This is a genomic window from Paenibacillus sp. GYB004, assembly GCF_036577605.1.
Classification (GTDB): Bacteria; Bacillota; Bacilli; order Paenibacillales; family NBRC-103111; genus Paenibacillus_AB; species Paenibacillus_AB oceani.
The window spans coordinates 55,812-113,482 of the sequence record NZ_JARBDB010000068.1 but is presented as its reverse complement, the minus strand read 5'-3'; the positions used below and the strand labels follow the sequence as shown (position 1 = coordinate 113,482).

The 57,671-nt window shown below is 56.1% G+C and carries 51 protein-coding genes (2 of these 51 cut by a window edge); 23 read left to right on the top strand and 28 right to left on the bottom strand.

Annotation, left to right across the window (positions count from 1 at the left end; all coding sequences use genetic code 11):
• Positions 1-1,021 carry the 3' portion of an extracellular solute-binding protein gene (locus tag PV433_RS31455; protein WP_332075926.1) on the top strand. It extends 593 nt beyond the left edge of the window, so the window shows 1,021 of its 1,614 coding nt (coding positions 594-1,614); its start codon lies beyond the left edge, outside the window; it ends in the stop codon at positions 1,019-1,021.
• A gap of 212 nt (positions 1,022-1,233) precedes the next feature.
• Here the strand turns inward: PV433_RS31455 and PV433_RS31450 are convergent, their stop codons facing one another.
• Positions 1,234-1,494, bottom strand: coding sequence for a hypothetical protein (locus tag PV433_RS31450; RefSeq protein WP_332075925.1), 261 nt, complete (start codon positions 1,492-1,494; stop codon positions 1,234-1,236).
• Positions 1,495-1,653: 159 nt separating this feature from the next.
• Here PV433_RS31450 and PV433_RS31445 point away from each other — a divergent pair, with 159 nt between their 5' ends.
• The 5 genes from PV433_RS31445 to PV433_RS31425 all read left to right on the top strand — a co-directional run bounded on the left by PV433_RS31445 (position 1,654) and on the right by PV433_RS31425 (position 4,812).
• The gene (locus PV433_RS31445) at positions 1,654-1,872 is read left to right on the top strand and encodes a helix-turn-helix domain-containing protein (protein ID WP_332075924.1); all 219 of its coding nucleotides are present in this window, start codon (positions 1,654-1,656) and stop codon (positions 1,870-1,872) included.
• Between the two features lie 69 nt (positions 1,873-1,941).
• A complete protein-coding gene (locus tag PV433_RS31440; RefSeq protein ID WP_332075923.1) occupies positions 1,942-2,352 on the top strand; it encodes a GNAT family N-acetyltransferase in 411 nt (136 codons plus the stop codon).
• Entirely contained in the window at positions 2,349-2,627 is a 279-nt protein-coding gene (locus tag PV433_RS31435; RefSeq protein WP_332075922.1) for a DUF4177 domain-containing protein, read from the top strand. The genes PV433_RS31440 and PV433_RS31435 overlap by 4 nt, the downstream gene beginning before the upstream one ends.
• A gap of 228 nt (positions 2,628-2,855) precedes the next feature.
• Positions 2,856-3,689: a MerR family transcriptional regulator gene (locus PV433_RS31430; RefSeq protein WP_332075921.1), complete on the top strand. Its 834-nt coding sequence runs from the start codon at positions 2,856-2,858 to the stop codon at positions 3,687-3,689.
• Between the two features lie 97 nt (positions 3,690-3,786).
• Entirely contained in the window at positions 3,787-4,812 is a 1,026-nt protein-coding gene (locus tag PV433_RS31425) for an NAD(P)H-dependent amine dehydrogenase family protein (RefSeq protein ID WP_332075920.1), read from the top strand.
• A 173-nt stretch (positions 4,813-4,985) separates the two neighbouring features.
• On the opposite strand, the gene PV433_RS31420 is transcribed toward PV433_RS31425, so the two are convergent.
• The gene (locus tag PV433_RS31420) at positions 4,986-6,227 is read right to left on the bottom strand and encodes a CynX/NimT family MFS transporter (protein WP_332075919.1); all 1,242 of its coding nucleotides are present in this window, start codon (positions 6,225-6,227) and stop codon (positions 4,986-4,988) included.
• Positions 6,228-6,419: 192 nt separating this feature from the next.
• A complete protein-coding gene (locus PV433_RS31415; RefSeq protein ID WP_332075918.1) occupies positions 6,420-6,989 on the bottom strand; it encodes a helix-turn-helix domain-containing protein in 570 nt (189 codons plus the stop codon).
• A gap of 249 nt (positions 6,990-7,238) precedes the next feature.
• On the opposite strand from PV433_RS31415, the gene PV433_RS31410 reads away from it, so the two are divergent.
• The 3 genes from PV433_RS31410 to PV433_RS31400 are packed head-to-tail and all read left to right on the top strand — an operon-like array spanning position 7,239 to position 10,754.
• Positions 7,239-8,201: an AAA family ATPase gene (locus PV433_RS31410; RefSeq protein ID WP_332075917.1), complete on the top strand. Its 963-nt coding sequence runs from the start codon at positions 7,239-7,241 to the stop codon at positions 8,199-8,201.
• 7 nt (positions 8,202-8,208) lie between these two features.
• Positions 8,209-9,423 (top strand): DUF58 domain-containing protein, encoded by a 1,215-nt coding sequence (locus PV433_RS31405; protein WP_332075916.1) that lies wholly within the window; start codon positions 8,209-8,211, stop codon positions 9,421-9,423.
• Between the two features lie 5 nt (positions 9,424-9,428).
• A complete protein-coding gene (locus tag PV433_RS31400) occupies positions 9,429-10,754 on the top strand; it encodes a DUF4129 domain-containing protein (RefSeq protein ID WP_332075915.1) in 1,326 nt (441 codons plus the stop codon).
• A gap of 246 nt (positions 10,755-11,000) precedes the next feature.
• Here the strand turns inward: PV433_RS31400 and PV433_RS31395 are convergent, their stop codons facing one another.
• From PV433_RS31395 to PV433_RS31375, 5 genes are all read right to left on the bottom strand, one after another.
• Positions 11,001-11,342 (bottom strand): MmcQ/YjbR family DNA-binding protein, encoded by a 342-nt coding sequence (locus PV433_RS31395; RefSeq protein WP_332075914.1) that lies wholly within the window; start codon positions 11,340-11,342, stop codon positions 11,001-11,003.
• Positions 11,343-11,403: 61 nt separating this feature from the next.
• Positions 11,404-11,661, bottom strand: a complete 258-nt coding sequence (locus tag PV433_RS31390) for a hypothetical protein (protein ID WP_332075913.1) — start codon at positions 11,659-11,661, stop codon at positions 11,404-11,406.
• A gap of 58 nt (positions 11,662-11,719) precedes the next feature.
• On the bottom strand, positions 11,720-12,922 hold the full coding sequence (locus tag PV433_RS31385) for a class I SAM-dependent methyltransferase (RefSeq protein ID WP_332075912.1): 1,203 nt from the start codon (positions 12,920-12,922) through the stop codon (positions 11,720-11,722).
• An 83-nt stretch (positions 12,923-13,005) separates the two neighbouring features.
• Positions 13,006-14,121, bottom strand: a complete 1,116-nt coding sequence (locus tag PV433_RS31380; RefSeq protein ID WP_332075911.1) for a DUF4871 domain-containing protein — start codon at positions 14,119-14,121, stop codon at positions 13,006-13,008.
• A complete protein-coding gene (locus PV433_RS31375) occupies positions 14,118-14,660 on the bottom strand; it encodes an RNA polymerase sigma factor (protein WP_332075910.1) in 543 nt (180 codons plus the stop codon). Before PV433_RS31375 ends, PV433_RS31380 begins: the two co-directional genes overlap by 4 nt.
• A 152-nt stretch (positions 14,661-14,812) precedes the next feature.
• On the opposite strand from PV433_RS31375, the gene PV433_RS31370 reads away from it, so the two are divergent.
• The 3 genes from PV433_RS31370 to PV433_RS31360 all read left to right on the top strand — a co-directional run bounded on the left by PV433_RS31370 (position 14,813) and on the right by PV433_RS31360 (position 18,298).
• Entirely contained in the window at positions 14,813-15,769 is a 957-nt protein-coding gene (locus tag PV433_RS31370) for a S66 peptidase family protein (protein WP_332075909.1), read from the top strand.
• A gap of 246 nt (positions 15,770-16,015) precedes the next feature.
• Positions 16,016-16,849 (top strand): M23 family metallopeptidase, encoded by an 834-nt coding sequence (locus PV433_RS31365; RefSeq protein WP_332075908.1) that lies wholly within the window; start codon positions 16,016-16,018, stop codon positions 16,847-16,849.
• Positions 16,850-17,452: 603 nt separating this feature from the next.
• Complete coding sequence (locus PV433_RS31360; protein WP_332075907.1) at positions 17,453-18,298, top strand: helix-turn-helix transcriptional regulator; 846 nt, start codon at positions 17,453-17,455, stop codon at positions 18,296-18,298.
• Between the two features lie 106 nt (positions 18,299-18,404).
• On the opposite strand, the gene PV433_RS31355 is transcribed toward PV433_RS31360, so the two are convergent.
• Positions 18,405-19,010 (bottom strand): histidine phosphatase family protein, encoded by a 606-nt coding sequence (locus tag PV433_RS31355; RefSeq protein WP_332075943.1) that lies wholly within the window; start codon positions 19,008-19,010, stop codon positions 18,405-18,407.
• A gap of 163 nt (positions 19,011-19,173) precedes the next feature.
• Positions 19,174-19,677 (bottom strand): ferritin, encoded by a 504-nt coding sequence (locus PV433_RS31350; RefSeq protein ID WP_332075906.1) that lies wholly within the window; start codon positions 19,675-19,677, stop codon positions 19,174-19,176.
• 711 nt (positions 19,678-20,388) lie between these two features.
• Here PV433_RS31350 and PV433_RS31345 point away from each other — a divergent pair.
• Genes PV433_RS31345 through PV433_RS31335 form a run of 3 tightly spaced genes read left to right on the top strand, consistent with a single transcriptional unit; the run spans position 20,389 to position 23,053 of the window.
• Positions 20,389-21,459 (top strand): ABC transporter substrate-binding protein, encoded by a 1,071-nt coding sequence (locus PV433_RS31345; RefSeq protein WP_332075905.1) that lies wholly within the window; start codon positions 20,389-20,391, stop codon positions 21,457-21,459.
• Between the two features lie 35 nt (positions 21,460-21,494).
• On the top strand, positions 21,495-22,307 hold the full coding sequence (locus PV433_RS31340; RefSeq protein ID WP_190930148.1) for an ABC transporter permease: 813 nt from the start codon (positions 21,495-21,497) through the stop codon (positions 22,305-22,307).
• Complete coding sequence (locus PV433_RS31335) at positions 22,307-23,053, top strand: ABC transporter ATP-binding protein (RefSeq protein ID WP_332075904.1); 747 nt, start codon at positions 22,307-22,309, stop codon at positions 23,051-23,053. The genes PV433_RS31340 and PV433_RS31335 overlap by 1 nt, the downstream gene beginning before the upstream one ends.
• 229 nt (positions 23,054-23,282) lie before the next feature.
• On the opposite strand, the gene PV433_RS31330 is transcribed toward PV433_RS31335, so the two are convergent.
• Positions 23,283-24,140: a helix-turn-helix transcriptional regulator gene (locus tag PV433_RS31330; RefSeq protein WP_332075903.1), complete on the bottom strand. Its 858-nt coding sequence runs from the start codon at positions 24,138-24,140 to the stop codon at positions 23,283-23,285.
• A 200-nt stretch (positions 24,141-24,340) separates the two neighbouring features.
• Here PV433_RS31330 and PV433_RS31325 point away from each other — a divergent pair, with 200 nt between their 5' ends.
• From PV433_RS31325 to PV433_RS31305, 5 genes are all read left to right on the top strand, one after another.
• Complete coding sequence (locus PV433_RS31325; RefSeq protein ID WP_332075942.1) at positions 24,341-25,774, top strand: ABC transporter substrate-binding protein; 1,434 nt, start codon at positions 24,341-24,343, stop codon at positions 25,772-25,774.
• Between the two features lie 50 nt (positions 25,775-25,824).
• On the top strand, positions 25,825-28,734 hold the full coding sequence (locus PV433_RS31320; RefSeq protein ID WP_332075902.1) for a hypothetical protein: 2,910 nt from the start codon (positions 25,825-25,827) through the stop codon (positions 28,732-28,734).
• A gap of 214 nt (positions 28,735-28,948) precedes the next feature.
• The gene (locus tag PV433_RS31315; RefSeq protein ID WP_442951599.1) at positions 28,949-29,683 is read left to right on the top strand and encodes an EcsC family protein; all 735 of its coding nucleotides are present in this window, start codon (positions 28,949-28,951) and stop codon (positions 29,681-29,683) included.
• A gap of 263 nt (positions 29,684-29,946) precedes the next feature.
• Positions 29,947-30,546 carry a thymidine kinase gene (locus PV433_RS31310; protein ID WP_332075900.1) on the top strand — a complete coding sequence of 200 codons (600 nt, stop codon included), beginning with the start codon at positions 29,947-29,949 and terminating at the stop codon, positions 30,544-30,546.
• Positions 30,547-30,646: 100 nt separating this feature from the next.
• The gene (locus PV433_RS31305) at positions 30,647-31,351 is read left to right on the top strand and encodes a hypothetical protein (protein WP_332075899.1); all 705 of its coding nucleotides are present in this window, start codon (positions 30,647-30,649) and stop codon (positions 31,349-31,351) included.
• A gap of 73 nt (positions 31,352-31,424) precedes the next feature.
• Here the strand turns inward: PV433_RS31305 and PV433_RS31300 are convergent, their stop codons facing one another.
• The 7 genes from PV433_RS31300 to PV433_RS31270 all read right to left on the bottom strand — a co-directional run bounded on the left by PV433_RS31300 (position 31,425) and on the right by PV433_RS31270 (position 42,583).
• Positions 31,425-32,807: a glycine--tRNA ligase gene (locus tag PV433_RS31300; RefSeq protein WP_332075898.1), complete on the bottom strand. Its 1,383-nt coding sequence runs from the start codon at positions 32,805-32,807 to the stop codon at positions 31,425-31,427.
• 419 nt (positions 32,808-33,226) lie between these two features.
• Positions 33,227-34,741 (bottom strand): CAP-associated domain-containing protein, encoded by a 1,515-nt coding sequence (locus PV433_RS31295; RefSeq protein ID WP_332075896.1) that lies wholly within the window; start codon positions 34,739-34,741, stop codon positions 33,227-33,229.
• Positions 34,742-35,047: 306 nt separating this feature from the next.
• Positions 35,048-36,361: an extracellular solute-binding protein gene (locus tag PV433_RS31290; protein WP_332075895.1), complete on the bottom strand. Its 1,314-nt coding sequence runs from the start codon at positions 36,359-36,361 to the stop codon at positions 35,048-35,050.
• Positions 36,362-36,634: 273 nt separating this feature from the next.
• Complete coding sequence (locus PV433_RS31285) at positions 36,635-37,981, bottom strand: ABC transporter substrate-binding protein (RefSeq protein WP_332075894.1); 1,347 nt, start codon at positions 37,979-37,981, stop codon at positions 36,635-36,637.
• Positions 37,982-38,946: 965 nt separating this feature from the next.
• The gene (locus tag PV433_RS31280) at positions 38,947-39,822 is read right to left on the bottom strand and encodes a carbohydrate ABC transporter permease (RefSeq protein WP_190930160.1); all 876 of its coding nucleotides are present in this window, start codon (positions 39,820-39,822) and stop codon (positions 38,947-38,949) included.
• A gap of 29 nt (positions 39,823-39,851) precedes the next feature.
• The gene (locus PV433_RS31275; RefSeq protein ID WP_332075893.1) at positions 39,852-40,805 is read right to left on the bottom strand and encodes an ABC transporter permease; all 954 of its coding nucleotides are present in this window, start codon (positions 40,803-40,805) and stop codon (positions 39,852-39,854) included.
• A gap of 122 nt (positions 40,806-40,927) precedes the next feature.
• Entirely contained in the window at positions 40,928-42,583 is a 1,656-nt protein-coding gene (locus tag PV433_RS31270) for an extracellular solute-binding protein (RefSeq protein ID WP_332075892.1), read from the bottom strand.
• Between the two features lie 555 nt (positions 42,584-43,138).
• Here PV433_RS31270 and PV433_RS31265 point away from each other — a divergent pair.
• Positions 43,139-43,411, top strand: coding sequence for a transposase (locus tag PV433_RS31265; RefSeq protein WP_332075891.1), 273 nt, complete (start codon positions 43,139-43,141; stop codon positions 43,409-43,411).
• 409 nt (positions 43,412-43,820) lie between these two features.
• Here the strand turns inward: PV433_RS31265 and PV433_RS31260 are convergent, their stop codons facing one another.
• From PV433_RS31260 to PV433_RS31240, 5 genes are all read right to left on the bottom strand, one after another.
• Positions 43,821-44,009: a hypothetical protein gene (locus tag PV433_RS31260; protein WP_332075890.1), complete on the bottom strand. Its 189-nt coding sequence runs from the start codon at positions 44,007-44,009 to the stop codon at positions 43,821-43,823.
• 66 nt (positions 44,010-44,075) lie between these two features.
• On the bottom strand, positions 44,076-45,272 hold the full coding sequence (locus tag PV433_RS31255) for an acyltransferase domain-containing protein (protein ID WP_332075889.1): 1,197 nt from the start codon (positions 45,270-45,272) through the stop codon (positions 44,076-44,078).
• A 37-nt stretch (positions 45,273-45,309) separates the two neighbouring features.
• Complete coding sequence (locus tag PV433_RS31250; RefSeq protein ID WP_332075888.1) at positions 45,310-45,981, bottom strand: GNAT family N-acetyltransferase; 672 nt, start codon at positions 45,979-45,981, stop codon at positions 45,310-45,312.
• A gap of 154 nt (positions 45,982-46,135) precedes the next feature.
• Complete coding sequence (locus tag PV433_RS31245; RefSeq protein ID WP_332075887.1) at positions 46,136-48,577, bottom strand: EAL domain-containing protein; 2,442 nt, start codon at positions 48,575-48,577, stop codon at positions 46,136-46,138.
• Between the two features lie 129 nt (positions 48,578-48,706).
• A complete protein-coding gene (locus tag PV433_RS31240; RefSeq protein WP_332075885.1) occupies positions 48,707-50,629 on the bottom strand; it encodes an MFS transporter in 1,923 nt (640 codons plus the stop codon).
• A gap of 326 nt (positions 50,630-50,955) precedes the next feature.
• Between PV433_RS31240 and PV433_RS31235 the strand changes: the two genes are divergently transcribed.
• Together PV433_RS31235 and PV433_RS31230 are read left to right on the top strand one after the other, a co-directional pair.
• Positions 50,956-52,710: an ABC transporter ATP-binding protein gene (locus PV433_RS31235; RefSeq protein WP_332075884.1), complete on the top strand. Its 1,755-nt coding sequence runs from the start codon at positions 50,956-50,958 to the stop codon at positions 52,708-52,710.
• Complete coding sequence (locus PV433_RS31230; RefSeq protein WP_332075883.1) at positions 52,707-54,464, top strand: ABC transporter ATP-binding protein; 1,758 nt, start codon at positions 52,707-52,709, stop codon at positions 54,462-54,464. The genes PV433_RS31235 and PV433_RS31230 overlap by 4 nt, the downstream gene beginning before the upstream one ends.
• 818 nt (positions 54,465-55,282) lie before the next feature.
• On the opposite strand, the gene PV433_RS31225 is transcribed toward PV433_RS31230, so the two are convergent.
• The 5 genes from PV433_RS31225 to PV433_RS31205 all read right to left on the bottom strand — a co-directional run.
• On the bottom strand, positions 55,283-55,699 hold the full coding sequence (locus PV433_RS31225; protein WP_332075882.1) for a hypothetical protein: 417 nt from the start codon (positions 55,697-55,699) through the stop codon (positions 55,283-55,285).
• A gap of 316 nt (positions 55,700-56,015) precedes the next feature.
• A complete protein-coding gene (locus tag PV433_RS31220; protein WP_190930171.1) occupies positions 56,016-56,342 on the bottom strand; it encodes a hypothetical protein in 327 nt (108 codons plus the stop codon).
• Between the two features lie 168 nt (positions 56,343-56,510).
• A complete protein-coding gene (locus tag PV433_RS31215; protein WP_332075881.1) occupies positions 56,511-57,023 on the bottom strand; it encodes a GNAT family N-acetyltransferase in 513 nt (170 codons plus the stop codon).
• Between the two features lie 26 nt (positions 57,024-57,049).
• Entirely contained in the window at positions 57,050-57,376 is a 327-nt protein-coding gene (locus tag PV433_RS31210; RefSeq protein WP_332075880.1) for a MazG nucleotide pyrophosphohydrolase domain-containing protein, read from the bottom strand.
• A 33-nt stretch (positions 57,377-57,409) separates the two neighbouring features.
• Positions 57,410-57,671, bottom strand: partial view of a nucleotidyltransferase family protein gene (locus PV433_RS31205; RefSeq protein ID WP_332075879.1) — the final stretch only. It continues 347 nt past the right edge of the window; only the last 262 of its 609 coding nucleotides appear in the window; its start codon lies off the right edge, out of view — the gene reads right to left on this strand; it ends in the stop codon at positions 57,410-57,412.

The window sequence follows — 57,671 nt, the reverse complement described above, 5'->3', positions numbered from 1 at the left end:
GTACGACGAGATGATGAACGTGATGCGGGCATTTACGTTTAACGATCCGGACGGCAACGGCAAGAAGGATACGTACGGCTTCTCGGCGGCAGGTAACGGAAAGCAGCTCTCCTACGATTTCCCGCAATGGATCAAAAACGGATTGATCGGCGGCTTTATGCTGGAGGGCGACCAGTTCGTCGATACGCAGTCGGATATCCGCCTGGCGAAAGTATTCGACGAGGTTGTCGAGATGATGAAGGAAGGGATCGTCGACCCGGACTGGTTCCTGAACAAAGGGACGCAGCATATCGACAAGGCGGTTCAGGGCAAGGTCGGTATTATTTTGTCCGACGAGAAGTTTGCGCTCGACAGTCTGGCGACCAGCTATTCCAATAAAACGAAATCGATTAATCCGAACGCCGACTGGGCTCCGTTCCACCCGTTTAAAGATACGGGCATCTGGACCGAAAACGTGCCGGGCTCTCCGTTCCTGTTCCCAAGCTCAGTGGCGGCCAAAGCTCCGGAGAAAGTCAAGCGCAGCGTCGAGATTCTCGATTACTTGGCTAGTCCGGAAGGCTTCCTGCTGACCCACTACGGCCAGGAGGGCAAGCATTACACGAAAAACGGCGATACGATCACGCTGAACAAAGCCGCCATCAAATCGGATATTATCGATAAGGGCGATTTCCTGAATATCTGGAACTTCTTCACACGCGTGAACGAGCCGGAGCGTGTCGGCTTGACCGTCGTCGATCCGGATATGACCGACCGTGATCGTCAAATTTTGCAGACAATCAAGTCTTACAAGTACATTCCATCGATCCAGATCAGCGCGGCGCCACCGGCCGGAGTTAATATCGGCGACTTCCGTACGAAGCTGTACGAATACCATGCCAAGCTGCTGTTCGAGGAAAAATCAGGCGCCAACTGGCCCAAATACCGCGAAGAAATTATGACCAAATATCGCGGCAAAGAAACGTTCGACTTCTACGCCAAGCAAGTCAGCGAGGCGCTGGGCAAACCGTACGTGTTTAAATAATCATCTTTATTGCGTTTCGGCTGCGGCACGGCTATCCCATACCCCATGCTACGGCTCTCTAACCTCCTTCCGGATGACCGGCAGGAGGTTTTTGCTGCTCTGCGTTTATTATTTGTATGGAATCATTTACAATGGATAACAACAATAGAAGCCAATGGACGCAACCATTTATTGGCTTTCAAAAGTTTAATTCCCCTCCTCGATTCGGGAGATCACGATGAGAGGCTTGGATTCGTCCGGCCAGCGGCAATGGCCTTTTCAAAACGCACAAACAACAGTTCTGTCCGAAGCTCATTGCTTATGTCATTGATCGCCGTCATAATATCTTCAGCCGTGTTGACATCGCAGCTTTGACTGTGCTTATAGGTGTGATCCATACAAACTTGCAAGTAAGCGTCGACTGTCCGAATTTGCTGCAACAGTCTTGTTTCTTTTTCGTTCAGCTTTTGGCATGCGCTTTGTACCGATTCCATTTGCTTGCCTCCAAGAATCATGTAGTGCCAAGTAATTTCGTGACGCTGTAACGTCACACATTCATTATATGACGTTGTAGCGTTACAATCAACTGTTTTTTAGAAGATTTTAATCTGAATTTCTATATACCGCATTTGTGGCCTGAAAGGTGGAGTGAGATGAAAATTAGACTGAGATTGCAAGAAATATTGGACGAGCGAAATATGTCACAGCGACAGTTGGCCGGTATGACGAATATGAGGCCGGGAACGATCAACCATTTGTGCCGGGGGAACACGGACCGGATCTACCTTAGTACTCTAGAAGAAATCTGCAAAGCACTCGGAATCCATATTCACCAGCTTATAGAGCAAGTAGAGGATGGATCGGACTTATGAAAATCAAGATTCGCCTTCGCAATATACTGGCCGAACGGAATAACGCCGAAGGTAAGAAAGGGATCTCCGATGAAAATAAACTATAACCAATTCCTCATTAGTGACGATAAAAGCTTACTCCAGCTCGACACGATCTGCGGCTTTTTGGCCCGAAGCTACTGGGCGGAACGCAGGAGCCGGGAAACCATTGCCAAATCGATCGAAAACTCGCTCTGCTACGGGATTTACGACGGCGGGAAGCAGATCGGATTTGCACGGGTCGTCACCGATTATGCTACCATGTACTGGCTGTGCGACGTGTACGTCGATGAAACCTACCGCGGAACCGGCATCGGCAAAAAATTGATCGAAAGCATCACGTCTTCAGACGAGCTGAGTAATTTGTCGGGCATATTAGGTACGAAAGACGCGCACGGATTGTACGAGCAGTACGGCTTTGTCCGCATTCCCGACCGATTTATGAGGAAATTTCCGAGTTGATCCGTATTTTACTTATACGGACTGGCGAGCTCCTCTCCGATCCGGCAGCCGGAATTTACGAGAAAGGAATGGATCAGATGGAACAGTGGGAGTACAAAACATGGAAGTACAAGACAGGCGGATTTCTCGGAGGCAAAATAGACGAGGAAGAGTTCGACGCCCAACTGAACCAGTTCGGCAAAGAGGGCTGGGAGCTTGTTTCCTGCTTCGATACTAGTGTGTACCAAGGGCAATCGAGAGATATTATCGTCGTATTTAAAAGAAGACGGCGGTAAAAGTCTTACAGGTTAAAATGTTCAAGCAAGGCGTCTTACAAAAGTCCTCCTTCCCGGCTTTCATGTTGAGCTGTCGTGTCGGGGGACCTTTTGTTTTTGAATCCACTCTCCCAGACTGATAATATAGCCTATAGGCAGATTCATCCCAGTGCCCTGCTAGACTTGGCACGCAGCTCGGATGACGTCCTGCTAGCGCACGCAAATTCCGACAGAAAGGGTAGTACGACTATGGACAAAATCTCGATAGGACGCATGGCCGAGCTTTGCCAGACGACCGTACAAACGCTTCGGCATTACGACCGGATCGGCTTGTTAAAGCCGGATTACGTGGACGAGTTGTCCGGCTACCGCTACTACTCGATCAGCCAATGCGCCCGCTTGGATATGATTATTTATATGAAATATTTGGGCATCTCCCTCGACACGATCAAAGACCGGCTCGATTCGGATAACCTCGGCATCGTACCCGGCTTGCTTCAGCAGCAGGCCGACCTGATCGACAGCAAGCTGGAGCAGCTGCAGCACATGAAACAAGCCGTCCAGCTCAGCATCGACAATTACAACACCGTTCTGAACGCGCCTCCAAACGGCCGAATCGAGATCCAACGGTTACCCGAGCGGAAAATGTACGTATATAACGGCAAAATCGATATTTACAGTCATACGTTGGACGTGTTCGAATATATGCTTCGGGAGCTGCGGAAGCAGGCGAACGTCCGGCATTTGCCGATGACGTATTTCTGCAATGTCGGGTCGCTGATCCGGCGATCGGCGCTCTTGCAGCATTCTTTCGTCTCAACGGAACTGTTCGTATTCGTGAACAACGATTTCCCCGACTCCGAAGGGATCGAGACAATCCCCGAGGGCGATTACGCGTGCACGTACTGCAGCGACTTTTTCAGCGAGCGGGATTATGCGGACAGACTGCGGGGGTATATTACGGAGCATGGATACGAGATCGCAGGCGATTACGTTTGCGAAGTTGTGGCGGACCTGCAGATCATTCCGCAGCAGCAGCGCAATATGTTTATGAAGTTGCAAATTCCGGTCCGCAAGGGTTGACTCTATCCTTACTATAGAGTTTATGCTAGAGACATGAGGAGCTCCCATTTCGTATCATCTACCTTGTGAAAAAAAGAACAACCCAGGAGGGAACGCTATGTTGGAGAAAGTAAGAGTCATTCAATACGGCTGCGGCAAAATGGGGATTTACTTCCTGCGGTATCTGGTCGAGAAAGGCGCTGAAATCGTAGGCGCCATCGATAACAACCCGAAGCTGGCCGGCAAGGACGTCGGAGAAATCGCCGGACTTCCGATGAGGCTGAACGTGCCCGTCCGATCCGATGCAGAAGCCGTATTCCAGGAATGTGACGCCCATGTCTGCATTATAGCGACGACCAGCCTGATGTCGGATACCTACAACGCGTACGAGCTGGCTGCCAGACACGGCGTAAATGCGATCAGCACTTGTGAAGAAGCGCTGTATCCGTGGACGACGTCGCCGGCGCTTACGAACCGTCTGGATGCCCTCGCCAAGCAAAACGGCTGCACGTTGACCGGATCGGGCTACCAGGACGTATTCTGGGGCAATCTGATTACCGCGCTTGCCGGTGCCACTCACCGGATCGACCGGATTGAAGGCAGATCCAGCTACAACGTCGAGGAATACGGCATTGCTCTCGCCCAAGTCCATGGGGCGGGCTTGACAGCTGCGGAATTTGATGAGCAGATCGCCCGCAACGACGCGCTCCCTTCGTTTATGTGGAACGCCAACGAATGGCTGTGTTCGCAGTTCGGCTGGACGATCCGCTCGACCGAGCAGAAGCTGGTACCGACGACACACGACAAGGATCTATACTCGTCGACGCTGGGCAAGACGATCCCCGCAGGCAATGCGACGGGCATGACGGCTATCGTGACGACCGTTACGCAGCAGGGACCGGTTATCGTAACGGAATGTATCGGCAAAGTGTATGCGGAAGGCGAAGTGGACCGCAACGACTGGACGATCAAGGGCGAACCGGATACGGAGCTGAAGATCGCGCGGCCGGCTACGGTTGAATTAACGTGTGCGACGGTCGTGAACCGCATTCCGGATCTGCTCAGGGCTCCCGCAGGCTTCTATACGACCGAGAAAATGGCGCCGGCCCGGTACCGGACGTACCCTCTTCACTATTACGTTTAAGCCTCGCACCCTATCGCTCTAAGGATGATGCGTCAATTTTGCGCTTGCCCGGCCCTCAGGAACCAGGGGACCGGGCTTTGTTCTGGTGCCGCATCCCCCTATCGTCGTCTGATTCAATTTGTTCGTTCCGTTAAGGTAGTAGTTACATCCGGCAAGAGGGGTTCTCCATCAAGTCAGACCGAACCCACATACCGATCTCTCGCCGCGCCTAACCCGAATCCCCCGAGCAACACCGCTATGCCGACTAAAGTTACAAGCGGAACCTTCCAGCCGTTGGTTACGTCGTGCAACAATCCGAAGAGGGTCGGACCGCCGGCGGCGAGCAAGTACCCGACAGATTGAGCCATACCGGACAGAGCCGCAGCTTGACGGGCATTTTGGGTACGCAGTCCAAAAAACATCATGGATAAACCGAAGGCAAAACCTCCCCCGATGCCGAGCACGACGATCCATACCACCATCCAACCCGGATTTCCGGCAAGCAGCCCGCCCGTGCCGAGAATCAGCAAAATCGACATAATAAAGACCAGTGAACGTTGACTGGACAAGCGGCCGGCTACGATCGGGACTATAAATGTGAACGGAAGCAGCGCTAATTGCATAATGGACAGATACCAGCCCGATTGACTTGCACTTACGCCTTGCTGTACCAAAAGTTCGGGCAGCCATGCGATCAGCACATAAAAAAGCGTCGATTGCAAACCCATAAACAACGTGACCTGCCAGGCCAGCGCGGAGCGCCATACGTTCACGGCACCGCCGTCCGATTGATTCGAGACAGCGGCCGAACCCGCGTGGCGGCGCCGTCTCATATAAGGCAGCCAGCATACAAGGGACACGATGCTCAGCAGTCCCCATACGCCCAGCGCCCCTTGCCATCCGAGTCCCAGTCCGACTGCGACCGGAACGCTTATGCCGGAAGCGATCGCTCCGAATAAGTTCATGGAGATGGAGTACATCCCCGTCATAAGGCCGATTCGCTTGGGAAACTCCCGCTTGATCAGGCTGGGCAGCAAGACGTTGCATACGGAAATAGCCAGTCCCAGCAAGGCCGTCCCGATAAATAATGCGGCAACTCCTGACAAAGAACGCAACGTAATACCGGCCGTTAAGCCCAGAATAGATAGAAAGATAAGGAGCTCCACTCCGATTTTATGTCCCAATCTCGGCACAAACGGTGAAAACAGCGCAAAAGCCAGCAGCGGCACCGTAGTAATCAAACCGGCCGATGTATTCGAAATATGCAAATGGTCTTTGATAAGACCGACTAAAGGCCCCACTGAAGTTAGGGGAGCCCGCAAATTGACGGCAATACAAACGATCGCCGCCGCAATTACCCAAGCTGCGGATACACGGGCGTTTGAAGATTGTTGATTATGCGGAGGCTCCTTTAGCCGATGATCTGCTGATCTCATAAAATATCCTCCTGATCTTTCAAATAAAATGATATATTATAATATATATTAATTAATTTATAGTATACTATAATATAAAACAAAGAGCTTGTCTAACCTTATTATTTCCCCAAAAAGAAATACCCCCTATCCGCCGGGGATAGAGGGACACTTCATGTCGCAGCGCAGGTTCGAGCTGGAACGCTGCATATTCTAGCCCCCATACTTCATCAAAATATGGAGGACGACGACTTCATCGGACTGATTGATATAAGAATGCGTCGTGTCTGCGCAAAAACGGATAGAATCGTATTGATGTAATAGGTGTGACTCCTGACCGACACGAATCGTGACCGTTCCCGACATGACGGTAACGATCTCCGTTGTATGGGGGTGATGTTTTTCCGGATCGTAGGAGCTGTTCGGCTGGAGATAAGCTCGGCACATTTCCATTTCATCGCCGGCATGATGGAAGATCGGTTCGATCACCCACGTCTTCTCTTCCCCGGCGATTCTTAACCCCTTCCCGGCCCTCGACACATTTACACTGCTTTCTGCCGAGAATAAAGCCATAAGCGGGACCGATAAGCTTTTTGATATTTTCCACAACATGCCGATGGTCGGATTCGTCTCACCACGCTCAATATTGCCCAGCGTGAGCTTGCTCACCCCCGATAAGGCCGCTACATCATCAAGACTGAGCTGCTTCTCTTTGCGAAGTCTCTTCAGCACCGCTCCTACCTGCAGCACCACTTGTTTCGGATCTTCAGATTCTATAGGCATGCTCTCTCTCCCCTTCAGTCATGCAATGGAAGCTGCAAAGTATAAAGTATATTATAGTTAGCTTTTTATCTATTATACTTCAATAAAGAAGAGCAAATAAACCCGGCTACCCCGTTATGCATCTCTTCGATTCCTCAATGTAACGTGCGGCCTGATCGTACCTGTGGATTTCCTCCATAATCCGCATAGGCTCTATCCCGCTATTATGGTATGGTGAAGGTAGACTAGATAAAGGAGTGTGCCCTTCAGATGCTACTGACCGACATCCGCCGTATGGCGCAAAACGTGAAACAAAATATAAACAAAGTCATCGTCGGCAAGGAAGACGTCGTCGACCAATTGCTAATCGCCTTGATCGCCTCCGGCCATGTGCTGCTCGAAGATGTCCCCGGAACCGGCAAAACGCTGCTGGCCAAAGCGATGGCCAAATCGCTGCACTGCACCTGCAAGCGCATTCAGTTTACGCCCGATCTGCTTCCTTCCGATCTTAGCGGCATTAACTTCTATAACCAGAAAGCAAGCGAGTTCCAGTTCCGGCCGGGTCCGGTATTTACGAATATTTTGCTGGCCGATGAAATCAACCGGGCTACACCGCGCACTCAATCCAGCCTGCTCGAATGTATGGAGGAGCGACAGGTGAGCATCGACGGGGAGACCCGCACGCTGGACCGTCCGTTCATGGTAATCGCCACACAAAATCCGGTCGAAAACCAGGGGACGTTCCCGCTTCCGGAAGCCCAGCTCGACCGGTTTCTGCTGAAGGTGCGCATGGGGTATCCGTCGCGGGAGCAGGGCGTTGATATTTTGAAGCGGTTCAAGCAGGACAATCCGCTCGACTCGCTCGAAAGCGTTGCCGACGCCCGCGAACTGACGGCCGCTCAGCTCGCTTATTCGCAGGTCGCCGTCCACGACGATCTGCTCGATTATATGATGCACATCGTCGAACGGACGCGCAGCCACCCCGATATCGCCCTTGGCGTCAGCCCCCGCGGCAGCCAGTCGCTGCTGAAGGCGGTGCAGGTGCACGCGATCCTGCAAGACCGGGACTACGTCCTGCCTGACGATATTAAAGCGATGGCGAAGCCGGTGCTGGCCCACAGACTGCTGCTGCGACACGCGATCCGGTTAAAGGAAGATGCGGCTGACGCAATCATCGACCAGCTGCTGCGGGACACGCCGGTTCCGTCCGAGACGCTGGCGCGCAACGGGTAGTCCGGCCATGAGCGTACATTGGCTGCTGATCATAACCGCCCTGATCGTGTTCGCGCAAGGCAAGGCGTACCAATGGTGGGGCTTTCGCCATGTCAGCTACAAGCGGTACTTCGACGTCCCCGCCTGTTTTCAAGGCGACGAGGTACAGCTTATCGAGGTCATCTCCAACCGCAAGGCGATGCCGATGCCCTGGCTCCGGCTGGAATCGCTTATGCATGCAGGGCTCCGCTTCCAGAACCAGTCCAATCTGGACATCTCCAGCGGGGAACTGTTTCAGAACCATAAAAGCTTGTTCAGTCTTATGCCTTATACGCGAATTACGCGAAAACATAAGGTGCTCTGCCTGAAGCGCGGCTGCTACGACCTGCAAACCGCGACGATGACCAGCGGAGATTTGCTCGGAGTATTCGTCTCGTACCAGACGCTGTACTTCGATAAAGAAACGCGGCTGCTCGTCTATCCCGAGCCGATCCCGCTCAAAGACATCCCGCTGCCTTCCCACAGCTGGCAGGGCGATATTTCCGTGCGGCGCTGGGTCGTCGACGATCCGTTCCGGATCGCCGGGGTGCGCGAGTACCGGTACGGGGACACGATGAATACGATCAATTGGAGCGCCACGGCCCGCACCGGCCGTCTGCAGGTACATCAGCGCGACTATACAGCCGACCACCGGATCATGATCTATCTGAATTTCGAGATTACCGAAACGATGTGGGGCGCGGTTACCGAGCCCGAACGGATCGAGAAAGGGATCTCGTATGCGGCCGCGCTCGCCGAGATGTGTATCGGCCGGGGCATCGACACCGGATTCGGCTGCAACGGCTGCGTAATCGATCAGCCCAAGGAACCGGTCCGTATTCCTCCGTCGGGAGGAGACGCTCACCTGACCGGTCTGTACGAGACGATGGCCATGCTGCTTATCGAGCGAACGACAGGCTTCGCGGAATTTATCGAGTACGACCTGCTTCAGGGCACATCGAATACGGACTTTATCGTAATCACTTCGTATATCAGCGAAAACATGGAGCGGCAGTTCGAACGTCTTCGCTACAACGGCAACGCCGTACAAGTCGTGATGCTGGAGGAAGGTCCTGCCCGGCAGAACGGCAGCGCGCAGCAAGCCGGACAAGATTCGTCCGCCGGCTCCAGTCCGTCCCCCGGGAGCACTGCGGCCGCGCCGGCGGCACCGGCCTCGGAGCCGGCTCATACGAAAGGGGCTTGAGTGCGATGCGGCATCTGAAAAACCTGACTCTCGCCTGGCTCCAAGGGCTGGCCGAGCTGCTGCTTTATTTCCCGGTATTCGCGGCCATATACGTGATCGTGCCGCGTTTCGCCCTCTCTGTACCGGAATGGCTGGCTGTCATCTCCGTTATGTATGCGCTCGGCTATGCCTTTCACTATATGCTTCGGTCGGTATGGCAGCTGCTGGCGTGGATCGGCTCCGTGGCGGTTCCCGCCGTATGCGCCTGGCAGATCGGCGGTTCGCCGCTGATGATCGCCGTCAGCTTCCTAAGTTTCGCCGCTGCCTGGATTCGCGGCAGACAGAACCGGCTGCGCGGCTGGGACCGCTCGTTCAGCACCGGCGTCTGGTGGATCGGAATGATCGGTTATTTTATCGCTTCGTTCGTCTATCCGCGTCTTGACGAAACCGCTCCGTTCTCGCCCTGGATCACGGGCTTCGGAATTGTGGCGCTGGCTCTTACGCTGTACCGGACGAACAGTTCCACGCTCGACAAAGAATCCCAGAGCCGGGAAGGCGCACCGATTGCAGGCGAGACGAGATGGCGCAACCGTGCGCTGCTGTTCGGATTGTTCGCCCTGATCCTGCTTCTCGCGTCTTTCCGGACGCTCGCCGCGGCGGCCGCCCAGGCGGGGGCGGCGCTGTTCGGCGGAGCTATCGCCCTTCTGCTTCAGTTGCTTAATATGCTCCGCCCGGAAGAGGCCGAACGGTCGAACCCGCCGCAGCAACCGCTTGATCTCAGCCAGTTGTTCGGCGAATCCGAGCCTTCCGCTCTCGCCCTTTTCCTGCAGAAGGCGATGTACATCGTCGTGGCGCTGATCATGCTGGCGGCCGCCATCTGGCTTCTGTATCTCCTCGTCAAACACGGAAAGCGGTGGCTTCACCGGTTTATGGGGTGGTACGGGGAACGTCTGGAAAGCTCCGACGCCGGCTACGTCGACGAGAAGCAGTCGCTTCTGGACAGCAGGGAGTGGGCGCGTGAACGCGCCGATGCATGGAAGCGCCGGTTCACCGGCTGGTTCGGCAAGGAGCCCGGCTGGGAAGATCTGACGGACAACCGCGAGCGGGTGCGCCATGCTTTCAAGCGTCTCCTCCTCGGCCGGATCGCCGGAGGGTATAAGCATCACGATGCGCGGACCCCTCGCGAGACCGGACGCGAACTCATCCGGCGCAGCCCGCTGCGCCCGGACGAAGAAACCGCGCTGCGTTTGTATGAGGAGGTCCGATATGGCGGCAAAGAAGTAAGCGACGAGCAGGCTACCGAAGTCAAGACGCTGTTCGGAGCCGGAAGCCGGAACAAGCCGCGTAAATGACTCGGCGGCGGTTCGGTTCATCCGTCCCCAGCACAAATCAAATCCCCCTCCGTCACCACGTGTGGCTGCAGAGGGGGATTCGTTAATGAGTCTAAGGGTCATTCGTCTTGGAGAGAGGCTTCGTTCAGAAGCTTGTCTTAGCGGGCGGAACAGGGTGATGTGCAGGTTCAGGTGTGTTTGTTCCGGAATACCTCTCCGATTCGAAAAGGTTGGGGCCGTGCCGGCCGCCTATGGCCGGCCCCGGTCCTAATCGTACTGAGCTACAAGCTTTTTGGGCGCGGTCAGCCGCCAAGCCCGTTCCACCTGCTCCCGCAGCTCGTCCGCACCTACTGCTGACAGACGCACCAAAATGTACGGATACCCTTTATAATGATCGGTTATATAATAAATGTCGGGGTAAGCTTGAAGCAGGAAGTCTTGCGTTTCAAAGTCCGTTTTGAGAACAAGCGTCTCTCCGTCCTCGCGAATTCTTGAGAAAAACTTCCCCCGGACGCGCAATGAAGCGGTTCCGTAGGTGGTCCCTTCCTCTACCTCCGGCAATTGCAGCGCAATCGCCCGAACACGATCGAATAAAGCCGGAGCGGACATCCGCCCCCCCTCCCCTCTTGCAAAATCCCGCTGTTCAATCGGCCGCCCCGCACTCCCGCGGTTATCCGTTCGAATGCGACGATTTGCGGAAAATGAACAGATGCAGCAGCGCCGCAGCAATGGACAAGCCGGCGCAGTACATGTTCACCTCTTGCGGACTTAGCGTCTTCCACCAGACGACCACCTGAACCAGCTGGCCCGTCGGGGTCAGCACCAGCCACAAAAATAAACATGCTGCGATTAGCAGCGGCTGAAACAATTTGGACCACGTCCAAGTCCGTCTCTTCATCTCCGTGCCGTTCGTTGGTTTTGTTTCCACTCCATATCCTCCTAACGAGCCAATATCCAGGCGCACATTAGGCTCTCCCGTTATTTTCCTATTGTTCTCTCTCTGTTTCATTCGTAAACTGCGGGCCGAGCAGATCCGACAGCGCCCGTTCCAAATAAGGAGAAATGCCGAGCGACTGCGCATAAGCCCGATAAGCCGCCGCTCCCGCCGGATCAGGCGTTCCTGCCGCGTCGCCTTCCTTCACGGCCCGGATGAGCAAATTTTTGGGCGTATGCTCCATATCGATAAATTCCAGCACCTGCGTCCGGTAACCGACCAGCTCGAGCAGCTGCGCCCGTGCCGCATCGGTAGCCAGCGAAGCGAACCGTTCCTTCAGGATGCCGTGCTTCAGCAGCGGCGCCAGCGCCTCGCTCCGCACTTGGTTGAACAGCTCGTGCTGGCAGCACGGGACGGACAGGATCACTTGGGCTCCCCAACGAACCGCCTTCTCCAGGGCGGCGTCGGTAGCCGTATCGCACGCGTGCAGCGTCACGACCATGTCGACCTCTTCGAATCCTTCATACCGGCTTATATCGCCGACCAGGAACCGGAGCCGGTCATAGCCGAGCCTTGCAGCCAGCTCGCTGCAATGACGGATGACGTCCTCCTTCAGATCGAGGCCGACAACTTGAAGATCCAGTTTGCGGATTTCATCGAGGTAGTGATACAAAGCGAACGTCAGATACGACTTACCGCAGCCGAAATCGACGATCCGCACCGTCCGGCCTTGCGGCAAATGCTCCGCCACGTCGTCGATCATCTCGAGAAACCGGTTAATTTGCCGGAACTTGTCGTACTTCGCCGCGAACACTTTGCCCCCAGCGTTCATGACGCCGAGCTCGATGAGAAAAGGAACCGGCGTCCCTTCCTCCAGCACGTAACGCTTCTTCCGGTTATGCGACAGCTCCGCTTCGGGCTTGGTCGCCTTTTTCTTTAGGATGGCAGCTTCGCCCTTTTTGTTTAGCAAAATATGATAGTCCGCCTCGCTAGTCTGCAGCAGCGCCTGCTTGTAGTGAGCGCGCAGCAGCTGCTCCGCCCGGCCGGCCGCCTGATCGGCCGCCACGTTCTCGTGCAGCACCTTCGTTCCGACATAAAGAGCAAACTGGTAGTGAAGCTTGCCTTTGAGCAGCACCGGCTTGATCTTTATTTTGTCGGCCGGAACCCCTGCCCCTTTCTTCGGTCCGCTGAGCACCGCTTGTGTCCACGAACCGGCTTCCGCTGCCCCCCGCAGAATTTCCGTTAACGCATCCATAGGTTCCCCCTGCTAGTTTCCATTCCTAAGGAAGCTATTCGCTTCGGGAACCATTATACTGCAAAAAGGGTACGGAAAGGAAATCAGGGCGCCCCGCTCCCGCCGGCTGCCGCCTTCACCTCGACGACGACACTGCCGTGCAGCCGGTCTCCTATAAACGCCATCAGCCGCCATAAGCCCGGTTCCGGCAGCGACATCATCGTAGGCGCTGCGGCATCCGCTCCATTCAGCGGGGAACCGGCAGACTCCCCCTCGAATACGTCGACGACCCGGTTCGAATCCTTGCGTACGGCAACAATCCGAAGCTTGCCCTCCAGCTCGCTCTTGCCCCCCCAGAAGTGCCACATATACTTGTTCGCTTGGCCTGCCCTAAAACCAGGGTCAATAAAACCCAGCCTTCCCTTCACTCCGTGCAGGTCGTAGGCACCGCTTCGGAATATCGGACTCACCTGCCATGGAGCATCGGGCACATCGAACACGACATCGGCATACGGCTCCCCGTCCATAAATACGACGAACGACCATTCTCCCGATACGGGCAGGGCAAACCTCGTGGAGATCCGGGTAAAATCGTCGTACGCCTTTCCCGCCTCCGATACGTTCATCTCCGCCAGTTCCGTTATTCGGGTTCCAGTTTCGTGATTCACCCCCTCGATGCGAATCATGCGATCCTTCAACTGGTCGAACGGCGTGTAGAAGTTCCACCAGCTGCCGGCAGGCGTTCCGGCGGCATAATCTCCACCCGGAAACACCTCCAATACTTTGACGTTATTTACGGTATAAAGGTTTCTCGTTTTCCTGTTATTACCATTATTTTCGTGAGGCGTTCCTCCTCTCTCCGGGTTGCCGCCGACTCCCCCTTGAATCGTACGATCGTGCCCCGTAAAGATCGGAGACCATTCCAACGTGCGCACTAGCACGAGCGCCAGCAACACGCCGGCAACCGTTACGGCTGCCGCCAGAGCCAGCGGATTGCGGCGCCGGAGGTTCCCGCGTTCCCGTTCCAACCGCACCCGGCCGAGCACCTGCTTCTTTTGCTGCGCGTTCAGCCCTTCCCCGAAGTAAGGCGTCCGCTTCAGCCCCGCGTACCAAGCCGGCTGCGTCTCTGCCGCCCGCCTCCGTTCCTTCTCCCGTTCCTCCATGCCCCTCTGCTTCTGCCGATTGCCTTCGTGACGTTCCTCGCTGTTGTTGCCTGTCATCGCGGTTCCTCCTCCTTCCGCTTCCGTTCCACCTTCGCCCTTGCGCGATGCAGGCGGGACTTTACCGTTCCTTCCGACAAATCAAGCAGCTCCGCAATCTCGTTGTTGGACAGCTCGTAATGCGCATCCAGAACCAGAACCTCCCGGTATTTCGCCGGCAGGCCGAGCACCGTTTCCCATAAACTTCGCTCCGCCTGCCGGTCCATCATAACCGACTCCGCGGAACGGGAAGTGCCTTGCGGAGAAAACAATCCGGACAGCGTCACCTTGCGGACGAACGCGGAGCGCAAATAATTAATCGCCGTCCGGCGTGTAATGCCGAGCAGCCAAGTTTTGACCGAGCATTCTCCCCGGAACGCGGATCGATGACGGTACGCTTTCCAGAACACGTCCTGTGTAATATCGTCTGCCGTATCCCGCCGCTTCGTTATGAAACAGGCGTACCTCCATACGTCGTCCCCGTACGTCTCCATCCAATCCTGGATTAGCGACTCGGGATCGCCGTTTTGGATCATATGCCGCACATCTTCGTGGCTCAAACCGGAATCACCTCACCCATATAGACAACGCAATCCGCTCAAAGTTCCAACCGATGCGTAATTTTTGCCGAGCGGCCCGACGTTCTGTCTGCAGGCGGTCGATCATACGCTTATTAAATGATAGCGAGTTCGACATACTGGGGGACTGGGTTATGGCAATCAGGCCGCCGATCTTGAGAGCGGGCGATACGATCGGCATCGTGACGCTTGGAAGTCCGCTCGCGGCAAGCGTCATCGACAGCAGAATCGAAACGCTGCAAAGCCTCGGGTTTCAAATTGCAATGGGCAGGCATGTGTACGACGCCGACGGCTTCTTGGCCGGAACGGACCGCGAGAGAGCGGACGATCTGATGGCGATGTTTCTGGACCCGAAGGTGCGGATGATTTTGCCGACCCGGGGCGGGGTGGGCGTCGCCGGAATTTTGCCTTATCTCGATTTTCGGGCGATCGCGGATCATCCGAAAATTTTATCCGGTTACAGCGATATTACAGTGTTGTCCAACGCTTTATATCAATTCTCCAATCTGATCGGGTTTCAGAGCTTGATGCTGATTAATTTCAGCACGAGCACGCCCGCTTATAACTACAATCAGTTTTTCACGGCCACCTCCACCATAACGTCCCCGAGAGTCATCGGGAATCCGCCGGGCATGCCGCTCGCGAGCCTCGTCCCCGGCAATGTGACAGGCCCGATCGTCGGAGGCAATCTGACTTCTTTTACCGACACGCTCGGTACGCCCTATGAATTCGATACGCTAGGCAAAATATTGGTGCTGGAGGAAACAGCCGAGCCGATCAATAAAGTATACCGGATGCTCAACCGGCTGAAGCTGGCCGGGAAATTGGACGACTGCATCGGCATCGTCATGGGACAATGCACCGATTGTACCGCCGCCTATGGGGTCACTTACCAGGACTTGATCCGGGAAGTGCTCGTCCCCCTCGGCAAACCGCTGATGACGAATCTGGCGACGGCTCACGGGACGTACAAATCCGCGATTCCGTTAGGCGCACGGGCGAATTTGAACACGGCGGCCAATACGTTTACGATCCTCGAGCCGACCGTCTCCATAGAGGCGCAAGGACCTGCTGCCAATACTTTCTACTAAAAATGAGCTGCCGCTTCCTTTAAGATGGTACTATACCGTCTAATAGAGGATGTTCAAAAAGTCCACTTTTGATCACGAAGCCGATCAGGAAGCCTACTCGACATCGAATATGGAATTCAGCCGGAACTTCCGGTGCTCACCAAAGTTTTCACTACGCTACGCTCCTCATTTCCTAGCTTCATCCCAGCTTCTCGGTGCTGAAACCGGACTTTTTGAACTCCCACTAAAAGGAGTTGAACAGCCAAGATGAAATCCAAAATCGGCGTATTATCCGGCATCGTGCTGGGACTATCGCTATTCGGTTCCTCGGTTCAGGCAGCCACGCACACCGTACAGCCGGGCGATACGCTGTGGAAGGTTGCAACCGCTCACAACATCACGGTTCAGCAGTTGACGAGTCTGAACCCTTCAACCGGAGAGATGCTGTACCCGGGTCAAACGCTTCAAGTACCGGATGATGCGAATGCGTATACCGTCCGGACGGGGGACACGTTCTGGAAAATCGCCGCAGCCTACGGATTGCCGACCTTATCTCTCATTCGCGCCAATCCTCATATATCGAATCCGGACATGCTGAATATCGGAGACAAGCTCCGTATTCCTGCTGCGCCCTCCGCCTATCTGAACGGGTATTTCCCGCTAAGGGCCGGTACGTACACTCCGTATGTAAACAATTATGCCGAGGTGCGCACCTGGTCGCCGACAGGCGAGGAAATCCGACCGCATGAGGGCGTCGATATTTTCGCAGACAAAGGCACGCCCGTCTACACAGCCGCAGACGGCACGATTATCAATTACGGCTGGAACCAGTACGGCGGCTGGCGCCTGACGGTACGGACCGACGATTCCACCGCGTTTTATTATGCGCACCTCTCCGGTTATGCCGAAGGGATAGGCAAAGGCGGCACAGTCAAGAAAGGCCAACTGATCGGCTACGTCGGCAGCACCGGATACGGTCCGGAAGGAACCGAAGGAAAGTTCCTCCCTCATCTGCATTTCGGAATCTATAAAACCAACGTCTCGCCGTGGAAAACGGTGGACCCTTACCCGTATTTGACCTGGTGGGAACTGCAGCGGTAATTGCTTCTTGCTGCTCGGGGATAACGAAGTTGACTTGAGTTGTAAAAAGGTACAGGGTGCATGAGGCCCGGTCGGCCGGGTGAAGATTTTGCGCGTTTCGCGGCACTTCTGCGATTTATACGGAAAGAGAGAGCTTCGCGGCTGTTGCAGCTGCGGAGTTTTTTACGATTCCAGAATGATAGTATATTCGCTAATGCGTTAAAGCCGAACCGGGACATTCTGAAGTAAGAAAACCTGCCTCTTACCGGGACTTTCCCAGTTATGGGGTAATACACGGTTATTTTCACTATTATTTTTAAAATGTGTACTTAAATTCCCATATCGACCACCAATTTGTTACATTTTCCCCTTGTTTCAAATTTTAACTTCCTTTTAAATCAAGGTTTTCTGGGATATCAATTGGGAGATCGTTTTTTAAGCGGCCGGCGGGGATCGGAACCGCCAGGGAATCGTTCGGGGAAGAGCGCCGCTCCCTGCTTCCTAGCCAAGTATAACACTCTATTGTTATGGCCTAATGGACAAGTTAAAATAAGACTAGCTTGCATTCCCGGATGATAACACAATATTGCTTTACCACCCTACTGAACAGGAGAGTCTTGACAGATGAGGCGCCAGTACAATTTGCCTACTTTAGCGGAACCGCCGTTTTTTTGTTTGCCGGAATCGGTCGGCTGGTATTCGGACTGGCCGGAACATTTGGTGAACCGCAGCTATGGGGCGCTCGATAATTTCAGCATCCACTTGATCACGGCGGGCAAAGGAACGGTCGAGCTGGATGGCGATTCGATCACGCTTCAGCCCGGAGACGCCTTCCTCTACTTCCCGCTTATGCAGCAGCGGTATTATTCGAGCCAGGACGAGCCATGGGACGTACGCTGGGTACACTTCTACGGCGGGCCGAAGCTGGTTGAATATATGACCGAGCACGGCTTCCGGCGCACGACGCTGTGGACGGTCAAATCGTGGAAGGAGCTGCTTCCGCTCTTTCATGCGCTGCTTGAGGAAGCGGAGACGCATTCGTTCCTGCATCTGGCTTCGCTGTCCTCGATGACGTATACGATTTTGACGGAGTTTATGAGCCGGGCGGAGCCTTTTACCGGCGGCAAGCCCGCCGACACGTCGGACCGGCTGGCCCGGCTGCTGCCGGCGATCCGCAGCCGGGCCAGCGAGCCGTTCGTCCTGGAGGAATGGGCGGAGAAGGCCGGCGTTAGTACGTATTACTTTTGCAAGCTGTTCCGCAAAACGATGCAGATGACGCCGCTCGACTTCGTCACCCTATGCCGGCTCCAGCACGCCAAGCAGCTGCTGCTCGAACGCAGCGACTGGCCGGTGAAACAAGTCGCGCTGGAGGTAGGCTACACGAACCCGAGCTACTTCAACAAACGGTTTATGGAGCAGGAGAAGATGACGCCGCTCGAATACCGGCGCATCCGGCTGGGGCGGGACTAGCGCGCTCCGCTTGTTGGAGCCGCTTGCACGGCTGGTTCTTGGCGCAGGCGGCTCTGCCGAGCTCCTTTCAAACACTGTGTCCACTGGGGGTGCCGGTATTGTCAGTTTAACCAATGTTGCTGGAACCGCCGCTTAGAGTAGAGTCCCCCCACAATCTGTTTACCTGCACCAGCTTCTGATCGTCAAATTCCAATCGGTATACATCCGGCTTAGAGGTTTGAAGCAGAAAATTGAAGTCGTACCTAGGGTCATAAAACGCCATCATTAGCGTCATGACGGCTCCGTGGGTGCCGACCGCTATTTTCTGTCCCCGGTAGAGCTGTAATATTTTTTTCAAAACCGATATAGCCCGGGTCTGACACTCCGCATTGGACTCCCCGCCCTTTAAGGAAAAATTCGGATCGGCAAACGACTTCTCCACCAAAGGGAACAGTTCCGCATCCGGCATTCGACTGTCTTCGTTCCGAAAAATTCTTTCTTTGAGGTCTTCAAAAACTATGATTTTTTGCCGGGAGTGCTGGGCTAGCTCTTGCAAAGTTAAGATTGCACGGCGGTATGGACTTGAAACGAAAACCCCGATCCCCTCGTCTTTTAATAATTCCGTTATTCGATCCGCATCCGCCTTTCCTTTCTCCGTCAGCCCTCTTGTTCTTTCGGTTCCTTCCGTCTTCGGCGATTCGCCGTGCCTGACCATGTAAATGAACGTGTTCATCGTATCCTCCCTAATAACCTGTCTATACTGAGGCACTCTGGAAAGTATCTTGACACCTGCAACGACAACAACAACAACAACAACAACAACAAGGCCCGACCGGAGGCCGAACCTTGTTGCGTTGACTGTGTATCGGTTGCGTGAAATCGGGCCGCCCCGCCGCTTAAGCCCCCGGCGTAAACGTCCGCTTGGCAAGCTCGGCATCGAGCATATAAAACGCATTGCTGTCCTTGTCGATCCGGCGCAGCTTCTGGATGATGCTGTCGAAGGTTGCTTCTTCCTCGACCTGCTCGTCGATGAACCATTTCAGGAAGTTGATCGTCGCGTGCTCGCGCTCGTTCCAGGCAATGTCGGACAAGTCGTAGATGCGACGGGTTACCGTCTGCTCGTGTTCGTAAGCTTGCTCGAACGCGTCCAGCAGCGAGCCGTACTCGTTGGACGGGTCCAACATTCCGCTCACGACGGCGCGTTTGCCGAGCGTATTGATGAAGTGGAAGATTTTCATGGCGTGGAACTTCTCTTCCTCGGCTTGTACGATGAAAAAGTTCGCGAACCCGTCGAAGCTTTCCGCCGAACAGTAGGCGGCCATCGCCAGATACACCTGAGAAGAGTAAAACTCGTAGTTCATTTGATCGTTCAGCTTGTCTAATAACGCTTGGCTCAGCATCGCGCTCACTTCTCCTTCTTATGCCGGTTGGGCAAGCATGGTATTCCTTTACATTATAGCGATAATCGGGAGCCGGATACAAACTTCGCTCGGTCCAGTTCTGCTCCTTCGCGCGAAGTATGTCGGATTGAGTCCCGGCTGCGGCTCTTGGGCTGCATTGAAGTCCTCTCTCTAACGGACACCCCAGCAGCTTAGACGTCGAATTTGCCCATTTTCGCGCTGTAACGGTCACCAGAGCCGCTTAGAGACAAAATATCCGCTACAATTAGCCGCCAGCGCCACATTAGCGGCTCTCATGTCCGTTAGTTAGCTCGCCCCCCTGCTTTTTCCGCTCTAAGCGTCTCCCATGTCCGTTAGCTAGCCCGCCCCCTCTGCTTTTCACCCTCTAAACTGCTCTCATGTCCGTTAGCTGGCCCGCCCCCTCTGCTTTCACCCTCTAAACTGCTCTCATGTCCGTTAGCTAGCCAGTCCCCATCTTTTACCGCTCTTAGCGGCTCCCATGTCCGTTCCCCGCCGCTTCGTCTGCTGCGCCCCTGCAATGCTGTGGCTCCCTGTACCGCTACAACGCTACACCACTGCCGCCGCCGCCCCCGGCTCCCGCTGGCAATTTCCAATACAAAAAAGGTCTTGACGTCCTCCCCATATATTCCTATAATAAAACCTATTAAAGCGGTAGGAATTGTTTATATTGTGGGGGAGCTGAGAAGAAATATGATGAAACGGCACTTTGCTGGTAAATACAAGGTACGGACCCTGGCGATATTCGCCTTGGCCGTCCTGATGATTGTGGCAACGGCGTGCGGAGCGAAACCGGAAGCGGGCGGAGACAACACACAAGGCGGCACGGGCGGCGATGCCAAAAAAGAAACGAAGGCGCTGACGGTCGGCTACTTGAACGTCATGGACGACGCGCAAGCCATGCTTGCTTACGACGCCAAGCTGTATGAGAAGTACGGACTGCAAGTGAAGCTGCAAGCGTTCGAAAGCGGCACCGACCTGATTAAAGCGATGGTGGGCGGCCAAGTCGACGCGGGCGTACTCGGATTCACGAATGCGGTCACTTGGGCTTCGAAGGGCGCCGGTCTGAAAGTCGTCGCAGGTGCGCAGATGGGCTTCCACAGCATTCTCGTCCGCAACGATTCCGGCATCAAGACGGTAGAAGACCTGAAAGGCCGTAAGCTTGCTTCCCAGAAGCAGGGCAGCACCGCCGATATCGTTCTGAACGGCGTAACCCTCGCCCAAGCGAAGCTGACGAATAAAGATTTGCAGATGGTATACGCCGAGCCGGCCCAAGCGATCCAGTCGCTCGCCGGAGGTGCGGTAGACGCGGCGTTCGTATTCGAGCCTTACTCGCGGATGGCGCAACTGACGTCCCCGGTAACCCAAATTTACGAGATCGGCAAAGTATGGCCGTTCCCTTGCATGGTCGTCATCACCACCGACGATCAGTTGAAAAAAGACCGCGACGCGGTCAACCGGATGCTCGACGCCCAGAAAGAAGCGATCGAGATGCTGCAGAAAGATCCGCAAAAAGCGGCCGACTTCATTACGAAGCGATTCATCGAAGGCGATTCGTTCAAAACGGCTAAAGGCGACGTAAAAGCGACTACCGTCATCAAAGAATCGATCGAGTCGCAAACGTTCAACTGGGATATTACGCCGGACCACATCAAAACGATGCAGCAAATCGCCGATCTGATGATCGACCAAAAAGCGCTCGACAAGCCGGTGAAGGTCGAAGACATTCTCGATCTGTCCTGGCAGCAGCAGCTCAAAAAATAAGCTTGATCCATTTCTTGACGTGAGGAGACCGCCAGGTGAATTCGACAACCGATAAACCGAAACGGTCCGCGAAAACGACCGCTGTGCGCAAGGTGCTGCCCTATCTAGCTGCGATAGGCAGCCTTCTTGCCTTATGGCAAGTTTCTTCGTGGATCCTGAACAAACCATTTCTGCTGCCTGGGGTGCCCGAAGTATTCGGGCGGCTGCTCCGCAGCTTCTCGAACACCGACTTTATGAGCGGTGTGGCCGACAGTATGATTCGTCTCGGCGTCGCCTTTCCGACCGCTTGTCTTCTCGGGGCGGTCCTCGGTCTGCTGGCCGGCGTCTCCCACAGCTTCGCCGTTTATTTGCGCGGAATTATTTCGATTTTGCAAGCCATACCGCCGATCACGTGGGTACCGTTCTTCGCGATCCTGCTAGGTTACGGCAACGCTACGATCATTACCGTCATCATTATCGCCAGCTTCTTCCCGATGGCGCTCTCCATGTTGAATGCAACCGAAGGCATCAACAAGACGCATCTGGAACTGGCCCGCGTGCTCGGAGCTTCAAGAGGACAGTTGATCACGAAAGTGTTTACTCCCGAGTCGTTCCCCGCATTCATTACAGGCGCTCAAGTGGCCTTCGGCAACGCCTGGCGCTCGCTGATCGCCGCGGAAATGGTCGGCGGAGCGATGTCCGGTCTCGGCTATTACTCCAGGTGGCGCGGCGAGGTCGCCGATATGAGCGGCGTCCTGATGAGTATCGTAGCGATCGGCACCATCGCAGCCGTGCTGGACCATCTCGTGCTGGAAAAGCTGAAGCGCAGACTGCTCCGCTACCGCTACATGACGGGAGGCGATAACTGATGCAGACGATCCAGATCGATCGGGTCAGCAAAAAGTTCGGGCAGCTCGAAGTGTTGTCCGACATCAATTTTACGATTGAAAAAGGCGAGTTCGCAGCAATCGTCGGTCCATCCGGCTGCGGCAAAAGCACTGTCCTGCGGATGATCGCAGGGCTGGAGACTGCCTCGGAAGGCCAAGTGCTGGCAAACGGCCAGCGCATTCAGAAGCCGGACCCGCAGCGCGTTCTGATCTTCCAGGAACACGCCCTGTATCCGTGGAGAACGGTCGAGGACAATGTCGGCTTCGGCCTCGAGCTGGCCAAGGTGCCGGCTAAGGAGCGCCGCATTCGCGTCAACGAAGTGCTCGAAAAGGTCGGCTTAAGCGGGTTCCAGTCGTATTATCCGTCCCAGCTGTCCGGCGGCATGAAGCAGCGGGTATCGATCGCCCGCGCCCTCGTGCTGAACCCGGAGGTGCTGCTGCTCGACGAGCCGTACGGCGCACTGGACGCGATCACCCGGCTCACGATGCAGAACGAGTTGATCAAGCTGTGGAGAGGTTCGGGGATGACCGTGCTGCTGATTACGCACGACATCGACGAAGCGGTTTACTTGGCCGATACAATCTACGTCATGAGTCCCCGTCCGGGACGCATTACGGAGAAATTCCAAACCGCGATGCTGCGTCCCCGCGACCGCAACAGCTCGGAGTTCGTCAAGCTGCGCCACCAGATTATGGACAGCCTGGACATCGGTACGTACAGCATCTAACCAACTTGCGTCCGGCATGAAGAAAGCGACTGCTCCGCGATGAACGCGCGGCCGAAAAAGCAGCCTTTCGTTCGGCAACTCATGCAGGACAGCCATCACAAACAAAGCTCAGCCCAGACCGTCCGCACGGACGCCAAGGCTGAGCTTTTTGCTATTGACCCGAAAGCGGCATCGGCTTCTTCAACCACCCGACCGCCGCGCCGCATCCCATGATAACCTCCTTTGCCGTCTAATGGTACCTGTACTGCTTCGGAGTCATCCCCATCCTCTTCTTGAATATGTAGCAAAAGTAGTTGAAATTCGGCCATCCCGACTTCTCGCCGATCTCCTGCACGGAGCGGGTCGTCGTCTTCAGCAGGATGCATGCCTGCTTCATTCTGCGCTCGGTCAGCCATTCGATAATCGTCTTGCCCGTTACTTTGCGGAACAGCTGGGAGACGTGGTTCGGGGACAAATGAACCGCCTGCGCCAGGACGTCGAGCTCGAACTCCTTATCGTAATTTTCTTCGATCCATTTCATCACTCCGGACACCACCGGAGCCGCCGCATATGCCGGCTGTTTCGCTCCGCCGTCGCTTTTCCATAACGGATACAAGTAATGAAGGATCGAGACAAGAATAAGCGCCCTGCCCTCCAGCCGGTTAGGGGAAGGATGCAGCTCGAGCCGGTCGCTGCTCTCGGTCAGAAACTTCCCGAACTGCTCGTACTGCGGCATTTGCTGAACCTGTACGACCGAAGGGTCGCTGCACAAACGGTCATGAAATTGATACAGGTGAGGAAACGCTTTCAAATACTCGGAGATATATCCCGTTTCGTATTTTAGCAACGAGCGCACGTAGGGCTGGGTGGAGCTGATCTGCATCTGCAAATAGTGAGGCTGATACGGTTTAATAAACAACAACGTTCCGGGCTGAACATCGTATGCGCCGTGCTCGAAAATCAGCTTCCCTTCCCCGTTATGGATGAAAATGATCTCGATCCCCGGATGGAAGTGGAACAGCTGCTTGAAATTGTGCGAGACGTCCTTCCCAACTTCAAGCACAATCGGATTGCGTGCCAGATAAGAACAATGTTCGAAAATCAACATAATTCCTCCATAGGAACACAAAAGAGATTTATTGACATTTTATCATAATAGATCGCAACTTTCCTCCATTTGATTATGATACTTTTGGAGTGCGCAGCTGCATGAATCTGATCCCGTTCCTGAGGGACGAAGCGGACGGTATGCAGCGCTCACGAAAATCGATATAAAAGCACTTAACCAACAGGGAGGTTGTTAACGTGATGACACAAAGAGGCTCGAATGCAAACTCAAATACGGATACCGTCCTAGCCCCACTCCTAATTGAAAGCGCAATCAAAAGCAAACACACGCCGATGCTCCACCGTATACGGCAAAAAGCAAAGCTGCCCTTTCTGCTCGTCCTCATCAGCTCCGTCGCAGCCGCCTGCTCGGGAGGCAGCACCGGAACCGGCGCCGGTCAAAACCCGGGAACCGACGGCTCCAAACCGGCGGTCAAAAATCAGGACCCGATCGAGCTCGTCTTTTACTCCACCTCGGGCGACTTCGACAACGAAGGCTTTATGAACATGTTCGGCAAAAAAATCAAAGAGAAGTTCCCTCATATTACGCCGAAGTTTATCCCCCGTACAGCGGGAGTGACGATCCCGAATATGGTGACCGCCGGGGAAACGCTCGATATTTTGTACTTCTCCAGCGGACAGACGAACGAACTGCTCGATGTGCAGCTGCAATACGACATCTCCGATCTGATCAAGCAGAACAAATACGATCTCGGCCGGCTCGAGCCGACTACGGTTGATATTCAGAGACTGATCGCGGGCGGCGGCATCTATGGCCTGCCGGTATTCAACAATACGATCACGATGTTCTACAACAAAGATTTGTTTGACAAGTTCGGAGTCGCCTACCCGAAGGACGGAATGACGTGGGATGCCGTCTACGATCTGTCCAAGCAGATGGCGCGTACCGACGGCGATACGAAATATCAGGGATTCACCTTGTCGATGTCGCACAATATGCTCGTCAACCAATTCTCCATTCCGTATACGGATAAGCAAAACAAGGTGAACTTTACTTCCGACGAGTTTAGGAAGCTGTTCGACATGTGGACGCGGTTTTATCATCTTCCCGGCAACGAAGTTACCAAACAGACGGTCAGCTACGGCGTACAAGTCGACAAGTTCGATAAGGAGAAGTCGACTGCCATCTACCTCGGGCTGGCGGCGCTCGGACCGGCCCGCTTCAAGGACAATTTCAACTGGGACGTCGCCTCGTTCCCCGAGTGGAAAGAAAAGCCGGGCATCGGGCCGCAGCCGTATCCGAGCTACTTCTACGTCACGAATACGAGCAAACATAAGGAGCAGGCGTTCGACGTCATCGCCTGGCTGACCTCGGACGAATTCCAGCGCCACCTCGCCCGCAACGGTCTGTTCCCGACCTTGACCAACCGGGACGTGATGAAGGATTTCGGCCAGGACGTTCCGTATTTGAAAACGAAAAACTTCAACAGCTTTATGCCCAAAACGTTCGCCTCTCCGGCGATGCCGTCCAAATTCGTCTCGATCGGCGCCAAACATTTGACGACAGCCTTTAATAGCGTGTCGCTGAAAGAAAAAGACATCAACACGGCGCTGCGCGAAGCCGAAGAAGCGGCTAACAAAGAAATTCAGACCAAGCTGTCCGGAAGCAAGTAACCGGCTGACCGGAGCTTCCTATTCTTTAGCAGATACGGAGGTTGATGATCTTGAGCAGTCACGATACGACCGACAACGAGCGGGAAACCGGTAAAGACCGGCTATCCAGGCGCAAAATGCTTGCCATTCTGGGGACGACCGGCGCGGCGATCGCCGCCGGTTCCACCGCGGTGTGGGCCACTTCTCATCAGGCAGGGAGCGGGAATATGCAGGTGACCTTACTCGAGCTTAGCAGCGTGCCGGATCTCGAAGAAAATCAGATCGTCAGGACGACGGGGTATTACACCGCAGGTGACGGCGGCGGCGCCGAATACATCATCCGGACCGCCCAGCTGCCTGAGGACGGCGGAAGCGTGATCAATCTGGCGAACGGCCTTCAGGCGCATCTGCTGCCGGTACCCAGCGTCAACTATGCCCTGTTCGGGGCCAAGGGAGACGGCGTCGGCGACGATGGCGTCCCGATCAAGAAGGCTCATGCTTATGCGAACAGCGCCAAGCTTCCGGTCATCCAGCTATCGGGCGAATTCTGGATCAAAGAAACGAACCTGATCCCGATCCAAACGAACGTCCAATGGGGACAGACGATTTTCCATATCGACGAGAGCTATAACGTTCGGGACAAACAGCGGTTCCTCATTTCGAGCGCCAAGCTGCAGCAGACGATCTCACTCGGCGCCGCGGAGAAAGCTGCGCTGCTCTCCAAGCTGAAACCGGGCACGACGATCATCTCCGAGCTGGCGGCCTACAAAAACTGTCTCGTCATCGTCGCCGACAGCAACGACCGGATCGGCATCCGCGCCGGATATGCGGGCAATACGGGCTGGGCCAAGGAAGAGCTGTTCGTTGTGGAGGAGCACGGGCGCATCATCGGCGATATTGCCTGGACGTTCCAGAACTATACGAGCCTGACCGCCTACCCCTGTGATGACAGCTATCTCGTCGTCGAGGGAGGAACCTTCTACTTGTCGGGCAATAATCCGGGGCAAAACCAGGGATATTGGAACAACGGCTTCTCCATCCGGCGCAGCCGGACGATCATCCGCAACCAGTGGGTCGGGCTAGAGCCGGGACAGACCGACGTCTCCCTCGACCCGCGCAACGGCTTCTACACATTCACCAACTCCTACGACGTTACCTTGGAGAACGTACGGCTCCTTCCGTGGGAAAAAGACCGGCCCGGCACAACCCAGGACGTCCCGCAGGGCACTTACGGCATCGGCGGCAGCCGGGTGTTGAATGCAACTTTCCGGAACGTGACCGCTGAAGGCAGCACGATCCATTGGGGCGTCTTCGGCACGAACCTGTTCAAAAATTTTCGTGTGGAAAATTGCCGGCTGAACCGGATCGACGTCCATTTCCACTGCTGGAACTTGTACGTGCGGGATTCGGAGATCGGCTTCCACGGCTTTACGCTAACCGGCGGCGGAGATTTGTTCGTTGAGAATACGAAGCGGTTCGGCAACGACTTCCTGTCGTTCCGCCAGGATTACGGGGCCAAGTGGGACGGCCACATCCGGCTCACGAACTGCCGTCTGGTCGTCACGAATCCGAACAGCGAGGCGAGGGCGCTGAACTTCTCCCCCTCCGACTTCGATTACAAATATCCGATCGGCTACGGACAATCGATCCGGGTTCATAATTTCGTATTCGACTTCGTCGCGAATCCGGCGGGGACGGGCGTATGCCGTGTGATGAAGACGGCGGCGTTCTCCGCTACGAGCCAAGGCCACCGGCTGTTTTTCCCTCAGTTGATCGAATTTGTCGGCGTTACGGTCACGGGGCGGGAAAAAGGAGTCCGGATTATGGAGATTCCGAATCCGTTCGGCTACGATGTGCGCAAGCCAGGAGGATACGACGATCAGCAGGTGCGAACGAACTGCTACATGCGGTTCGAGAACATTCAGTGCGAGAAAACGCCGGCTCAGGCGTCCCAGTCGGTATCTCACGTCAATTTCATGCTGGGCGGGCTCAGCACCGCTCCGTATGCCGACGATCGGGCGTTGTATCCGAAAATTGAAATGGTCAATTGCGGCGATCTGTTCGTGCATTTTAAAGGCGCTTCCGCCGACGTCCGCATTACGGGCTGCAGAGTGAATAGTATCGACGCTTACGAAGGCGGACCGATGCGGGGACGAATCGTCTTCGATTCCTGCGACATCCAGGCCGACGTGATCGAAGACAACAAAAGCTTCTTTTATCTCTCGACCCAGCATGGGGTGACGTTTCTGAACTGCACGATTCATCCGCCGATCGTCGACGGTACGCCGAGACCGGACCTGCTCGCCCGTTACGAATTTATCGACGTGAATAACAAGCTGCAGCATTCGCATCTGAATACAAGATTATCCAAATCGTTACACGATTATTTCGCGACTGCAGGCATATCGATATTGCCGGAATATATCGACATGCTCAAGAGCCACCACGAGAAAGACAGCATATGGATGGCCCTACGCAAAGGCTCTACAGCGGACCGGCCGGCGCCGTCGAAGTTTCAATCCGAGATCGGATTCGTCTACTATGATACCGACCTGGGCCGGATGATCGTCTGGAACGGCACAGCATGGTCATTGCCCGCCGCTGAAACGGGAAGCTGTCACTTCTACGGCGCGGTTAACGCGCAGACTCCGGCTGGAGGAACTGTATTGAAACGCGCCGAGGGACATCCTACCCAGGAGGCACTGATGCCGCGGGCGGGCAGGCTGACGGCATGCATCTCGCATATCGCCGCCGGAAGCGATACAGCCGTTACTTTCGATATATGGAAAAACGGCCAGCTGTGGATCGGCGGGCTGGCGGCTACCGGGAATGCCGGTGAAACGCACCCGTTACCTTTTCCTCCCGCCGCGGACCCATCCTTCTCCGCCAACGACCGGCTCGGCATACGGGTCCATAAGCCGTCTTCAGCGGAGTACAACGGGACAATCGACCTTCTTGCGTCGTATTCGGATAACTTGTAACGAACCGGATATATGCACCTCAGACCATGCAAGACTCGCTGAACCTTCATTAAGCTTAACCGACTGCTTCGTACAGAAGCGCCGGTTAAGCTCTTTTGGTGATTCGGGAGTTCCTCCTCGAACGCGACCGATTCGTTTATATAACGTATGAAGTAACAACGGGGAAGGAATACTCTGACCGTACATGAACCGAAAGCGAGGCAACACCATGTCTATGATCTCATATGAGGATTCGATCCGCGTGCGGCTCGCCGATTGGGAGCGGGGACTCCTGAAGCAGCCGGGTCTGCTGGAGCGAACGTCCAAGTCGATTCAGACGAAAATCAACGATAAAATTCCTGCCAAAATACATGCCGCCCTGACGACCGCAGTAAAAGGCATTTTCCGCACCGTCCTGTTCACGCTCGATTATGTGCCCAAAAGCTTGCCGCAAACGGGACTGACCTTGCAGCAGCGGGACGAGAAGGCGGTTGAAGTCGTCAATATGTACAAAAAGATCGCCGCTGCCGAAGGAGCGGGAACCGGAGCGGGCGGATTCGCCCTCGGGCTCGTCGATTTCCCTGCGCTGATCGCGATTAAGATGAAATGTCTGTTCGAGCTCGCTCATCTGTACGGCTACTCGACCCGCGACTATAGGGAGCGGCTGTTCCTGCTGTACGTGTTCCAGCTCGCCTTCTCGGGACGCGATCACAAGGTGCGGGTGTACCGGATCGTGCGCAACTGGGATGAAGTGGTGCTGCAATATCCGGAAGGCGAGCATGCGCTGCAAACCGTCGATTGGGAAAAGCTGCAGCAGGAATACCGGGACGCCATCGACTTCAGGAAGATGCTCCAGCTTGTGCCAGGCATCGGCGCCATCGTAGGAGCGTGGGCCAACTACGGCTTGCTCGAAGAGCTGGGACAAACGGCGATCAACAGTTTCCGGCTCAGACTGTTGCACGGCGGCTAAAGGCAGGCCCGCCCAGCTTGCCCTCCTCTTTCCAGGCTTCCCTCTGCGGGAGGCCTTGTACAATTTCAGAGCTTATCCCATGGGATGAAGGAGTTGCAGCGGCCAACTCCACTATCAAGCTACCTTAGCTGTGAATTTGTACTAGGCCTTTTCCCCTCTATTCAGCCCCCCCGATTTCCGCTATGCTGGGTAATGATCGGGGAGTGTTGGCTTTAAACTCCAACAAACAGATACTAGCGCAAGCAGAGAGGAATGCGGCCATCTTGGCAAAATTGTATTTCCGGTACGGTGCCATGAACAGCGGCAAATCGATTGAGGTGCTGCGCACCGCCCACAACTACGAGGAACAAGGCAAACAAGCGTTGCTGTTCACCCCGGCGATCGACGACCGGTACGGCACGGGCGTCATCACTTCCCGGATCGGCATCCGGAAGGAAGCGGTCGTAATTACATCCAAGCTGGATATGTACAAACTGGCCGAGCGGGAGAAGCCCGACTGCATCCTGGTCGACGAAGCCCAATTTCTGAACGAGTCCCAGGTGAAGGCGCTGTGCGACATCGTGGACGAGCTAAACATTCCGGTTATCGCCTACGGGCTGCGGGCCGACTTCCAGGGCAAATTGTTCGAGGGCAGCTATCATCTGATGGCGCTTGCGGACAAGATCGAGGAAGTGAAGACAGTATGCTGGCATTGCCAGCGCAAAGCTACGATGAATATGCGCTGCAAAGACGGCGTTCCGGTCTTTGAGGGCGAGCAGATTATGATCGGCGGCAATGAAAGTTACGTGCCGGTATGCCGCAAATGTTACAGCGAGAAGCGCAAGCAGGCGGCGAAGCAAAAGACCGCATCGAGACAAGGTTAACCAGATTAACGATAATTAGAGAAATAGGTAATGGAATGAAACATTTCCCACCCCGAATCCGTATGAAACGGTACATTCGGATAACGGAGGGATTGCACTTATGAAACAGACGACGGAACGGATACCGTCATCCCGCTCTACGCAAGCTCTGGTCAGCTTGTTTCTGGCCGCCTCCTTGTCGGCCGCAGCGGCTGGTTGCGCCTCCAGAACGCCAGCCCCGCCGTCGCAGTCGTATACATCCTATACTACTGGCGGCCCCTCCGGCTCGAACATGCCGGCAACGGCTCCGACAGCACCGCCTGATGGCCGCGCGGAGGACTACTGCACAGACCAGGACAACGACGGTGAATGCGACGACGGAGGCGGCGCGATCAACGGCTCCTCCTCGTCGGTTTATTATCATAACGGCGTAGCCTACTATCCGCGATCCTCGGGGGTGTCCACGGGGACGAGGAAGGCGGAGCCGGGAACCGCCTCCGGCAGCCAGACCCCGGCGGCGACTCCGGCTCCAAAGCCTACCGCTCCTGATCAGACTGCGCCTACGACGAGTCCGAAGACCGGCACCTTCACAACACCGGGCGGCGGCAGTACTAGCGGCACAACTGGCAGCACAACCAGCAGCAGTACTAGAAGTACAACTAGCAGCACCACCACCTCGACTACCACGGTTAACGGCAGCAGCTCCGGAAGCGGGATTTCATCCGGAAGCAGCAGTTCTTCCACCAGCAGCTCTTCCTTCAGCAGCTCCGGCAGCAGCTCTTCCTACAGCGGAATCGGCAGCTCCAGTTCGAGCTCATCGAGTTGACACGCAGGTATTACAAAACGCCCCGTCCCTCCCTTATATCGGGAAAGACGGGGCGCTCTTTTCGTTTATGCCATTAAAATGAAATTTTCTGCTCGATGAACGATCTCAGCTCCGCGATTGGCATACGCGTCTGCTCCATCGTGTCGCGGTCGCGGACCGTCACTTGGCCATCCTGCTCGGATTCGAAGTCGTACGTGATGCAGAACGGCGTACCGATCTCGTCGTGACGGCGGTACCGTTTGCCGATCGAGCCGGCTTCGTCGTAGTCGACCATGAAATGCTTCGCCAGGTCGGAGAACACCGTCTGGGCGCCTTCCGACAGCTTCTTCGACAGCGGGAATACCGCCGCCTTGAACGGAGCGAGAGCCGGGTGGAAATGAAGCACCGTACGGCTGTCGTCGCCCTCGAGCTTCTGCTCCTCGTAAGCGTCGATCAGGAAAGCCAGTGTCACCCGGTCCGCGCCGAGCGAAGGCTCGATGCAATACGGAACATACCGTTCGTTCGTCTCCTGGTCGATGTAATGGAAGTCTTCTCCGGAGTGCTCCATATGCTGCTTCAGGTCGTAATCGGTACGATCGGCGATGCCCCACAGTTCCCCCCAGCCGAACGGGAACCGGAACTCGATGTCCGTCGTCGCGTTGCTGTAGTGGGACAACTCGTCATCCGAATGATCGCGCAGACGGATATGGTCTTCCTTCAGGCCGAGCGTCTTCAGCCATTCGAAGCAGAACGAACGCCAGTATTCGAACCATTTCAGATCCTCGCCCGGCTTGCAGAAAAATTCAAGCTCCATCTGCTCGAATTCGCGCGTACGGAACGTGAAGTTGCCCGGCGTAATTTCGTTGCGGAAGCTTTTGCCGATCTGGCCGATACCGAACGGCATCTTTTTGCGCATTGTGCGCTGTACGTTTTTGAAATTGACGAAAATGCCCTGTGCCGTCTCCGGACGCAAATAAATTTGGTTCGAGCTAGATTCGGTCACGCCCTGGAACGTCTTGAACATCAGATTGAACTGGCGGATGTCGGTATAATCGCGGCTGCCGCAGTCCGGACAAGCGATCTGGTGCTCCACGATCAGCGCGCCCATCTGGTCGAACGACAAACCGTCGACGACCATCTCGATGCCTTTCTCGGACAGCGCGTTCTCGATGAGCTTATCCGCGCGATGGCGGGCTTTACACTGCTTGCAGTCGATCATCGGGTCGTTGAAGTTGCCGACGTGGCCGGATGCGACCCAAGCTTGCGGGTTCATCAAAATCGCCGCATCGAGCCCTACGTTGTACGGCGACTCCTGGATAAACTTTTTCCACCATGCGCGCTTGATGTTGTTTTTCAGCTCGACGCCCAGCGGACCGTAGTCCCACGTGTTGGCGAGTCCGCCGTACACCTCGGAGCCCGGGAACACAAAGCCCCGGTGTTTGGCCAGCGCTACGATTTGATCCATGTTTACACTCATCTTCAATACTCTCCTCCGCTTGTCGGTTTGCCATGAACGGAGCCGGACAATAGAAAAAGCCCTCTCCCATGGCATAGATGCTATGCCTAGGGACGAGAGCTTGTTACGAGCACCCGCGGTTCCACCCTAGTTGACGCGTACGGATGACGCGCCCCCTTTGAACGTATGCAGCTCCGGATTGCCTTTTCCCTGCTTCTTTCCCCGGGCTTTCACCGTCCCCGGGTCGCTTGTGCGAAAGTGGCGTCAGGTACTATTGATCCTTCATGGCCGCAATTATGCTTTGCTCAACATTGTACCCAACTTTGCCGAAAAAAGCAACGGCCGCAAGAGCCTCGGCCCGGCCCGAACTTCGGGCCCCTAACGGGCAAAATCTGTGGTTGACCCCCGTCATGCGAAGCCGGGCACCCGGCGCAAATCCGCTAGTTCATCGGTGAAATGAAGTTTTCCGTGTAGTAGACATGCATCTTGCCGCCGAAGTACACGCCGACTCCAAGCCGCTCCAGGTCGCCGAGCAAGCTTTTCCGGTGTCCCGTAGTCGAATTGAGCCAACCCGCGTGCGCGGTAATGGCGTTCGGCTGACCGGCCGCGATATTCTCGGCGGCGCTCTCGTAATTCACCGCATCTGCATCCAACCGCGCTCCGAGATTTTGCCCAGACGGGGACTTGTGATCGAAATATTGATTCACCGCCATATCCTCGCTATGCTTGCGGGCCGTGCCGGCCACCTGGTCGTCCCACTTGTACGGCTTCAGGCCGCGCTTCACCCGCGCCGCATTGGCCAGATCGAACGCCTCCAGCTCGTATGCGGTCCGGAGCTGCTCGCTCGGCGTTCCGTAGTAGTCTTTCTTTGCTTCCTCGGTCTCCTTCGCGATCACCTGGATCGCCTCAATGGCGCTCCCCTCGTGCGTATCATAGTAGAACGTGACGTAGCTGCCGTCGATTTCGTACACCCCCTCCTCGACCCCCGGCGAATTGATCAAATACCGCGTAAATCCTTTCGTGATCGAATCGAGAGGTTTGCCGAACGTCTTCACCACATCGCGCGAAGCCGCTCCCGGCTGCACGGCCTCCTTCGAAGTCGTCCACCGGGACGAATTCGTGTATAAGCCGACTACTTTTCCGTCCATTATGCCGATCTGCGCATAGTTCGCATAATCCGCATTGTAAATGTACCATTCGAATCCGTATTCGCTCTCATCCCGGCGATCCGGTGCGCCCAGCTTCGCCTGAACCGACGACACCGAATCCCCGAGCGCTACCCCCCGAACTGCAAACGACTGTACCGGAGCGGGCAGCCCGCTTATATACTGCGCTTTGCTTTTCAAGTTGCGAATAAATTGCACCGACTCCGCCCTAGTCAGCGTATCGCCGGCACCGAATCCTTCCACTGTACCGGAGGTTTTGCCCTGCGCCAGCCCGTTGTCGAGCAAATAGCCGATCGCCCCCGCTTCCCCCAGGTCCTGCCCTTGTGAAGCGGCCAGCAGACGAGCGGCAAGCCCCCGCTTATAAGGCGTATTCGCGCGCGCCTCATCGACAGGCCAATGCATCTCGCCGGCGTAGGCGTAATACTTGGCGTACCATGGCGCATTCGGCTGATCGGCAATCGCCGAGTTCCCGACATATGCGCGAAGCAGCATCGTGACGAACTCCGCTTCGCTGACGAGCTTGTCCGGCTGAAACGTACCGTCAGCGAACCCGTCGACGACTCCCTGGTTCACTGCCCACTCGATCGAAGCCTTCCCCCAGTGCGTGGTGACGTCGGAGAAGACGGAAGCTTCTGCGGCTGACACCTGAAGGAGCAGCCCCGTTCCTTTTGCCCCGTCGGCACTTGGCCATTCGGAGGAGCCGGCGCCTACTAGCAGTGCGGACGCCACCAGGGCGGATACGCCCCATCGAACCATTTTCCTATTTAACCGTACAAGGCTTTCATTCATAAATAGTTCCTCCTTCAATACAAGCTCTGCGAATGCTTGCGACTCCCAATCTGCGTTCGTTTACCCCTCTTTCTTGCTTTCCCCGTTTCTTTGCGGCACTCTAGCAAAAACATAAGCATTCTTCATTATAATATTCGAAAGAATTGCAGAATAGAGTCTTTTTACGCAATACGCCGCCGATTGCTCTCGTTTTTAGCCGAATGGCGCACAGAGAAAAACCCGGCCGGGCTCTAAAGAGCCGCAGCCGGGGCAACGTTCCGAACGTACCGCACTCGCGTAAGCGGGCGGTTGCCGTTCGGCCATCCTTTATTTGTTCTTATCCTCCTGGATGACTTTCTTCACCGCTTCCTCCGCTTCCCGAAGCGCCGTGTTGATATCTTTGCCTTCGTACAAAATGCCGCGCAGCGCATTAACGCCGAGCTGGGTCGTGGCGGTAGAATAATATTTGCTTTGCGGGGAAGGCGCCGCCATGTTTTTGAGCGGAATGGCCGAGATGTTTTTCCCTTTGTACAGCGCCGTATCCTGGGCGAACACCTGCTGGATGCTCTGGCTGTTCAGAGCGGGAATAAACGTGGCCGCCTTCGCCTTTTCGGTCAGGAATTCCTCGGACGTCAAGTAGTCCATCACCTGGTACGCCTCATCCGGGTATTTGCTTCCAATGTTCAGATACACGAACGTCGGGTAAGGCTGCGCCCCCTTGCCGTTAAGCGGCGGATACGAGACGATGTCCCAGTTCAGCGGAGCGAGATCCTTCTCGACGTGCAGACCGCTGATCGGAGTCCACATCGCCGATACTTGTTCCTGGAAAAACATTTTGACGAGACTGTCCATCTTCGTCTTATCCGGATTAAAACCCGGGATTTGATAAAACCGCGCGATGTTGTTCATCAGGCTTTTCACATCGTCGTTCGCCAGCTTCACTTCCAGCGTCTTCGGATCGACGAGACTGAGCGACTGCTGGTTGCGCAGGAAGTAATGGGTCGGGGACAAGGTCAGCCCGTAATACTGCTTGCCGCCTTCGTTGCGTGTCAGCTTGACGGACATCTCGTACAGCTCATCCCAGGTGACTCCTTCTTTCGGATACGGGACGCCAAACTTGTCGAACAGATCTTTATTGTAATAAATGACGGCCGCCTGATTGTCGAACGGGAGTGCGAACAGCTTGCCGTCGCTCATCTGCCGGATCATCTCCAGCGTCTTCGGCTCGAAGCGGGACAGATCGGTTTTATACTTTTTGGCGAGCGGCTCGATATCGACCTGCATGTTGTTCAAAAAAACGCTCGTATACGACAAGCCGACCGAACCGAATACGACGTCGATTTGCTCTCCACCGGTCAGCAGCTTGGCGAGATTGCCGCTGGTCGAAGGGATGAAGTCCGGCGTAATATGAGGGAATTTCGCTTTAATATATTTGCCGAACTTCTCCTCCCAGTATCCTTCCGCGTTGAAGTTGCCGCCGGCATTGTAAAAAACAAGCCTTACCGGATCTTTCGGCTTCTGCGGTTCCGCCGCGGCCCCGTCCGCCGGCTGCGGCTGGCTTCCGCCTGAACCCGAGCCGGAGCAGGCGGATACGAGCACCAATACCGCTGCCGCTGCAATCATAACCGATCTTCTGAGCATGAGAAGCACCCCTTACGATCTGGAATCGTTATCAGATACGAGCATGAACGAATGGTCTAAGGCCGGATGACGGACAAGATGGCGGCCGCCCGGGCTGCGGCAGCTATGGCTTGCTGTGCAATGGGCCGGTTTATCGGTGTATTACATGTATATGAGAGTTAGCGGACGATTTTGCCACCACTCGGCCGGAAGTTATTTTCAGCACCGGTTTAGAGATCGCAGCTGAGCTCTTCCGAATAGCCGCAAAGCCGGATTACACCGTTTGCGCCTTGCTTACTTGGCTTGCTTTTTCTCCTTTTCTTCCGCCAGCTTCGCTTTGAGCGTCTCGTCGAGCTTGCGGAGCACGGTGTTCAGATCGTCCTTGCCGGTGGCAAAGTCGACGAACGAAGCGATAATGAACGATTGCTGATTGCCGAGCGGTATGTCGATCAGGCCCTGCTTCCGCTTCACCGTCGGATCGGTCGGCGGGTAGTAGGACACCGCCTTCATGTTTTTGCTTTTGTAGATCGGATGCTCCTTGCCAAGCGCGTCCTGAATCTGCTTGTTCGCCAGCGTAGTCGGAATGCCCTGCAGCGCATCCTTCATCTGAATCTCGTCGGAAAGCATCTCCATCACGACCTCGAACGCTTCATCCTTATGCTTGCCCGTGTTGGTAATCGCCCAGTAGGCAGGCCCGCGCTGGCTGACCCGCTGGGGAGCCCCATTCATCGTCGGGAGCGATACGATATCCCAGTTGATTTCATTCGGGATTTTCAAGTAGACGCTGTGCAGGTTGGCCGCCATTGCCGACAGCCCGGTTCCGAAAGCCGCCGATTCGTCCGCCGCGCTTTTCAGCGCGTTGCCCGGTATATCGTAAAACCGTTTCAGGTTCATAAATACCGACTGCCATTTCTCCGGCGCGTGCAGCTGATCCTTCTCCGGATCGAGAATCGGCATCGAGAACGGATTGTCGCGCAGCATGCCGGTCAGATTTGCGGTGAACCCGCGGTACGTCGTGCCGCCCTCCGTGCGCGTCAGCTTTTTGGCGAGCTCGTATACCTCGTCCCAGGTCATGCCGTCGCGCGGGTAGTCGACACCGAATTTGTCGAACAAATCTTTATTGTAATACAGCACGTTCGGGAAAAACGGCGGAACCGGCAGGCCGTACAGCTTCCCGTCGCGCGTATAATCTTCGATCTCGCGGATAAACACTTGATTGAACCGGTTTAAATCGTATTTATGCTTCTGAATGTATGGCTTGAGATCGACCCCTAATTGTAAATCCAAATAACCGGAATATAAGGTCGGGATGTCGGTGCGGATCAGATCGGGAATCTCCCCCCGGCTGACCAAATCTGTAATATTGTTTCCTGCCGAGCTCGTAGTGAAATTAAACGTAATATGCGGAAATTTCTTTTTTAACGCTTCGCCGAACCGGGTGTTCAGCTCTTCCACGCTTACGCCGGGAGCGAAAATCGTCATCGTATACGGATCTTTCGGGACGGGTTTGGCGTCCTCCTTCTTCTCTCCGTCTCCCGGAGCAGGCGTACTGCCTGGGCTCGACCCTCCTCCGCAAGCAGCCAGCGAAACGGCTAACATCGAGCACACGAATAATGAAAGCGCTTTATTTGTTCGATACATGAACAGCTCTCCCTTCTATCGCATAATTGGCATTTTCATCAGGCGCGTAATTCCCTTGCGCTCTATTAACCTGCCGGCATCGATACGAAAGCACCGGATCGTTCCGTCAGGTCTTCGGTTACAGATAACGTGATTTGAATATCGCAGCGGGATCGTGGTGGTGGATAGACGGATAAGAGAAGAATGTCGGCCGCAGCCGTCTTGGATGAGCGTCTAGAAGCGTCTTTGCTCGGAGCGGTTGTCTGAGAAGTACTTGGGTTGTGCGGTACGGCGTGCGGACTGGCCGCTGTTTCTGGTCACGGTCCCGTTCGATCGCCTGTTGTCCGGATCGGCCCCGGGTGCGGGATAAGTTGCAGCGTCGTTCTTGAAAAGGTCTGGAGCAGATCGGGTGTCCGTGTGTAACCTTGCCCCCTTCTTGCAAGTTCGTATGACCTTAGTTGCCGGCTGGATCTTTTGTCGATGGACTTCCTTCGCAACATGATTTGCACGGCCCTTTACATCGCGACCACCCCTTTCCCCTTGGGGAAATTTCGTATTACTACGAGAGATAATCACACAATAAAAGTACAGGTATTTTATAGGTTTGAATTCGCTTTCATGGGGTATTATAAGGGGCCCTTCGAAAATAGTCACGCCAAATTCGTAGTGAATATAGGCCAAAAATTGTAACCGATTTCAGTCGTAAATAAAAGCAAGCCGCCGGGGTGTCTCCTTCCCTGTAATCCGAAGAAAAGGGTCCCCTGCTCTTCCGCCGATCCCCCGATCTCCTCGCCTAATCAGGCCCTTGGCTCCGATGCCGTTTCCTGTACTTCGCAGGGAGTTCCGCGGTAACCGGGAGCCGTGCCCTTTACGCAAAAAGAGCCGCTCTAGAGCGGCCTTGGCGTTCGATCCCTGCTTCTGCCCGTCTCCATCTGCCTTACACGTTACTCTGCCTTCTGCGTCCCTTCCAAGGAACCGCCCTGCCGCTATCCTTTCACCGCCCCGACAAACTGGCCGTGTATGAAGTACTTTTGGACGAACGGATAAATGACGATAATCGGCAGCACCGTCACCATCAGCGCCGCCATCTTCAAATTTTCGGGATGAATGATTTGCTGGCCGATCGGATTCAACACTTCGTCTTCCAGCCGGGCGTTGTTCAATATTTCCCGCAGCTGGAACTGAAGCGTCCACATCGATTTTTCCTTAATGTAGAGCAGCACGCCGAACCACTGGTTCCAATAGCCCACCGCGCTGAAAATGACAAAAGCCATCGTCATCGGAAGTACGAGCGGAAGCACGATACGGAACAGCAGCCGGAACTCCCCGGCCCCGTCGATCTCGGCCGATTCGATCAATTCCTTGGGCAGCTGGTCGATCATATTTTTGTACACGATAATATAAAACGGGCTGACAAGCCCGGGCAGGATGAGGGCCCAGTACGTATTGCCGAGGCCGAGGTTCATGACGTTCAGATACGTCGGGATCAGTCCGCCGCTGAAAAACATCGTAATCAGGATAAAGGTGAACGCCGCGCTTCTGCCGACAAACAGCTTATGGGACAGCGCATACGCCGCGCATAGAGAGACGACGACGGACAGAAGCGTATTGATCACCGTCAGAGCGGCCGTATTGACGAACGAGCGGAGAAACGTATAGTTGAAGGCGATCTTCTGGTACGAATCGAGCTGGAAATCGATCGGCCACAGCCCGACTTTCCCTGACAGCACGCCCTGGTAGCTGCTGAGCGAGATGGCCAGCGCATTGATGAACGGTGCCAGGATGGAGATGCAGAAGACGACGAAAAATGTATAGTTGAAGCATTGAAATACGATTCGGGACGGCGACGAATAACGGTGCACCCGGATCTCCTCCTCCTTCTGACCTTGTACTAATACATGCCCAGACCGGTTAACCGTTTGGACAGCCGATTCGACCCGATGAGCAGCAGGAAGCCGAGAACGCTCTGCATCAGCCCGATCGCCGTCGTTAAGCTGTACTGGGACTGCTCCAGCCCCATCCGGTATACGTAGGTGCTGATTACGTCGGACACGTCGTAGACGAGCGGGTTCTGCATCAGGAAGATCCGGTCGAAGTCGATGCTGAATAAATGAGCCAGCCGCAGCAGGAACAGCAGCGTAATCATCGGCACCAGATGCGGAAGCGTAATATGCAGCACTTGCCGCCATCGGCTCGCCCCGTCGATCCACGCCGCCTCGTACAAGCTGCTGTCGATGCCGGCAATAACGGCGAAGTACAGAATCGCCGACCAGCCGACGCCCTTCCATATATCGGCGAAGACGAGAATGCCGCGGAAGATGCCCGGCTCGGTCATGAAGAAGATCGGGTCGACGCCGAACAGCCCGATAAACCGGTTGAACAGACCCGTTTCCGGCGACAGGAACGAATAAAATACGCCGGAGACGACGATCCACGATAAGAAATGCGGCAAATACGATACGGTCTGCATGACCCGCTTGAACGTTTTCTGGTACAGCTCATTGGCCAGTAACGCAAAAATGATCGGGCTCGTAAATCCGAATAATAAATCGTAGAAGTTCAAGATCAGCGTATTCTGAAACACGGACCAGAACTTGTCGTCTGTCAGAAAGTAAACAAAATGCTCGAAGCCGACCCAGTCGCTGCGAAAAATTCCTTTGTAGATCGAGTAATCTTTAAACGCGATAATGATTCCGTACATCGGGATATAGTTGAACAAAAACAGCAGCACGGCAGTCGGAGCGAACAACAGATACAGTGACAGGAGCGTTTGGACACGCACCCGTTTCCGCTTCGGCTTGTTCGTCCCGGGAGCCGTTTCAAGAGCAGCAGTGGAGTCGTTCATCGAATCGGCACCTCCTTAGGAGAATCACAGATAGATGGAGCCGTCCGCTCCCGAAGACCGATCTTGCTCCGGGAACGGACGGGGACGAGGGTACAGGCCGCAGGCCGTTTTCAGGCTGCTTGTTACCAGTCGACCATCGTGTAGCCGAGCTTGCGCAGACTCTCTTTGTTCGCGTCGATATACTTTTGCAGCGGTTCGTACTTCAGTGTCCGGTACTTCTTCTCCCAATCCTGAACTTCCTTGACGAACTGATCCATCGTGATGCGCCCCATAATCGCCTCGGACGTAAATTTGTTGACCGCCTGCCACATCTCCGAGTTTTTCTTGACGACTTCGTCCGGCTCGGCATAACCGGGGATGGCCGCAAGCCCGATCTTCTGCGCATCGTTCTGCAGCACGTTCATGCTGCTGCGCACCTGGTTGAACAGCGGAGTGCCGATTTGCAGCTCATACAGCGCGTTTTGCGCATCCTGACCATCGGTGAAGCCGAAGATAAACGCCAGATGCTTCGACCAGGTGCGTTCCTTTGCTCCGAGCTTCTCGGCGATCGGGACGCGTTTCCCGTCTTTCATCGTATACGTCTCGCCTTCCTTGCCCCAGAAAATTTCCTCCTTCAGCTGCTCGGAAGCGAATGCTTCGATGACGTCCCAGGCGCGGTCCTTGTTTTTGGACGAAGCCGGAATGTACAACCCGTGCGTGCTGATCGGCAGACCGAGTCCCGGAGTGGCATATTTTTTGTCGGCGAGAACGGAAGGGTATTTCGTCAGCGGCGGAGCGAATACGAATTTATACTTTTTCTGGACGTCGGTGCCGGTCGTCATGTTCGCAGCGAGCCCAGGCAAGATTTGATCCGCCGTGTTCCATTGGAACAACACGTTGTTGTTGAGCCATTTGGTCGACCATTTGGTCGTGTCGGTCGTCGCAAACTCTTTGTCGAACAGTCCTTCCGCATATAGTGAGCGCATCAACTCCACGGCCGCCTTATACTCGGGCAGCACGACGTTCGGGATCACTTTGCCGCCCTGAATCCGGGAGCCGTACGGATTCGCCCCGTACAGCTGGAAAAAGACGGCCCCGCCGTAAGCGAACATCGTGTCGCCGATCACCCGGTTCGACATCGGGATTGCGTCCGGCTCCGCTTTTTTAATTTTGCGCAGCAGCTCCACCCAATCCTCGACCGTTTCCGGCCACTTGCCGCCGTTGTATTTCTCGACCAGATCGTATCGGGCGAAGATGCCGGCCCCTTGCGGCCCTTTGTCGTAGGCCATCGGAATGCGCCAGTATTTGCCGCTGATCGGGTCCTTGGCGAGCTCCATCATTTGCGGCGTAATGTACTTCTGCACGATCGGGGACTTGTCGTAATACGGCTTCAAATCGATGAACGCGCCGTCGCGCGCCGCCTTGTAAGTCGGATCGGGATAGTTCGTATGAAGAAGATCCGGCAATTTGCCCGACGAGAGGAGCAGATTAAACTTCGTCTGGTAATCTTTGTACGGCGGGACCTCGACCTTCAGATCGACATTGGCGATCTGCTCGACAATATTGAGGAACGGATTGTTGCTCGGATCGGTCGTATCGAGCGGAAAATGCTCCAGCCCGGAGTTGTTGTAAAACATCGACAGCTCGATCCGTTCCTTCGCCTTCGGATCTCCGCCGGGAGCGGGCGTATCGTCCCCCGCCGTGCCTTTGCCGCCGGAGCAGGCGGAGGCGATCGTACCGGCCAGCAGGACGGCGGAGATCGCAGCCGGCCACTTTCTGCTTAGTTGGCTTTTGTTCATGGATCAGAACCCCTTCCCTAATCAAATGATCGTAATGACATTGTCTTGGGCGGGTGCACGTTCTCTCTAGTCTCGCTTTGGTTGGTCCGGAAGGACGCTGGGGCCGTGTCCTGGGCTGACCGTACAGCGTTGTCTTCGCGGAAACCGGAGACGTGCAGCCGATTGGCGTTGTCCTTATGAAGCGGCTGACTTTATGAAGCGCTTTCATTACAGGTGAAACGGTAAACTTATAAAGTGCTGCTGCCTCTCCGGTCCTCTCCTCCCTCGTTTTGAGCTGTATGATACATGTATATGCCACTATCTTGTCTTTAGTTATGGTAAATCTTTCAAGCTTATACGGAAAAAGCATGGATCTGCTAGGAGGCTGTCGATTCATTATGGACAACCAGTGGAAAGGGTTCTACACATTGAATCGACAGGCTCTGCTAGGTTCGTTATTCCGCATGTGCTGCGTGTTACGCTTCTCATGAAATAACCAAAATTGGGCATAGTAAAGTTGCCAGAGGCGAATGGAATTTCGCGGCAATTACGCACCGCAAGGAGGAACTTTCCCTAATGAGCGAACATGATCGCATGGAGCCGATGTCCGGCGAACCCGTCGAGGTCGAAGGCGTCTACTCGAACGAATGGGGCCGCGAGCAATTTATGGAGCGGGGCGACGTCTTCCCGGCCGACCCGATGCTCGGCACGACGAGCTGGAAGCTCGTCCGTTATGAGGTCGACAGCCTCACCGGCGAAACCGAGCACCACCACCTCCACCTGGCCGACAAAAATGCCCAAACCGGCCAAAACTCCCCCCGCAAGCATGTGGACCGCGGGGATAAGTGAGGAAAGCTTCATACTGCCGCGCTGTCATCTGACAGCAGCCGGTCGTAAACAAAAAACAACAAGCTCCCTCCGAGTAGGCAGGGATTTTGTTGTTTTTTGTAAAATTCGCGATGCTTGCGGTCTTCTGGATTGATTGCAGATTGCGAGAGTTCCAGATTCGGACAGCAGCAGGAGAGGCTGCATACCTGCCACATCTATTTCCTGCATTTAAGTTACGGAGAACGGATTACTGGAGACCGGACCACATAAGAAAACAGGCCGCCCTCTGATTGGAGGTGCGACCTGTTTTCTGGTGGCCCGATTGAATTCCTGTGACATGTAAAACTTCAAAGTTGCTCGTAACTATCACCCATACCGGCTTGCCCTGTCAGCCATCCCATCGGCTGAACCGCCGAGGCCAGGCGGCGTTCTAATGAATATCCCGGTTGTCCACAAGCTCCCGCAAATACTCGTTCTCGCGTTCCCCGCCTGTCGAGTTGTTGTTCTTGATCATGCTGAGACGACCGTTGCGCAGCTCGCCGTGTTCGTTCGCCGACTTCTCCTGATTGTTATCTTGCGGCGACGCGTCGTGCTTGTTGTTGTTGTATTGGTTGGACATGAGAAATGGAGCCTCCTTTGGCAAAATCTCGAAATCTTGCCTTAGGATGCTCCATTCGGCTGGGCATTATGTATCGGCTTGGCCGAGCTCTACTTCGGACGCCAGCGGAGTCCCGCCCGCCCAGTCGTCCTTCAGCAAAAATCCCGCCGCGCCGTATATACGTCCCCCCGCCGCAAGATGATCGTACACGATCCGCTGCAGCGTCGTCTCTCTCGGCAGACGGGGCAGATCGTCCAGCTTCGTACCGAAGCCGAACACCCGCTCCAGCGTCTGATCCTCGTCCGACTTGATCGGCGTCACATAATAATCCGACTGGAACCGGACGATATTCGAGTCCTCCGGCAGCAGTTGCTTGAACACCGGTCCGAGCAGCCACGAGCTGCAGACGAACCCTTTGTACGGCACTTCCGGAAAATGCCGCGCCGCAAACGTGACCGCCTGCCCGTAGGAATCCCGGCACAGCTCGTGCGACATTTTGCCGCCTTCGGGGATGTGCACGTCAAGCACCGTATCGCCCGGCTCCAGCACCAGCTCCCACTCCGCATCCGCCAAACGGACCGGAGTCCGGAGCGCCGCGCCGTCCTTCGAGATCAGGTGTCCGGTATGGATGTTCCCGTCATACGTATAGACGGACGTCCAGCCATGCACCGGATCGGATATGCCGTTCGTTCCGTCCACTTGCCCGTCAGCCCGGTACCGGACGCCGGAGTCACTTAAGGCGGCGATTCGTCCGGTCTGCCGGTGGCGGAACGCTTTTACCGGCTTCTGGTACGTGGTGAAAATAAATTGCAGACGGCCGAGCCGGAACAGCATGCCCGTCCAATGCTTGATCAGCCATTTCGTCTGGCCGAGTCCCCATTCTCCCTGGTACCGCTTGTGATGCCGCATCCAGACAGCCATATCCTGGAGCGTGTCGACGAGCACATTCTCCGGTATGCCCTTCGATTCGTAGCAGGAGATCATCTGCGGCAGCGCTCCCAGGTACACAACCGCGGCCAGCATCCCGGAGTCCGGGCCGGAAGCGTGCAGCCGCTCGTTCACCTCTCCGTGCGGAAGCCTCTCTACGAACAGCTCCCGGTGAAATTGCCGGGCCTTGTCCGCCAAGGCCGCGTCTTCGCGTATACGGGCGGCGCCTTGACGAACCGCCTCCGCGATCTCATCCGGCAATCCGATCGCCGCGCACGTCCGCTCCACATAGACCGGGTGCAACAAATCGCAGTTGCCGTCCTCCCCGGCCACATCCCCCAAAAAGCTTCCCAACATCCCGCTCCCCCGCTTTCCGAACCGGCAACGGTTCCCGTTAGATTGGCAGCAGCGGTACCCGGTCAAGCTGCTCTAGACGCCGGACCATCTCGTACCACGCCTCCGGCTTTTTATCCTGAATCGCGTAATACGTCTGCAAAAACCGGGCGACCAGCGCGGCCGGCAGTTCGTTCAAGCTCTCGTCATAGGCCAGGAAACACAGATCGAGTCCGGTTACGGCCTCCCCGTTGAGCTCCCAGGACGGATGAACATAAGGGAAGTCGAGCCGGCGGTAGCCGAGATGGGACAACACTTCACGCCGTACGAACGGGTCCATCGGCTTGATGCCGCCGAAGGCGTGCTCCTCGACGAGATACGGATTATAGATCTCGGCGAACATGCCGCTCAGATTGCCGCCGCTGCTTTGTACCCATTCGAACAAATCTTTCTGCCGCTCTTGAGCGAGGAACCGGCCTACGCCGAGCCCTTCCCGTCCTATAATCGTGAAGTCGGTCATCGCCACGCCCATATCGGGATAATAGCGGTATTCCGTAGCTCCGACAACCTGATTTTCGTGAACCGCCACCACGACGCGCAACCCTTCATCCAGCAAAGGCTCGGCCCACAGATCGAACGCGAGCACCTCCTCGGCCGGGAAGATCCGCCCCATTAATTCGTGCATTTGCCGGAAATAGTCGTCATTGATGCTTCGGATACGGATAAATTCCATGTCTGTAGTCCACCTTTCTTCTTAGCCGCTGATACGGTTCATTCTACCAAAAAAACGGTCAAGGATAAACGCCTACCGCGTCTTTGACGCTGGCGTTCATCAGGGTTCAGAGCCATTTTCACGATATACTTCTGATCCATTAAAGAAAAACCGCCTACATGGCGGCTTTCCGGCTCCCGTATTCGCGCAGCAAGCTTTCGAACCGGTCTGCGGGCACCGGCGGGCTAAAATAGTACCCTTGCAGCATATCGCACTGCTCGCGCCGCAAGTAATCGAACTGCTCCTGCGTCTCCACGCCTTCGGCGACAACCTTCAGCTGCAGGTGGCGGGCGATGGCGATAATCGCCGATACGATCGCCGTGTCGTTGTCGTCATTTGCATTGGCAATATCCCGGACGAACGACTGGTCGATCTTGATCTTGTCGATCGGAAACCGTTTCAAGTAGCTTAGCGAACTGTAGCCGGTTCCAAAATCGTCGATGCCGATCCCGATGCCCAGCTTCTTAAGGCCTTGCAGCGCCTGAATCGTCCGGGTCACGTCCATCGCCATGCTTTCAGTAATCTCAAGCTCCAAATAATTCGGCTCCAGCCCGCATTCCGACAAAACCGCTCCGACCGTCTCCGGCAAATGCTGCTCCTCGAACTGCCGGTTCGACAGGTTGACGGATACCGTGATCGGCGCATACCCCGCCGCTTGCCAAGCTTTCGCCTGCATGCAGGCGGAGCGCAGCACCCATTCCCCGATCGGCTTGATCAGCCCGGTTTCCTCCGCTACCGGAATAAACACGCTTGGGGGCACATAACCTTGCACGGGATGCTTCCACCGGACCAGTGCCTCCGCGCCGACCAGCGCCCCGCTCTTCAGTTCGACCTGCGGCTGGTAATGCACGTCCAGTTCGCCCCGCTCGATCGCCTTGCGGAGACCGGATTCGATCTCCAGCTTCCGGTTGGCCGCCGCTTCCATCGCCGCATCATACGCATAGGCCCGATTGCCGCCGCGCCGTTTGGCGCTGTCCAGAGCGGTCTGGGCTTTTTGCAGCAGCGACTCGCCATCGGTTCCGTCTTTCGGATACAACGCATAGCCGATGCTGGCGGACAAATGAAACTCCAGGCCGCCGATGACGACGGGCGTATCCGGTTGGTTCATCTTCGACGCAATTGTCGCCGCTTCACCTTCCGTGCGGAGCACCGCCATATAGGCGAACTCGTCGCCGCCCATTCGGGCCGGGATAAAGTCGCACCCGTCCGTAACGCCGCGCAGCCGATCCCCGAACGATTGAAGCAGTTGGTCCCCGACCTTGTGGCCGGCCGTCTGCGAGAACGATTTGAACCGGTCCAGATTGAGGCAAAATAAAGCGACTGACTCTTGCGCCGACCTTCCCGAGTGCAGGCACGCTTCCAGCGCGTCCATAAAGCTTCTGCGGTTCGGCAATCCGGTCAGCTCGTCATAATAGGCCAGATGATGCATCCGGCGCTCCGTCCGTTTGCTCTCCGTAATGTCTCTCGCCAGGCAATAGGCTCCCGTAACCCGCCCCTGCGCCGAGAGCGGCACCATATGGACCAGCAGATCAACCGCCCGGCCGTCCTCTCTCCTGTAGGCAACCTCGTAGCCTTGGGAAACGCCTTCCAGCGTCCGGTTAAAATGGTACATGGTCTGCTCCGCGTTAACACCGGATATTTCGGTAAGATGACGGCCGATAAAGCGGGAAGACGGAAGGCCGGTCAGATTCTCGACGGCGGGATTTACGCTGATCAGCACGCCGCTGCGGTCCATGGAGAACACGGCGTCCGAATTGTAGTCGAACAGCGACCGGAAATGATGCTCGCTCTCGGCAAGCTGCTCCGCTGCAGTGGCCAAACGTTTGTCGAACACGGCGGCAATGAGGACGAAGCCGAGTACGAACAACGTGACCAGCGCGATGCCGTAAGCAAGGTACAGTACACTCATGCCGCTGTCAGCGGCCGTATGGACTGCGGGCGATTCGGCATGAAACCGGGCGGCAAGCATGCCGGTATAATGCATCCCGACGATCCCGGCACCCATGATGAAACCGCCGCCCCATTTGCCGTATACATAATACCGGCTTCGGGGAATGCGGAAATACAGCGACAACGACAGCGCTCCAACCGACGAGGTGATCGCGATCGCCACCGACAGCCACCATAACGCGGCGTCGTAGGTTAGGACGATCTCGTGCAGTTGCATGGCGGACATGCCGATGTAGTGCATCGACGAGACGCCGGCGCCCATCAGCAGTCCTCCGGCCAGCAGGCCGGGCAGCGGCATTTCCTTGCGGCTGACGATATAGAGAGCGATCCCCGAGGCCAATACGGCCAACAGGTAAGAAGCGAAGACGACACCGTAGTCATAGCGGACAGGAACGGGGAGATGAAATGCGAGCATCCCTATAAAATGCATCGACCAGATGCCCGAGCCCATAGCGAAAGCGCCGCAGCTTAACCAGAGCCTGCGGGCCGGACCCCGCGCAGCCGTAATGCGGCCGGCCAGATCAAGGGCGGTATAGGAAGCAAGGACAGCCACCAGATAGGATAGCGCCATTAATCCGTGATGGTATTGTCCTCCAAGCTGCTCCATGGCGTACCTCCGTGTATCGATCGTGATGTTAGCTCCATCATAGCACCTTTACCGACATTTTCCATCATATTCTTACTTTTTTCGACAAAATTCTTCGAGAGCAAACCTCCCCCTTCCAGGGGCTCCGATTCACCCTCCGTTCATCCGGATCAGGAGCAGCGTCGTATCGTCGGTAACGGCTCCAAACCGGTTGAATGCGTCCACGATCCGCTTCAGCGCCAGCTCCGGGTCTCCCCCTTCGCCGGCTTCACTTAGCAGTTGCTCGAACCGGTCCAGCCCGAACCGTTCGCCGCCGCCGTTCTCCAGATCCAGCACGCCGTCGGTGTACATGACGAACAAATCCCCGGGCTCCATCACGACTTTGCCGCTCCACGGACGCAGCACCTCATCGATGCCGAGAGGCAGAGAGTGGGTATCGAGCGCTTCCGCCGATCCGCCGCGCACGATGTAGGGAGCGACATGGCCGGCCGAGACGTAGGTGACCGATGACGATTCCCGGTCCACGAGCGCCAGCCCGAGCGTCACCATCGCCATCTCCTCCGGCTCGCGCAGCAGCATCCGGTTCATATGCTCCACAATTTCCGTAAGCGAATGGCCGTAATAAGCTTCGGACCGCAGCAGGCCGATCATCTTGGACATGACCAGCGCGGCGGCGAGCCCTTTGCCCGTGACGTCTCCGACGGCAAATAACGCGCGGCGCCCGTCGAGCGGGATCAGATCGTAAAAATCGCCGCCCACCTCCTTGGCCGATTCGGTCATTACGGCCGCCTCGATTCCGGGCGGCAGCCGCCACTGGGCGCGCAGCATGCCGGCCTGAACTTGACGCGCTTCGCGAAGCTCGGCGTCCTTTTCCTCATAATACGTGCCCAGCTTCTCCAGACGCTGCCGCTTCTCGATCTCGCGCGGCTCGAAATCGCTCACCCAATGAATGAGCAGCACGCTGATCAGCAAAATAAACAGCGCCGTCAAATAAACGACGATATAGTTGCCGTTCGAATACGGAACGACCAGCGCATTCAATTCGGTCCCGAGCCGAATCGACAAGATGTAGAAACCAAGGCCGATCCCTGTGACGAGAAACCGGCGGTCCGGCGACGATACGGCAGCCAGTGCATACAGCACGAAGACGTCCAGCACGGCAAACCCGATCTGGATCAGCGTATTGCCGGCAACGGCAGCCGGAAAAGAGGTGGAGAAGGCGAATGTGGTATACGCCAGCCCCAGCAGCACGACGCCAAGCGCCATGGCGAGCCGGAAGCCCCGCCTGTCGATGATCCAGCCGGCCAGCGGGATCGCCAGCACGTAAGGGATCGTCTGGTAATAAATCGTATGACTCCCGAACTCCTGCATAAACGGTTCGACGACCTGGTACATGATGCCCCCAAGCAGGAAAATGACAAAAATAAAAACGATGACCGGAACCGGATTCACTCCGGAATGCCCCGGTTGCTGCCGGCTGTCCCTGTCCGCGTCCCAGCCTGCATGCTCCCCCGTCAATTCCTGGCGTATTCGCAGCAAAATATAAACCGCAACGAGCGGAAGCGCCGATACGATGGCAATCCCTGCTTGTGGCGGGATGCGATCGGAAATAATAGGGAAGAAATACCGGACAAAGCTGACGAGCATGCCGTTAACGCCGAGAGCGAGTCCGATCTGCGCAAAAGGCACGCAGCGGGTGAGCATATACAGCCAGCTGAGCGACGGCAGCGAAGCGAACAACCCCATCGCGCCAAAGACAGCAGGCCACGCGGAGCCGTCCAGCACGAGCAGCGAGAGGCTAAGGGCCGCACATAAAATCAGACAGCCGCTCGTAAGAGCTGGCAGCAGCCGTCCGATCGTTCGCCGCCGCCTATGCAGGAGCACCCCCCAGCCGGCGAAGGACAGGGCGTATCCGCTCAGAAAGACGGTGGCCGCTTCAGCCGGGTCCACGCCCGCCGAAGCCGCACTCGGGCCAAGAATCGATCCGAACAACGGAATCGATAACGTCCAGCCTTGCAGCGCTGTCATGAACAAGATTACCGGAACAAACCGTTTGATCAGACCCTTGTTCAATGCCTTTTCCCCCACATGTATGTCATGAATGTCATTCAGACGAATTCGCGTCCGGAGCGGCCAATCGGCTGCAATAGCTGCACCCGTGCGCCTGTCCGTTTGCTCCTCTGTGATCCGAGTCGAATTTTGCCAATGACATACTAGTTCGACAGAACTACTTCATTCCCTTCCGCCCGTATCGGGCTTAACGGGAAATGATTTCCCGGCTCCCGGGGAGATCGGTTGTATCCGAAATCTCCCGTTGACGCCCTGCCGGGAATCTTCTACAGTTACTATCATGGTTGTGACCCGGCTTTCGGGTCTGTCAGGAAGGGAGCACGTTTCGTATGCCCGAGTTTAAAATACCTTTACGCCAATACGCCGGATTACTGCGCCATTACTTGCGTTCGCAGCGGCGATCGATTATTGCGCTGAGCGCCCTGCTCATCGCCGGGCTGATTATGCAGCTCGTCAATCCGCAATTCATCCGTTACTTCATCGATTCTGCGCAAGGCGCGGAGTCCAACCGGGCTTTATGGATCGCCGCCGGCCTGTTCATCGGAGTGTCGCTGCTGCAGCAGATCGTCACGGTCTGCGCGACCTATATCAGCGAAAATATCGGCTGGATCGCGACCAACAAGCTTCGGGGCGATGTTGCCGAGCATTGTCTGGGCCTGGACATGTCGTTTCACAAGTCGCATACGACCGGTGCGATCATCGAACGCGTCGACGGCGATATCAATACGCTGGCCAACTTTTTCTCCAACTTCGTCATTACGCTGGTGAGCAATCTGCTGCTGGTCGTCGGCATTCTCATCCTGCTGTACCGCGAAGGCTGGCTGGTCGGAATCGGCATGACCTTTTTTGTCGTCGCCGCCATTTATTCGATCCAATATATTCGTAAGTTCGCCGTCCCCCACTGGGGCAAGCTCCGTCAGATCAGCGCCGACTTCTTCGGTTTTCTCGGCGAGCATCTCGAAGGCACCGAGGATACCCGGGCTAACGGGGCCAGCGGCTTCGTCATGCACAAGTTCCATACGCTGCTGCGCACCTGGCTGCCGATCCGGGTCCGCGCCTTCCTCGGCTGGGCGGCGATGTGGATTACGACGCTGGTCGTGTTTACGATCGGCAATGCGATCGCTTTTGCGCTGAGCGCCTATTTGTGGCATAAAGGAGCGATCTCGATCGGCACCGTTTATATGATCTTTTATTACACCGAGCTGATGGCCAAGCCGATCGAGAAAATTCGCACGCAGATGGAGGATTTGCAAAAAGCGGACGCCAGTATCGTCCGAATCCGCCAGTTGCTCGATACGCAGCCGGCAGTTCGTGACGGAATCGGAACGCCGATTCCGGGCGGGCCTCTTGCCGTTACGTTCGACGACGTCACCTTTTCGTATGAGAGCGGCAAAGCTACGCTGGACGGCATCGATTTCCATCTCGAGAAAGGCCAGGTGCTCGGCCTGCTGGGGCGGACCGGCAGCGGCAAGACGACGCTGGCGAGGCTGATGCTCCGGTTTTACGATATTCAGCAAGGGGAAATCCGGCTGGGCGGCGTCCCGATCCGGGATACGCGGCTTCGGGAACTGCGCGGACGGATCGGCATGGTGACGCAAAACATCGAAATTTTCCAGGGCACGGTCCGCGATAATTTGACGTTCTACGACACGTCCATACCCGATGAACGAATGATTCGCGTGCTGAACGAACTCGGCCTTAACAGCTGGCTGAGCTCCCTTCCGCAAGGGCTAGATTCGACGCTCGAATCAGGCGGCGGCGGACTGTCCGCAGGCGAGGCGCAGCTGCTTGCTTTTGCCCGCGTCTTTCTCACCGATCCCGGTCTTGTCATTCTGGACGAAGCGTCATCCCGTCTCGATCCCGCCACCGAGCAGCTTCTGGAGGCGGCCGTGACGAAGCTGCTCCGCGAGAGGACCTGCATCATCATCGCGCACCGGCTGGCAACCGTGCAGCGCGCAGACCGGATCTTGATTCTCGATAACGGCCGGATTTCCGAGTTCGGGGACCGCGAGGCGCTGGCGGCCGATCCAAACTCCCGATTTAGCCGGATGCTCGCGGCCGGAATGGAGGAGATGCTCGTATGACGACCTTTCAACTGTTATGGCGGCTGATCTGTTACCGGCCGCGCTGGTATATCGCCAACGCCTTGATGTGGACGCTGATCTATCTGACCCCGATTTTGCCGGGCCTGGTCACGAAAGCCTTTTTCGATACGCTGTCCGGCTCCGCGCCCGCGCAGCTCGGTTTGTGGACGCTGATCATCCTGCTGCTCGGCACGGCTCTGGTCCGCTCCGGCTTTATCATCGGCGGGTTTATTACAGACGTTAATTTCCGGATGCGCGTCGGCGGGTTGCTGCGCCGGAACATGCTGCATCATATCTTAAAGGAGCCGGGGGCCAAGGCGATTCCGATCTCCCCTGGCGAAGCGATCAGCAATTTCCGCGACGATGTGGAGCAGACGGAGGAAGCGATCAGCTGGTCGGTGGACGCGTTCGGCATGACGGTGTTCGCCATCGTATCGTTTGCGATTCTGATGGGAATCGACGCCCGTCTGACGCTGCTCGTCTTCGTTCCGCTCGTATTGGTCGTGACGGCGGCGCAGTTGTCGACGACGATGCTGCAGAAATACCGGGCGGCCAGCCGGGAAGCGACCGGACAGGTAACCGAAGCGATCAGCGAGATGTTCGGCGCCGTTCAGGCGATTCAGGTCGCGGGCGCGGAGAGCCGGGTCATCGGACGGTTCAAATCGCTGAACGACCAGCGCCGGAGCGCGATGCTGAAGGACAAGCTGCTCAATCAGACGCTCGATTCGGTATTCTCCAACACGGTGAATTTCGGAACAGGGCTCATCCTGTTGCTCGGCGCCCAATCGATGCGGAGCGGCAGCTTCACGGTCGGCGACTTCGCTTTGTTCGTGTATTACTTGACGTTCGTGACCCAGTTCATCCAGAACTTCGGCAAGTTCATCACCTACTTCAAGCAGACGGAAGTGTCCAAGAAGCGGATGGAAAGCCTGCTGCAGAACGCGCCGCCGACGCGGCTCGTCGAGCCGCATCCGCTGTATCTCCGCGGCCCGCTTGAGGAACCGGCTATTCCCGCCAAGACGGAGGCGGACCGGCTGGATCGGCTGGATGTAAACAATCTGACGTATCGTTATCCGGAGACAGGCCGGGGGATTGAAGCGATCGATTTGAGTCTGCCCCGCCATTCGTTCACCGTTATTACCGGGCGGATCGGCTCCGGCAAGACGACGCTGGTGCGCGCCCTGCTCGGCCTGCTGCCGAAGGACGAGGGCGACATCCGCTGGAACGGCCGTCCGGTCGACGACCCGGGCAGCTTCTTCGTGCCGCCGCGCAGTGCGTACACGTCTCAGGTGCCGCGTCTGTACAGCGACACGCTGAAGCGTAACATTCTGCTCGGCGCCGCCGACGATCCGGCCAAGCTGGATGCGGCGATCCGCGCCGCGGTGCTGGAGCCGGATTTGGCGGGGCTTCCCGCCGGGCTGGAGACGGTCATCGGCCCGCGCGGAGTGAAGCTGTCCGGCGGCCAGGCGCAGCGGACCGCCGCGGCGCGCATGTTCGTGCGCGAGGCCGAGCTGCTCGTCTTCGACGACCTGTCGAGCGCGCTCGACGTCGAGACGGAACGACGGCTGTGGGAGCGACTGTTCGAGCGCCGCGAAGCGACCTGCCTCGTCGTCTCGCACCGCAAATCGGCGCTCGCTTACGCCGACCGCATCCTCGTGCTGAAGGACGGGCGGCTCGAAGCGGAGGGCACGCTTGAGGAGCTGCTCGCCGGCAGCGAGGAGATGCGCAGGCTGTGGAACATGGAGCTGGAGTAGAGAGCGGGCTTGAAAGCAAGTTGGTTTGGGGTACGGATGGGGTCTAGACTAGGTGTCGGTTGGAGTAAGCGTCGGTTGGAGTAGGTGCCATACGCTTACATGTACTAGCGGAAGTCTCACTTCCTATATCGCAATAGAACAGCGTAATAAGACGGGTTACCGGAAGTATCGTTTCCGCTATACCCGCTAAAAAGGCTGTGATCCCCCTTTTTCGCGAGAATAGAGGAAGTTTTTCTTCCGGTATGACCGCTTATACGGGAATATTCGTACATTAGAGGAAGTAAACTTTCCGCTACATTTTCAGATATTACGTGGTTCGGCTGTTACGCAGTTCGGCGGTTTGGCGGTTTATCGGTTTGGCGGTTTGCCGTTTGGCCGTTTGGCGGTTTGCCGTTTGGCCGTTTGGCGGTTTGCCGTTTGGCCGTTTGGCGGTTTGGCGGTTCCGCCGTTCCGCAATTTTGCTGTTCGGCAGGCTGCTGTCCCGACACATCATGTGCCGTTCCCCAGAAAGAAAGGTGGTCTCTCACCCGTTCTTAGATGTCTATGTGCGTTGAAAGGTTGAAGAGCTACCACCCAATTAAAACCGATTCTTCCACCCTGATCAGAGGAGGAAGGAATCGGTTTTAATTAGTAAAGAATACCTTTACACTCCGCCGGCCTGGCGGCAAACTAACGTACCATTGTCGCCGCACCAGCATACTAGTCACTACTTCCCCCACCATGCGAAGCTTCCGGCATGCGGTGACCGGTGCCGCATGGCGGTGGTTTACCACATGACGGCACTATCCGCGCTAGCCGGGCTACTCCGGCGCGTCAGCCTACACCCGCTCGAACGCCAGCGACTCGTAATGCGAACTCCGTTCGAACGAGCCGGCGCTGCTTGCATAAAAGCCATCGTCCAGCCGGAATACGCCGTTGTTTGCAGCTACCCAAGGCGCGTCCGGAACCGGGTGGTAGCCCCGCATCACGGACCAGTTCGCGTAGTTTTGCGGACCGTTGGACTCGATCAGTCCGACCCGCAGGCCGGGTATCGGCGCGAGCCGGGCCGCTACGTTTTTGTTCCAGTCGACCATCCACGGATTCACCGTCGGGTCTGCGCAGAAGCATGGCACGCCGCGTTCATAGGCCGTCTTGGCCACTTGCAGCGCTACGCTGATCGTTTTGGCGATCGGCTTGAGCGTAATCGCCCCGTACCCCAGTTCGATCCGCTCCCGTGCATCCTTGGTCCTTGGCATGGTGGACGCTTTCGTCCGCCGCTACGCGAACGGGGATCGCTTCCACCGATACTTTGTTTTCCTCCGGAAACGGCTCCTCGAGCAAAATCGTCCGCTCCAGCGCTCCGATCTTGTCGGCATGATCAAGCAAGCTGCATCACACGCTCCGCTGTATCATAACGGCCGTTGGCGTCGAGGTATTAAACGACCCGGCCGCTGTCCGTGTACGGCCGCCCTTAAACTCCTTCTCTATCTTCTCCATACAAAAAAACCGCCGGAATCCAGCTCCGACGGTTCCTCTCTACTGCCGGCGCTTCCTGACACGCGCCATCCGTACTTATCTCACTCGGCGATACGGGCCGGACGAATACCGATTGTCCTGCTGCGTCAGCGCGCTCAAGATCAGAACGATCGCCGAGATGATGTGCATGATCATGCCGACAATTGGAATAAAGCCGACGATGCTCGTCACAATCCCGACGACGCTGCCCAGCCTGCCCGCATTTTCTTTATGACAAATCAGCAGGGTGACCAGGTGCAAAGCCAGCATGACCCATAACGCCGTGTATCCGCTGAATATAACGAACGCGCCTCCCAGAACCGGGATGCCGAGGAATGCTTCCATGCCGCCCGTAACGAACTTCATCAATCGCGATAAGCTCATTGTGATACTCTCCTCCCGAATGCGGGCGCTGCAGCCCCCTCTTGATTATGTACTCAGTATAGCACCCGGGAGAAGCATCCCACATCGGACCAAAGACAAAACCTCTTCCCCGTCCAAGGTCGGGTTTCCCGCTCGTCCATCTGACCGGAATCGCCGCAACGTTGCACGTTATACCCGATCCTTCAGCTCCAGACGGAATACGACGCGCCTGCCTCCCCGCCCGTCGTAATCGTCGCAAACGGGGAGTCCTTCCGCTATACCGTCCTGAGCGTCCATCCGGAATCCGAGTCTGGTGTGAAACGCGATCGAGCCCGACTTCGTCGGAGCGGTCACGCAGACGACTGCGCTTCGTCCCAGATCCCGGACCGTTTCGATAAACTCGTCGTACAAAGCGCGCGCAATCCCCATCCCCCGGCAATCCGGGTCCACCATCACGAGACGGATGTAAGCCTCGTCCGGCAAGCTCTGCGACAAAAAGCCGAGCACAAAACCTACGATTCGTCCCTCCTTGACGGCAACGAAGCACGTCTGGCGGAAATGCCGGAAAAACCATTTCGTCAAACAATCGCTTTCTACCGGGCCTCCCCACCATGCCTCCGCCACCGAACGAATCGGAGCGCAGTCATCGGGCTCGATCTCGCGGATCGCATACAGCAGCCTGCTTTCTGGATACCGTTCCATTCCCGTCCCTCCCTTGTTCCTTCCGTTCATTCACCGCTTTGGGCCGGATACCGGTTACGGTTCAACTGCTCTTTCAGGCGGCAGCTCGTCTCCAGATCGATCCCGTACACATTGGCGATCGCCGCAACGTAGTACAGGACGTCATATAGCTCTTCATCGATCGTCCCTTTAATTTCCCCCGTTTCCCGATACAGCTTGTCCTTGCGGACAGCTTCGGCCAGCTCGCCGATTTCCTCGAACAGCTTCAGCATGTACTGGTGCTTCAGTTCGGGGCGGTAATCCTTCTCTTTAATGTAAGCTTGCAGCTGGTTTAGCGTTAACGTTTGCCGTTCCTGTTGGCCGCCATTCCCCATATTCCGCTCCTCCCGGCTCGTCCGACCGAACGTCTATTGATCCCATGGCAGGATTGTCAGATCCGGCCACTTCGCTTTCCACTTGGCCGCTTTGCGTTCGTAGATGTCTTGGGTAATCTGCGTTTTGTTCGCTCTCACGATCATGCCGAACAGGTCGTTTAAACCGTACGGAGCGTATACCGACGGCTTCCCCGGTCCGTCCAGGCGGATTCCGACGCAGGTCGCCGTCGTCGGCCAGCTGTTGATCGCTTCTTCCAGTGTCCGGTACGGGCGGATCGGGTACCCGAAACGCGAT

Coding starts and splice junctions, on each gene's coding strand:
- PV433_RS31250 (WP_332075888.1), bottom strand. CDS start 45,981: ATGGAATTTATCCGTATCCGAAGCATCAATGACGACTATTTCCGGCAA.
- PV433_RS31235 (WP_332075884.1), top strand. CDS start 50,956: ATGCCCGAGTTTAAAATACCTTTACGCCAATACGCCGGATTACTGCGC.
- PV433_RS31370 (WP_332075909.1), top strand. CDS start 14,813: ATGGCAATCAGGCCGCCGATCTTGAGAGCGGGCGATACGATCGGCATC.
- PV433_RS31245 (WP_332075887.1), bottom strand. CDS start 48,577: ATGGAGCAGCTTGGAGGACAATACCATCACGGATTAATGGCGCTATCC.
- PV433_RS31300 (WP_332075898.1), bottom strand. CDS start 32,807: ATGAGTGTAAACATGGATCAAATCGTAGCGCTGGCCAAACACCGGGGC.
- PV433_RS31450 (WP_332075925.1), bottom strand. CDS start 1,494: ATGGAATCGGTACAAAGCGCATGCCAAAAGCTGAACGAAAAAGAAACA.
- PV433_RS31290 (WP_332075895.1), bottom strand. CDS start 36,361: ATGCTCAGAAGATCGGTTATGATTGCAGCGGCAGCGGTATTGGTGCTC.
- PV433_RS31360 (WP_332075907.1), top strand. CDS start 17,453: ATGAGGCGCCAGTACAATTTGCCTACTTTAGCGGAACCGCCGTTTTTT.
- PV433_RS31350 (WP_332075906.1), bottom strand. CDS start 19,677: ATGCTGAGCCAAGCGTTATTAGACAAGCTGAACGATCAAATGAACTAC.
- PV433_RS31230 (WP_332075883.1), top strand. CDS start 52,707: ATGACGACCTTTCAACTGTTATGGCGGCTGATCTGTTACCGGCCGCGC.
- PV433_RS31440 (WP_332075923.1), top strand. CDS start 1,942: ATGAAAATAAACTATAACCAATTCCTCATTAGTGACGATAAAAGCTTA.
- PV433_RS31380 (WP_332075911.1), bottom strand. CDS start 14,121: ATGACAGGCAACAACAGCGAGGAACGTCACGAAGGCAATCGGCAGAAG.
- PV433_RS31220 (WP_190930171.1), bottom strand. CDS start 56,342: ATGAGCTTATCGCGATTGATGAAGTTCGTTACGGGCGGCATGGAAGCA.
- PV433_RS31295 (WP_332075896.1), bottom strand. CDS start 34,741: ATGAATGAAAGCCTTGTACGGTTAAATAGGAAAATGGTTCGATGGGGC.
- PV433_RS31405 (WP_332075916.1), top strand. CDS start 8,209: ATGAGCGTACATTGGCTGCTGATCATAACCGCCCTGATCGTGTTCGCG.
- PV433_RS31270 (WP_332075892.1), bottom strand. CDS start 42,583: ATGAACAAAAGCCAACTAAGCAGAAAGTGGCCGGCTGCGATCTCCGCC.
- PV433_RS31445 (WP_332075924.1), top strand. CDS start 1,654: ATGAAAATTAGACTGAGATTGCAAGAAATATTGGACGAGCGAAATATG.
- PV433_RS31330 (WP_332075903.1), bottom strand. CDS start 24,140: ATGTTGATTTTCGAACATTGTTCTTATCTGGCACGCAATCCGATTGTG.
- PV433_RS31275 (WP_332075893.1), bottom strand. CDS start 40,805: ATGAACGACTCCACTGCTGCTCTTGAAACGGCTCCCGGGACGAACAAG.
- PV433_RS31365 (WP_332075908.1), top strand. CDS start 16,016: ATGAAATCCAAAATCGGCGTATTATCCGGCATCGTGCTGGGACTATCG.
- PV433_RS31385 (WP_332075912.1), bottom strand. CDS start 12,922: ATGGATGCGTTAACGGAAATTCTGCGGGGGGCAGCGGAAGCCGGTTCG.
- PV433_RS31430 (WP_332075921.1), top strand. CDS start 2,856: ATGGACAAAATCTCGATAGGACGCATGGCCGAGCTTTGCCAGACGACC.
- PV433_RS31265 (WP_332075891.1), top strand. CDS start 43,139: ATGAGCGAACATGATCGCATGGAGCCGATGTCCGGCGAACCCGTCGAG.
- PV433_RS31215 (WP_332075881.1), bottom strand. CDS start 57,023: ATGGAACGGTATCCAGAAAGCAGGCTGCTGTATGCGATCCGCGAGATC.
- PV433_RS31315 (WP_442951599.1), top strand. CDS start 28,949: ATGATCTCATATGAGGATTCGATCCGCGTGCGGCTCGCCGATTGGGAG.
- PV433_RS31225 (WP_332075882.1), bottom strand. CDS start 55,699: ATGCCAAGGACCAAGGATGCACGGGAGCGGATCGAACTGGGGTACGGG.
- PV433_RS31420 (WP_332075919.1), bottom strand. CDS start 6,227: ATGAGATCAGCAGATCATCGGCTAAAGGAGCCTCCGCATAATCAACAA.
- PV433_RS31395 (WP_332075914.1), bottom strand. CDS start 11,342: ATGTCCGCTCCGGCTTTATTCGATCGTGTTCGGGCGATTGCGCTGCAA.
- PV433_RS31325 (WP_332075942.1), top strand. CDS start 24,341: ATGACACAAAGAGGCTCGAATGCAAACTCAAATACGGATACCGTCCTA.
- PV433_RS31260 (WP_332075890.1), bottom strand. CDS start 44,009: ATGTCCAACCAATACAACAACAACAAGCACGACGCGTCGCCGCAAGAT.
- PV433_RS31345 (WP_332075905.1), top strand. CDS start 20,389: ATGATGAAACGGCACTTTGCTGGTAAATACAAGGTACGGACCCTGGCG.
- PV433_RS31400 (WP_332075915.1), top strand. CDS start 9,429: ATGCGGCATCTGAAAAACCTGACTCTCGCCTGGCTCCAAGGGCTGGCC.
- PV433_RS31305 (WP_332075899.1), top strand. CDS start 30,647: ATGAAACAGACGACGGAACGGATACCGTCATCCCGCTCTACGCAAGCT.
- PV433_RS31210 (WP_332075880.1), bottom strand. CDS start 57,376: ATGGGGAATGGCGGCCAACAGGAACGGCAAACGTTAACGCTAAACCAG.
- PV433_RS31335 (WP_332075904.1), top strand. CDS start 22,307: ATGCAGACGATCCAGATCGATCGGGTCAGCAAAAAGTTCGGGCAGCTC.
- PV433_RS31285 (WP_332075894.1), bottom strand. CDS start 37,981: ATGTATCGAACAAATAAAGCGCTTTCATTATTCGTGTGCTCGATGTTA.
- PV433_RS31355 (WP_332075943.1), bottom strand. CDS start 19,010: ATGAACACGTTCATTTACATGGTCAGGCACGGCGAATCGCCGAAGACG.
- PV433_RS31255 (WP_332075889.1), bottom strand. CDS start 45,272: ATGTTGGGAAGCTTTTTGGGGGATGTGGCCGGGGAGGACGGCAACTGC.
- PV433_RS31425 (WP_332075920.1), top strand. CDS start 3,787: ATGTTGGAGAAAGTAAGAGTCATTCAATACGGCTGCGGCAAAATGGGG.
- PV433_RS31410 (WP_332075917.1), top strand. CDS start 7,239: ATGCTACTGACCGACATCCGCCGTATGGCGCAAAACGTGAAACAAAAT.
- PV433_RS31415 (WP_332075918.1), bottom strand. CDS start 6,989: ATGCCTATAGAATCTGAAGATCCGAAACAAGTGGTGCTGCAGGTAGGA.